This window comes from Pseudomonas trutticola BRTCR10, assembly GCF_056155105.1.
On the sequence record NZ_CM149552.1, the window covers coordinates 4017571 to 4072222 of the forward strand.

The 54652-nt window shown below is 59.8% G+C and carries 56 protein-coding genes (1 of these 56 cut by a window edge); 26 read left to right on the plus strand and 30 right to left on the minus strand.

The window, feature by feature from the left end; all coding sequences use genetic code 11:
• Window positions 1-31: 31 nt before the first annotated feature.
• Window positions 32-595, plus strand: a complete 564-nt coding sequence (locus ACVVH8_RS18165) for a DcrB/PsbP domain-containing protein (RefSeq protein WP_401298665.1) — start codon at window positions 32-34, stop codon at window positions 593-595.
• On the opposite strand, the gene ACVVH8_RS18170 is transcribed toward ACVVH8_RS18165, so the two are convergent.
• The 4 genes from ACVVH8_RS18170 to ACVVH8_RS18185 form a co-directional block, all read right to left on the minus strand.
• Window positions 585-1301 carry an alpha/beta hydrolase gene (locus ACVVH8_RS18170; RefSeq protein WP_475225383.1) on the minus strand — a complete coding sequence of 239 codons (717 nt, stop codon included), beginning with the start codon at window positions 1299-1301 and terminating at the stop codon, window positions 585-587. The genes ACVVH8_RS18165 and ACVVH8_RS18170 overlap by 11 nt on opposite strands.
• Before the next feature lie 389 nt (window positions 1302-1690).
• Complete coding sequence (locus ACVVH8_RS18175; protein ID WP_475225385.1) at window positions 1691-2803, minus strand: succinylglutamate desuccinylase/aspartoacylase family protein; 1113 nt, start codon at window positions 2801-2803, stop codon at window positions 1691-1693.
• A gap of 197 nt (window positions 2804-3000) precedes the next feature.
• On the minus strand, window positions 3001-3780 hold the full coding sequence (locus ACVVH8_RS18180) for an ABC transporter substrate-binding protein (protein WP_008082447.1): 780 nt from the start codon (window positions 3778-3780) through the stop codon (window positions 3001-3003).
• Between the two features lie 261 nt (window positions 3781-4041).
• Complete coding sequence (locus ACVVH8_RS18185) at window positions 4042-4470, minus strand: rhodanese-like domain-containing protein (RefSeq protein WP_103305866.1); 429 nt, start codon at window positions 4468-4470, stop codon at window positions 4042-4044.
• Between the two features lie 101 nt (window positions 4471-4571).
• Here ACVVH8_RS18185 and ftrA point away from each other — a divergent pair, with 101 nt between their 5' ends.
• The 4 genes from ftrA (at window position 4572) to ACVVH8_RS18205 (ending at window position 7107) form a co-directional block, all read left to right on the plus strand.
• A complete protein-coding gene (ftrA, locus tag ACVVH8_RS18190; protein WP_475225388.1) occupies window positions 4572-5546 on the plus strand; it encodes a transcriptional regulator FtrA in 975 nt (324 codons plus the stop codon).
• Between the two features lie 439 nt (window positions 5547-5985).
• Window positions 5986-6366: a DUF6124 family protein gene (locus ACVVH8_RS18195; protein ID WP_475225390.1), complete on the plus strand. Its 381-nt coding sequence runs from the start codon at window positions 5986-5988 to the stop codon at window positions 6364-6366.
• Window positions 6367-6368: 2 nt separating this feature from the next.
• Window positions 6369-6638, plus strand: a complete 270-nt coding sequence (locus ACVVH8_RS18200) for a hypothetical protein (RefSeq protein ID WP_103305863.1) — start codon at window positions 6369-6371, stop codon at window positions 6636-6638.
• A gap of 166 nt (window positions 6639-6804) precedes the next feature.
• Window positions 6805-7107 carry a helix-turn-helix domain-containing protein gene (locus tag ACVVH8_RS18205; protein WP_475225393.1) on the plus strand — a complete coding sequence of 101 codons (303 nt, stop codon included), beginning with the start codon at window positions 6805-6807 and terminating at the stop codon, window positions 7105-7107.
• Between the two features lie 87 nt (window positions 7108-7194).
• Here ACVVH8_RS18205 and ACVVH8_RS18210 read toward each other — a convergent pair whose 3' ends face one another.
• Complete coding sequence (locus ACVVH8_RS18210) at window positions 7195-7533, minus strand: FKBP-type peptidyl-prolyl cis-trans isomerase (protein ID WP_103305861.1); 339 nt, start codon at window positions 7531-7533, stop codon at window positions 7195-7197.
• A 163-nt stretch (window positions 7534-7696) separates the two neighbouring features.
• Between ACVVH8_RS18210 and ACVVH8_RS18215 the strand changes: the two genes are divergently transcribed.
• Window positions 7697-8776 carry a diguanylate cyclase domain-containing protein gene (locus ACVVH8_RS18215; RefSeq protein ID WP_475225396.1) on the plus strand — a complete coding sequence of 360 codons (1080 nt, stop codon included), beginning with the start codon at window positions 7697-7699 and terminating at the stop codon, window positions 8774-8776.
• A 9-nt stretch (window positions 8777-8785) separates the two neighbouring features.
• Here the strand turns inward: ACVVH8_RS18215 and ACVVH8_RS18220 are convergent, their stop codons facing one another.
• Window positions 8786-9094 carry an RcnB family protein gene (locus ACVVH8_RS18220; RefSeq protein ID WP_475225399.1) on the minus strand — a complete coding sequence of 103 codons (309 nt, stop codon included), beginning with the start codon at window positions 9092-9094 and terminating at the stop codon, window positions 8786-8788.
• Between the two features lie 540 nt (window positions 9095-9634).
• Here ACVVH8_RS18220 and tcuC point away from each other — a divergent pair.
• Both tcuC and ACVVH8_RS18230 read left to right on the plus strand, forming a co-directional pair.
• Window positions 9635-10927: an MFS transporter gene (gene tcuC, locus ACVVH8_RS18225; protein ID WP_212809354.1), complete on the plus strand. Its 1293-nt coding sequence runs from the start codon at window positions 9635-9637 to the stop codon at window positions 10925-10927.
• A 12-nt stretch (window positions 10928-10939) separates the two neighbouring features.
• On the plus strand, window positions 10940-11710 hold the full coding sequence (locus ACVVH8_RS18230; protein ID WP_475225401.1) for a substrate-binding domain-containing protein: 771 nt from the start codon (window positions 10940-10942) through the stop codon (window positions 11708-11710).
• Here the strand turns inward: ACVVH8_RS18230 and ACVVH8_RS18235 are convergent.
• Both ACVVH8_RS18235 and ACVVH8_RS18240 read right to left on the minus strand, forming a co-directional pair.
• Window positions 11700-12614: a LysR family transcriptional regulator gene (locus ACVVH8_RS18235; RefSeq protein ID WP_475225403.1), complete on the minus strand. Its 915-nt coding sequence runs from the start codon at window positions 12612-12614 to the stop codon at window positions 11700-11702. The two genes, ACVVH8_RS18230 and ACVVH8_RS18235, sit on opposite strands and share 11 nt — an antisense overlap.
• Before the next feature lie 124 nt (window positions 12615-12738).
• Window positions 12739-13782, minus strand: a complete 1044-nt coding sequence (locus ACVVH8_RS18240; protein ID WP_475225405.1) for a hypothetical protein — start codon at window positions 13780-13782, stop codon at window positions 12739-12741.
• Between the two features lie 244 nt (window positions 13783-14026).
• Here ACVVH8_RS18240 and ACVVH8_RS18245 point away from each other — a divergent pair, with 244 nt between their 5' ends.
• From ACVVH8_RS18245 to ACVVH8_RS18255, 3 genes are all read left to right on the plus strand, one after another.
• A complete protein-coding gene (locus ACVVH8_RS18245) occupies window positions 14027-15835 on the plus strand; it encodes a monovalent cation:proton antiporter-2 (CPA2) family protein (protein ID WP_103305854.1) in 1809 nt (602 codons plus the stop codon).
• 179 nt (window positions 15836-16014) lie between these two features.
• Window positions 16015-19692 carry a hypothetical protein gene (locus tag ACVVH8_RS18250; protein ID WP_475225407.1) on the plus strand — a complete coding sequence of 1226 codons (3678 nt, stop codon included), beginning with the start codon at window positions 16015-16017 and terminating at the stop codon, window positions 19690-19692.
• A 792-nt stretch (window positions 19693-20484) separates the two neighbouring features.
• Window positions 20485-20844, plus strand: coding sequence for a DUF6124 family protein (locus tag ACVVH8_RS18255; protein ID WP_475225409.1), 360 nt, complete (start codon window positions 20485-20487; stop codon window positions 20842-20844).
• A gap of 442 nt (window positions 20845-21286) precedes the next feature.
• On the opposite strand, the gene hcnC is transcribed toward ACVVH8_RS18255, so the two are convergent.
• From hcnC to ACVVH8_RS18290, 7 genes are all read right to left on the minus strand, one after another.
• On the minus strand, window positions 21287-22546 hold the full coding sequence (gene hcnC, locus ACVVH8_RS18260) for a cyanide-forming glycine dehydrogenase subunit HcnC (protein ID WP_475225411.1): 1260 nt from the start codon (window positions 22544-22546) through the stop codon (window positions 21287-21289).
• Window positions 22539-23948, minus strand: a complete 1410-nt coding sequence (gene hcnB, locus ACVVH8_RS18265; protein WP_401298716.1) for a cyanide-forming glycine dehydrogenase subunit HcnB — start codon at window positions 23946-23948, stop codon at window positions 22539-22541. Before hcnB ends, hcnC begins: the two co-directional genes overlap by 8 nt.
• Entirely contained in the window at window positions 23945-24259 is a 315-nt protein-coding gene (locus ACVVH8_RS18270) for a (2Fe-2S)-binding protein (protein WP_103307239.1), read from the minus strand. Before ACVVH8_RS18270 ends, hcnB begins: the two co-directional genes overlap by 4 nt.
• 241 nt (window positions 24260-24500) lie before the next feature.
• Window positions 24501-25040: a hypothetical protein gene (locus ACVVH8_RS18275; protein WP_475225413.1), complete on the minus strand. Its 540-nt coding sequence runs from the start codon at window positions 25038-25040 to the stop codon at window positions 24501-24503.
• Window positions 25041-25177: 137 nt separating this feature from the next.
• Window positions 25178-26527 (minus strand): hypothetical protein, encoded by a 1350-nt coding sequence (locus ACVVH8_RS18280; RefSeq protein ID WP_475225415.1) that lies wholly within the window; start codon window positions 26525-26527, stop codon window positions 25178-25180.
• A gap of 295 nt (window positions 26528-26822) precedes the next feature.
• A complete protein-coding gene (locus ACVVH8_RS18285) occupies window positions 26823-27764 on the minus strand; it encodes a hypothetical protein (protein WP_475225417.1) in 942 nt (313 codons plus the stop codon).
• Window positions 27765-27955: 191 nt separating this feature from the next.
• On the minus strand, window positions 27956-28291 hold the full coding sequence (locus ACVVH8_RS18290) for a YdcA family protein (RefSeq protein WP_475225419.1): 336 nt from the start codon (window positions 28289-28291) through the stop codon (window positions 27956-27958).
• 165 nt (window positions 28292-28456) lie between these two features.
• Between ACVVH8_RS18290 and ACVVH8_RS18295 the strand changes: the two genes are divergently transcribed.
• On the plus strand, window positions 28457-29140 hold the full coding sequence (locus ACVVH8_RS18295; RefSeq protein WP_042559723.1) for a response regulator transcription factor: 684 nt from the start codon (window positions 28457-28459) through the stop codon (window positions 29138-29140).
• Window positions 29118-30512, plus strand: coding sequence for a sensor histidine kinase (locus tag ACVVH8_RS18300; RefSeq protein ID WP_103307228.1), 1395 nt, complete (start codon window positions 29118-29120; stop codon window positions 30510-30512). The genes ACVVH8_RS18295 and ACVVH8_RS18300 overlap by 23 nt, the downstream gene beginning before the upstream one ends.
• Window positions 30513-30636: 124 nt before the next feature.
• Here ACVVH8_RS18300 and ACVVH8_RS18305 read toward each other — a convergent pair whose 3' ends face one another.
• Genes ACVVH8_RS18305 through ACVVH8_RS18315 form a run of 3 tightly spaced genes read right to left on the minus strand, consistent with a single transcriptional unit; the run spans window position 30637 to window position 32884 of the window.
• The gene (locus ACVVH8_RS18305) at window positions 30637-31047 is read right to left on the minus strand and encodes an SRPBCC family protein (protein ID WP_103307229.1); all 411 of its coding nucleotides are present in this window, start codon (window positions 31045-31047) and stop codon (window positions 30637-30639) included.
• 20 nt (window positions 31048-31067) lie between these two features.
• Window positions 31068-31865 carry an SDR family NAD(P)-dependent oxidoreductase gene (locus ACVVH8_RS18310; RefSeq protein WP_212809370.1) on the minus strand — a complete coding sequence of 266 codons (798 nt, stop codon included), beginning with the start codon at window positions 31863-31865 and terminating at the stop codon, window positions 31068-31070.
• Window positions 31862-32884: an aldo/keto reductase gene (locus tag ACVVH8_RS18315; protein WP_475225422.1), complete on the minus strand. Its 1023-nt coding sequence runs from the start codon at window positions 32882-32884 to the stop codon at window positions 31862-31864. Before ACVVH8_RS18315 ends, ACVVH8_RS18310 begins: the two co-directional genes overlap by 4 nt.
• 112 nt (window positions 32885-32996) lie before the next feature.
• Here ACVVH8_RS18315 and ACVVH8_RS18320 point away from each other — a divergent pair, with 112 nt between their 5' ends.
• Window positions 32997-33938 carry a LysR substrate-binding domain-containing protein gene (locus ACVVH8_RS18320; protein WP_475225424.1) on the plus strand — a complete coding sequence of 314 codons (942 nt, stop codon included), beginning with the start codon at window positions 32997-32999 and terminating at the stop codon, window positions 33936-33938.
• 88 nt (window positions 33939-34026) lie between these two features.
• Window positions 34027-34686: an isoprenylcysteine carboxylmethyltransferase family protein gene (locus ACVVH8_RS18325; protein WP_315449080.1), complete on the plus strand. Its 660-nt coding sequence runs from the start codon at window positions 34027-34029 to the stop codon at window positions 34684-34686.
• Between the two features lie 125 nt (window positions 34687-34811).
• On the opposite strand, the gene ACVVH8_RS18330 is transcribed toward ACVVH8_RS18325, so the two are convergent.
• Complete coding sequence (locus tag ACVVH8_RS18330; RefSeq protein WP_475225427.1) at window positions 34812-35480, minus strand: HAD-IA family hydrolase; 669 nt, start codon at window positions 35478-35480, stop codon at window positions 34812-34814.
• Between the two features lie 55 nt (window positions 35481-35535).
• Complete coding sequence (locus ACVVH8_RS18335) at window positions 35536-35949, minus strand: response regulator (RefSeq protein WP_475225429.1); 414 nt, start codon at window positions 35947-35949, stop codon at window positions 35536-35538.
• A gap of 199 nt (window positions 35950-36148) precedes the next feature.
• Here ACVVH8_RS18335 and ACVVH8_RS18340 point away from each other — a divergent pair, with 199 nt between their 5' ends.
• A complete protein-coding gene (locus tag ACVVH8_RS18340) occupies window positions 36149-37090 on the plus strand; it encodes a class I SAM-dependent methyltransferase (protein ID WP_475225432.1) in 942 nt (313 codons plus the stop codon).
• Window positions 37091-37246: 156 nt separating this feature from the next.
• On the opposite strand, the gene ACVVH8_RS18345 is transcribed toward ACVVH8_RS18340, so the two are convergent.
• Window positions 37247-38020 (minus strand): helix-turn-helix transcriptional regulator, encoded by a 774-nt coding sequence (locus ACVVH8_RS18345; protein WP_103307237.1) that lies wholly within the window; start codon window positions 38018-38020, stop codon window positions 37247-37249.
• Between the two features lie 110 nt (window positions 38021-38130).
• Here ACVVH8_RS18345 and ACVVH8_RS18350 point away from each other — a divergent pair, with 110 nt between their 5' ends.
• Window positions 38131-39234, plus strand: coding sequence for a polyamine ABC transporter substrate-binding protein (locus ACVVH8_RS18350; protein WP_475225434.1), 1104 nt, complete (start codon window positions 38131-38133; stop codon window positions 39232-39234).
• 167 nt (window positions 39235-39401) lie between these two features.
• Entirely contained in the window at window positions 39402-40520 is a 1119-nt protein-coding gene (locus ACVVH8_RS18355) for a DmpA family aminopeptidase (RefSeq protein WP_475225437.1), read from the plus strand.
• Between the two features lie 19 nt (window positions 40521-40539).
• Here the strand turns inward: ACVVH8_RS18355 and ACVVH8_RS18360 are convergent, their stop codons facing one another.
• Complete coding sequence (locus tag ACVVH8_RS18360; protein WP_475225440.1) at window positions 40540-41127, minus strand: NAD(P)H-dependent oxidoreductase; 588 nt, start codon at window positions 41125-41127, stop codon at window positions 40540-40542.
• An 85-nt stretch (window positions 41128-41212) separates the two neighbouring features.
• Here ACVVH8_RS18360 and ACVVH8_RS18365 point away from each other — a divergent pair, with 85 nt between their 5' ends.
• A complete protein-coding gene (locus ACVVH8_RS18365) occupies window positions 41213-41851 on the plus strand; it encodes a TetR/AcrR family transcriptional regulator (RefSeq protein ID WP_475225443.1) in 639 nt (212 codons plus the stop codon).
• A gap of 198 nt (window positions 41852-42049) precedes the next feature.
• Here the strand turns inward: ACVVH8_RS18365 and ACVVH8_RS18370 are convergent, their stop codons facing one another.
• Entirely contained in the window at window positions 42050-42736 is a 687-nt protein-coding gene (locus ACVVH8_RS18370; RefSeq protein WP_401298762.1) for a GNAT family N-acetyltransferase, read from the minus strand.
• A 218-nt stretch (window positions 42737-42954) separates the two neighbouring features.
• Here ACVVH8_RS18370 and ACVVH8_RS18375 point away from each other — a divergent pair, with 218 nt between their 5' ends.
• Complete coding sequence (locus ACVVH8_RS18375; protein WP_103306738.1) at window positions 42955-43278, plus strand: YXWGXW repeat-containing protein; 324 nt, start codon at window positions 42955-42957, stop codon at window positions 43276-43278.
• Between the two features lie 42 nt (window positions 43279-43320).
• Window positions 43321-43533, plus strand: a complete 213-nt coding sequence (locus tag ACVVH8_RS18380) for a YXWGXW repeat-containing protein (RefSeq protein WP_103306739.1) — start codon at window positions 43321-43323, stop codon at window positions 43531-43533.
• A gap of 15 nt (window positions 43534-43548) precedes the next feature.
• Here the strand turns inward: ACVVH8_RS18380 and ACVVH8_RS18385 are convergent, their stop codons facing one another.
• Window positions 43549-44106 (minus strand): YceI family protein, encoded by a 558-nt coding sequence (locus ACVVH8_RS18385; protein WP_475225446.1) that lies wholly within the window; start codon window positions 44104-44106, stop codon window positions 43549-43551.
• An 81-nt stretch (window positions 44107-44187) separates the two neighbouring features.
• Entirely contained in the window at window positions 44188-45546 is a 1359-nt protein-coding gene (locus ACVVH8_RS18390; RefSeq protein WP_475225449.1) for an MATE family efflux transporter, read from the minus strand.
• Window positions 45547-45704: 158 nt separating this feature from the next.
• On the opposite strand from ACVVH8_RS18390, the gene ACVVH8_RS18395 reads away from it, so the two are divergent.
• Window positions 45705-46277 carry a chorismate mutase gene (locus ACVVH8_RS18395; RefSeq protein WP_475225452.1) on the plus strand — a complete coding sequence of 191 codons (573 nt, stop codon included), beginning with the start codon at window positions 45705-45707 and terminating at the stop codon, window positions 46275-46277.
• 157 nt (window positions 46278-46434) lie between these two features.
• Window positions 46435-46875 (plus strand): phage infection protein, encoded by a 441-nt coding sequence (locus ACVVH8_RS18400; RefSeq protein ID WP_475225455.1) that lies wholly within the window; start codon window positions 46435-46437, stop codon window positions 46873-46875.
• Between the two features lie 81 nt (window positions 46876-46956).
• On the opposite strand, the gene ACVVH8_RS18405 is transcribed toward ACVVH8_RS18400, so the two are convergent.
• Window positions 46957-48045: a polyamine ABC transporter substrate-binding protein gene (locus ACVVH8_RS18405; RefSeq protein ID WP_475225457.1), complete on the minus strand. Its 1089-nt coding sequence runs from the start codon at window positions 48043-48045 to the stop codon at window positions 46957-46959.
• 52 nt (window positions 48046-48097) lie between these two features.
• A complete protein-coding gene (locus ACVVH8_RS18410; protein ID WP_475225459.1) occupies window positions 48098-49399 on the minus strand; it encodes an NAD(P)/FAD-dependent oxidoreductase in 1302 nt (433 codons plus the stop codon).
• A 160-nt stretch (window positions 49400-49559) separates the two neighbouring features.
• Between ACVVH8_RS18410 and ACVVH8_RS18415 the strand changes: the two genes are divergently transcribed.
• Window positions 49560-50450, plus strand: coding sequence for a LysR family transcriptional regulator (locus ACVVH8_RS18415; protein WP_475225462.1), 891 nt, complete (start codon window positions 49560-49562; stop codon window positions 50448-50450).
• A 21-nt stretch (window positions 50451-50471) separates the two neighbouring features.
• Here the strand turns inward: ACVVH8_RS18415 and ACVVH8_RS18420 are convergent, their stop codons facing one another.
• Both ACVVH8_RS18420 and ACVVH8_RS18425 read right to left on the minus strand, forming a co-directional pair.
• Window positions 50472-50855, minus strand: a complete 384-nt coding sequence (locus tag ACVVH8_RS18420) for a c-type cytochrome (RefSeq protein WP_475225465.1) — start codon at window positions 50853-50855, stop codon at window positions 50472-50474.
• Window positions 50856-50943: 88 nt separating this feature from the next.
• The gene (locus tag ACVVH8_RS18425; RefSeq protein ID WP_475225468.1) at window positions 50944-52275 is read right to left on the minus strand and encodes an aminotransferase-like domain-containing protein; all 1332 of its coding nucleotides are present in this window, start codon (window positions 52273-52275) and stop codon (window positions 50944-50946) included.
• A 90-nt stretch (window positions 52276-52365) separates the two neighbouring features.
• Here ACVVH8_RS18425 and ACVVH8_RS18430 point away from each other — a divergent pair, with 90 nt between their 5' ends.
• Window positions 52366-53259, plus strand: coding sequence for a DMT family transporter (locus ACVVH8_RS18430; RefSeq protein WP_475225470.1), 894 nt, complete (start codon window positions 52366-52368; stop codon window positions 53257-53259).
• A gap of 3 nt (window positions 53260-53262) precedes the next feature.
• On the opposite strand, the gene ACVVH8_RS18435 is transcribed toward ACVVH8_RS18430, so the two are convergent.
• Window positions 53263-54078 (minus strand): cupin domain-containing protein, encoded by an 816-nt coding sequence (locus tag ACVVH8_RS18435; RefSeq protein ID WP_475225472.1) that lies wholly within the window; start codon window positions 54076-54078, stop codon window positions 53263-53265.
• Window positions 54079-54208: 130 nt separating this feature from the next.
• On the opposite strand from ACVVH8_RS18435, the gene ACVVH8_RS18440 reads away from it, so the two are divergent.
• Window positions 54209-54652 carry the 5' portion of a carboxymuconolactone decarboxylase family protein gene (locus tag ACVVH8_RS18440; RefSeq protein WP_475225475.1) on the plus strand. It continues 69 nt past the right edge of the window, so 444 of the gene's 513 nt are visible here — the first part of the coding sequence; the start codon lies at window positions 54209-54211; the stop codon falls past the right edge of the window.

Genomic DNA, 54652 nt, shown 5'->3' on the forward strand with positions numbered 1-54652 from the left:
CGCCTGGCACGACCACTTCCCGGAGATTCGAATGACATTGTTGAGCAAAAAAGCCGTCGTCCTGTTGCTGGCGGCAGTCGCCGGCCTCGGCGCCATCAACGCTCAAGCCGCCAAGGCCAAGGAAAAAGCCGACACCGAGAAGGTCTCGATGCTCAATGGTAAATTCACCTTCACGCTGCCAAAAGGCTTCGTTGCCGATCCGCTGCCGGCCAGTTCGACGGGCGCCAAGGGCACGATGTACACCAACCAGGCGACCAAAACCGTAGTGATTGCCGCCGAAAACCAGATTCCCGAAGGCAACAACGTCAAGGACAACGACAGTGAGTTCCTCGACGGCACCGTCGCTGATTTCATTGATGCCCAGCGCAAGGCGCTGCCGGACTTCAACAAGCTCAGCGAAAAAAGCCTGACCCAGAAAGGCACCGGCCTGGGTCTGCGTCAGGTCGACAGCACCGCCACTCAGGGCGGCGGGCAGACGCTCAACACGACGTTGATGGCCGGCTCCGGTACGCGTATGGCGCTGGTCCAGGTGATTTCCCGGGTCAGCGACAAGAAAGGTCACGACGCACTGGTGAAAACCATCCTCAAGGATTGAGCTGCTGCAACCAGGCGTTCAAGTCGCGCAATTCGGCCGCACTGATGCTGTGGCCGACGCCGGGATAGGCGTGAAACTGCGGTTTGTAGGCGAGTTTCTGCAACAGTTCGTTGGCCGCTGTGCCGTCGTGGTACGGCACACGATCATCGGCGGTGCCGTGACCGATGAAGATGCTCAGTGGCAGCGGTGGTTGCGCGGTCTTCAGTTCAGCTTTCAACACTGGCAATAAACGCCCGCTCAACGCCGCGATACCACCCACGATCACGGGCGGCCGCAGCCCCACCTCGTAGGTCATCATCGCGCCTTGGCTGAAGCCGATCAGGTACACCTTGTCCGGTGCGGCGTGATACTTCTTCGCCGCTTGCGCGATAAAGTCCCGTAGCTTCTGGCCGCTGGCCTTCAGATCATCGGTTTCGCCGTTGTAGGCACCTTCGCCTTTCTTGCGAAACCATTGGAAACGCCCTTCGCCCAATGCCAACGGTGCCTGCACCGACAGGTAGTTGTATTGCGCCGGCAACTGGAATTTCATGCCGATCAGATCGGCCTCATTGCTGCCGTAACCATGCAGGAAAATCACCAGCGGACGCGGATCGGCGTCGGCGTGGACCTGCTCGATGTACTTGAGCGGCAGATCGGATTGCAGGGTGGTTTGAGCATGGACGGCGGTGGACGCCAAGAGAGTCAACAGGGCAAAGACCTTCAACATAGAGCCTTCCTTTCACAGAGTGTCGGGTTCGGGGGGAGCCTAACATCCCGGGTCACGGATCCAAATTCTGTGGCGTTGTCCAAACCGCCATCGCTGGCAAGCCAGCTCCCACAGGATTTGTGTGAATACAATATGTGTGAACACCTTCAACCACTGTGGAGCTGGCTGTCAGCTCACAATAAATTTGTGTAAATCCAATAGTTGTAAACACCCTCAACCACTGTGGGAGCTGGCTTGCCAGCGATGAGGCCATCAAATCCAATGAAGGGCTATGAATTGGGTGTTGTTGATGTCCCCTTCGCGAGCAGGCTCACTCCTACATTTGGAATGCGTTCCCCTGTAGGAGTGAGCCTGCTCGCGATGAGGCCTTTAGATGCGACGAAAATCCGTCAGTCGTTGGTCAGTTTGCCCGTACGAAACGGCACCCGCCCCGCCACTTTCGCCTGCCAGATTCCCGGTTCGGTGTAACGCCCGCGATCAATCGCAAACAACACGCCACTGGTGCCGGCACGCACAGTGCTCACGCGGTCCTGCAGCGGATCAACCACTTCAAACAACGCATCGCCCTCCTCCACCCACTCGCCCGCATTGCGCAGGAAACTCACCACGCCATGGTGCGGCGCAAACAGGTATTCGGTGCCCGCAAAAGGCATCCCTTCGCAGCACTCGCTCGGCGCCGTCGGCCATTCGCCGCTGATGAAACCCTGTTCCGCCAGAAAACCCAGAATCGCCTCGCAGTTGGCTTGAGCCTGATCGACCCGGGTGTCGCCCATACTGCCCAGCTCCAGCGTGGTGGCGAGGTTGGCCGCTGGAATCGCCGCATTCGGGAAGGCTCGCGCCAGACGCAACCACGGCGTCGAGCAGGATTCATCGAACGAGCTGCCGCCGGAGTCTTCACACAGCAGCGCAACGCCAGCCTTCAGCCGCGCCGCCAGGGATTGCCACTGCGGCCAGTGTTGCGGCAACGCATACAGGTGAATCGCCGCCTCGAAATCGCAATGCAGATCGAGGGTGATGTCGGCGTCGCAGGCATGACGCAGCAGCAAGCGATGCAGTGCCTCCAGTTGCGACGCCGCTGGCGGCAGTTCATCGAAGACCTGGCCCATGGCTTGGCGGATCAGCGCGATGTTGGCTTCGGCATCAGCGCCCAATTGATCGCCGATCAATGCCGCCACCGGTGCGCTGAGTTCAACGAAGGCCCGGTTGAAATTCTTGCCGCTGCCCAACTCGAAGCGGCCCATGTGATTGCCTTGCAGATGCTGGTCGAGCCCGATCGGGTTGGCGACCGGCACCAGTTCGATCACACCTTGCAAGCGGCCCTGCGCTTCTAGTTCGTTGAGGCGTTGCTTGAGTTCCCATGCGGTGCGCATGCCCGGCAGTTCATCGGCATGCAGGCTGGCCTGGATGTACACCTTGCGAGTGCCCGCGCCATAGCGGAACACGCTGAGTGAACGTTCGCTGCCCAAGTGGCTCCAGGGCAGAACGTGGTCGATGCGTTGCATGGGTAACTCCTCAATATCTGGATCACAAAGATCCCCTGTAGGAGTGAGCCTGCTCGCGATAGCGGTTTAACATTCAACATCATCGTCGTCTGATACTCCGCTATCGCGAGCAGGCTCACTCCTACAAAGGTCTCACCACAATTAGAGCGCAAAAAAAGTGGCCACCGCGCTAACGGGGCCACTTTTTTTACGGCGTATTAATGGCCGTACACGTCAAAGTCGAAGTACTTGTCTTGCACTTGTTTGTACTTGCCGTTGGCGCGGATTTCGGTGATGGCCTTGTTGAACTGCTCAGCCAGCGCGGTATCGCCCTTGCGCACTGCAATGCCGGCGCCGCCGCCGAAGTATTTGGCGTCTTCGTAGGTCGGACCGACGAATTCGAAGCCTTTGCCAGCGTCGGTTTTCAGGAAGCCGTCACTGAGGTTGACCGAGTCGGCCAGCATCGCGTCGAGACGACCGGAGGTCATGTCGAGGTTGGCTTCCTGCTGCGAGCCGTAACGGACCAGATCGATCCCGGCCGGCACCAGCACTTCAGTGGCGAAACGGTCGTGGGTACTGGCACGCAGCACGCCGACTTTCTTGCCTTTGAGCTGGGTCAGCGGGTCAGTGATGTTGGAGCCGGCCTTCATCACGAAGCGCGCCGGGGTGTGGTAGTACTTGATGGTGAAGTCGACGTTTTTCTTGCGGTCGTCGGTGATTGTCATCGAGGACAGGATGGCGTCGATTTTCTTCACTTTCAGCGCCGGGATCAGGCCATCGAATTCCTGCTCGACCCAGGTACATTTGACTTTCATCTGCTCACACAACGCATCGCCGATGTCCACGTCAAACCCGGCCAGTTTGCCGTCCGGGGTTTTCATCGAGAACGGCGGGTAACCGGCTTCGATACCGATGCGGATCGGCTTGGCGTCTTCGGCCACAGCGGTCAGGGACAACATCGACAGTGCCAGGGCACCGAACATCACTAGCTTCTTCATTTATTACTCCTGTGTGCGGAGGCTTTTATTGGCAGCTTTCGATTCAGCGTTCGGTCATGGCCAATTGGCTATAAAAACCGAAGTGGCCGGCAGTCTATGGCGGCGCGCACAGGGTAAATTGTGTTTAAGCGACAAATACTTACGAAAAATCGGCGCACCGATTGACCGGGGTCAACGGTGCGCCGTTGTGGTGCAAAGGCTGTAGGACAGAACCTTATTTCGCGCAGGAAATCTGCGATGAGTACCCTTTGTGGCGAGGGATCAGCATTCACAGCCGATTGCGGTTTTGCCGACTGGCTCAACACTCAGTTGAAAGCCTTCATCAAGCCATCCGGTAACGCCGCCGATCATCTCCTTGACCGGGTAACCCAGCGCCGCCAGTTTCACCGCCGCCTTGTTCGCGCCGTTGCAGTGCGGGCCGGCGCAATAGACCACGAACAGCGTGGTTTTCGGATAGCCCGCCAGTTCCGCCGCCGTCAGCAGCCGGTTCGGGATATTGATCGCGCCCGGCACATGCCCGCGCTCAAAAGCCAGCGGGCCGCGCACGTCGACCAGAACAAAATCAATCTCCCCAGCCTCTTGGCTGCTGAACACGTCGGAACAATCGGTTTCGAAGGTCAGACGATTGCTGAAGTGCATCAGGGCGATCGCCGACGGAGCGGCAGGGATCTCGCGAACGAGGCTTGTCATGGGTGTTGCTCCTTTGTCTGTAGGGGTGTGAACAGACTTTATCGAGCGGCCGCTTGCGGCTACAGTGGCGCACAAGACACTCACCGGGAATTTTCCGCCAAATGCCGACATCACCAGGTCTCGTCGCAATTCTGGCCTACGACGGCCTCTGTACTTTCGAGTTCGGCATCGCCGTGGAGATCTTCGGCCTGGCCCGGCCGGAGTTCGATTTCCCGTGGTACACCCACGCCATTGCGGCGGTCGATCAAGGCCCGATGCGTGCCTTGGGTGGCATTCAGGTATTGGCTGATGGCGGTCTGGAACTGCTCGCCGAGGCGCGCACCATCATCATTCCCGGCTGGCGTGATCGAAATGCCGAGGTGCCGCAAGCGCTGCTCGATGCACTGCGTCAGGCCCATGCCCGTGGCGCACGGTTGTTGTCGATCTGCTCGGGTGTGTTTGTGCTGGCGGCCAGCGGCCTGCTCGACGGCCACGGCGCCACCACGCATTGGCGCTACGCCACGGAACTGGCGCAGCGCTTTCCGGCGATTGCGGTCGATGCGGATGTGCTTTACGTCGACGCTGGCCAGTTGATTACTTCGGCGGGCAGCGCGGCCGGCATTGACGCCTGCCTGCATCTGGTGGCGCGGGACTTCGGCACGCAAGTCGCCAACTCGGTGGCGCGGCGACTGGTGATGTCGCCGCAGCGTACCGGCGGGCAGGCGCAGTTCATTCCGACGCCGGTCAGCCCGACGCCGCGCAACGATCTGTCACGGGTGATGCAGTGGGCGCGCGAGCGTTTGCATGAACCGCTGGAAGTGCGCGATCTGGCCAGTGAAGCGGCGATGAGCGAACGTACGTTTTTGCGGCGATTTACCGAGGCCAGTGGCCAGTCGCCCAAGGCGTGGCTGCAGCATGAACGGCTGGCGCGGGCGCGGGAGCTGCTTGAGAGCACGCCGCATAACACCGAGCAGATTGCCGAGCGTTGTGGTTATCGCTCGGTGGAGAGTTTTCGCGTGGCGTTTCGCGGGGTGGTGGGGGTGCCGCCGTCGGTGTATCGGGAGCGGTTTGGGCGTGGGGTGAAGGTCAGTTCTTGAGTGAATTTTGAAGGCCCCATCGCGAGCAGGCTCGCTCCTACAGTTTGGAATGCATTGCCCCTGTGGGAGCGAGCTTGCTCGCGAAGGCGTCAGGAAAAACGCAGCATCATTTAGACATCAGCCATGAGGCTACAGCGCCTTGCGCCTTTGCCTACAACTACGCCAGAATCCGCCGGCTTGTGCGGCTTGAGGGGTGCCGGTAACTTGGTTCGCGTCACTGAATGTTCAGTGATCGGGTTTAGTCGCTCGGTAATCTACTTAAACCGCACAACGCTCCAGACAGTAGGTATTTCGATACTTCACTCAATGGTAGCTGTGCGCAGGGCGCCTTCGGGTGCGCCGGTTTTGGTGTGGATTTCCGGTCGACTAACCTGCGTATAGCTGCCACCTTATCGTTTAGTCGCGAGGTGGTGTCAGCATCACTTTGGAAAACCACACCATGTTCAAAATCACGCCAAATCCGCCCGAAACAGGCGCAGAAATCGATCCAAATCCTACGTCCCCCTATTCCACGCCGGGCTCCAGAAAACTCCACGAAGCCGCCGAACGCGCCCTCGATCACTATCTGAAACCCACACCGCCTTCGCCACCGCGCAAACCCAGCACGATGTTCCTCGTTGACCCGAACACCGGCACCGAAGACCTCATGGCCCACGCCTGCGAATCGATGGCCTCGGCCAGCATCATGCTCAGCGACTTCGCCGCCCTGCTCGACTCGCCCTACCGCAACACCGTGCTCGGTATTCAACAAGTGGTCATGCTCGGCGAACTCGCGGTCAACCGCGCCCTCGACAAACTCGACCCCGACCTGAGGCAATGACCATGACCCACAAAACAGATGCACAAGTCGTCGCGGCATTGGTGGCCATGGGCTTCAATGAACGGGACAGACGCTGGGCACAGAACACCTGCCTGGTGCTCTTCGAAAGCGAACGAGAAACCATCGTCGCCTCCGCCGTCACCGTCCTCGCCCAACTCGATGAACTGGAAATCGACGCCGTCCTGCCGGCGCTGCGCCGAGTCAGCCGCCGATTCCCTTCACTGCAAAGGACGGTGGCCGACACCTTGGCCGAGATGGCGCATGCAGCCTGATTGACCGAGTGACAGCTCTTCGCGAGCAGGCTCGCTCCCACACGGGATCTGCAGTGCACTCAAATCCCATGAGCCACCGCAATCACCTGTAGGAGTGAGCCTGCTCGCGAAAGCTTTCTTTCTGCCGACAAATATCTGAAAGCCAAACCCCAGGAAGGCCCAAGTCATGAAGGAACATCACCCGCGCTACTCAAGTGTCTGGGATGCACTCGAAGACACGCCGCAGGACGCCGCCAATATGCGTCTGCGGGCCAAGCTGATGCGCACGCTTTGCAAGACCATCCGAGCTTGGGAGCTTCCTCAGCAAGAAGCAGCCAAACGCTTGGGGATCACCCAGCCGCGACTCAACGATGTGCTCAATGGAAAAATCGACAAGTTCTCTTTGGATGCGTTGGTCAATCTGTCAGCCGCAGCAAAACTGGAGGTAGACATCTGCTTCCCGCTGGGTCAACCGTGGAAATGGGCTTGAAAGAAAGCTGACCCGCCACCAATCCACTGTCCAGACAAATGATGAGGGGCATCGCCCCTCTCACGCCCAAAGCGATCGCCACCCACCTCAATCATCCCGCGTCAGCACTTCCAACAACTCAATCTCAAACACCAGATTCGAATTCGGCGGGATCTTGCCCATCGTTCTCTCGCCGTAACCCAGGTGCGCCGGCACCAGCAGTTTGCGTTTGCCGCCGACTTGCATGCCCATCAAGCCCTGATCCCAACCCTTGATCACCCGCCCCGTGCCAATCACGCACTGAAACGGTTTGCCGCGACTGTGGGAAGAATCGAACTCGCTGCCGTCTTCCAGCCAACCGGTGTAGTGGGTGGTGATCAGCGCGCCTTTGACGGCGGCTTTGCCCTCGCCCACCTGAAGATCGATTACCTGCAGTTCATCATTCATGACATTCACTCTATTGTTCGGCTCGCCGCCGTTTTCCCAGAATTGCCAGTCGATGGCAACCCGTAAGCGCAGATCAACGTGGTATCCGAAGCGAGTGCGGAACAATTAAGATAGCCAACCGCCATTACTTCTCGGATCGACTCGCCATGCTGGCAGCTCCTCAATGATTCAGCTCTGGATCAGCCTCGCCATCGCTGGAGTCATGCTGGCTGTTATTGCCTTGCTGAGCTGGCGTCAGCGCGGTTTGCGCAAGCAGCTTGCCGAATACCGTGAACTGCTGACCCGGGCCGCAGAGGGTCAGAACATTCATCAGGACGGCGACGTCGAGCGTTTCAAGCGCAGCCAGTATTTTGCGCGCATCGGCACCTGGGATTGGGAAGTAGACACGGACCGGCTGTACTGGTCAGACGCGATCTACGGCATGTTCGGCTTCAGGATCGGCGAAATCACACCGTCCTATGCGCTGTTCTGTTCCTGCGTACACCCGGACGATCGCGTCAGGGTGCGCGCCGGTGAACTGCGTTGCCTGGAAACCGGTGAAAATCACGATGAGGAATACCGCGTGGTCTGGCCCGACGGCACGATTCGCTGGCTGCGGGAAACCGGCAACGTGGTGCGCAATGACCACGACGCGGTGATCAAGATGATGGGCGTGGTGCGCGACATCACCGAAGAAAAAGCCTCGGCCAGCTACCTGCAACACCTCGCCCATTTCGATCCGCTGACCGGTCTGCCCAATCGTCTGGTGCTGGAACAAAAACTGTCAGAAGCACTGGATCACGCGCGGCAGACTGACACGCGCGTAGCCCTGGTATTTATCGACCTCAACGGCTTCAAAACCATCAACGACCACTACGGCCATGCCGCCGGCGACCGGGTGTTGATCACCACGGCCACGCGGCTGAAACGTATCCTGCGCGTCACCGACACCGTTGCGCGCATTGGCGGTGACGAGTTCGTGGTAATCCTGCAAGGCCTGGCACCGGGCCTCGACCTACAGGACGAAGCCCGCAGCATCTGCCAGAAAATCTTCATCGAACTGTCGCCCCCGATCAGCATCGGCAACGACCAGCGGCACATGGGTAGCAGCCTTGGGGTGGCGGTATTTCCGGATCACGCGGCAGCCATGGATCGCCTGCTGCACATTGCCGATCTGGCGATGTATGAGGCCAAGCGCAGTGGTAATAATCAGTATCGATTGGGCGGGGAAAGCCCTGCGCGCGTGCAGACGCAAGGCTTTTGAAACGCAGGCTTAACGCTCGACCGGTTGCATCTCGACAATCGTCCCGTTGGTGATCATCACCATTACGTACTTGTCGTTGATCTGCACCCACTGCGCCTGTTCGATTGGTGCTTTCAAGCCTTTCTGCTTCCAGTTTTTCAACGCTTTGTCGCTGCGCTGATAAACATCCGGAGCGCGGTCGTTGACCTTCAATTGACGGTCGCTGACCGGGGATTGAACGGCGGGTTCGCTTGAGGTTTGCGCCGCTTGAACAAGTGGGCTGATCCCGGCAATGCCGGCGACGAGGGCCAGGCTGGCGATTAGGGTTTTGCTGTTCATCGGTGAACCTCCTGTGGTGTGTGATACCTGAACTCGGACTGCCGGGTACGGGAATCATTCCTTGTTTTTTGCTTGGGCTGGCCAGGGATTGTAGTTGCCGGTGAGGCCGCCATCGCTGGCAAGCCAGCTCCCACAGGTTTTTTGGTGTTTGCAAGAGCAGTGAGGACACTGCGCAAATTGTGGGAGCAGGCTGGCTGGGGGATTGTAGTTGCCTGTAAGGCCGCTATCGCTGGCAAGCGAGCTCCCACAGTGGATCAGCTCGTTTACAAAGGTTGTGTACACCAAAGAAACCTGTGGGAGCTGGCTTGCCAGCGATGGGGCCAGCTCAGTCGACATCTTCATTGCCAGACTCACCGCTTTCGCGAGCAGGCTCCCTCCCACCGGTTTAGTGCTGCCGCGCTGGATTGATTCACTTTGCACATCAATCCATACCAACAATGCAATTAACAGATTGTTACATCTGCGCCACCATCCGCCTCAATAAAAACCGTGCGCCGCCCTCCCGTAGCGCACGTCATAAAAGCGGTGGAGTACTTTTCTATGACAGCCTCAATCCCACACGGCGGCTCGCGGGCCGGCGCCATTTTCCGGGTGACCTCGGGCAACTTCCTCGAACAGTTCGACTTCTTTCTGTTCGGCTTTTACGCCACGCAAATCGCGGCGGTGTTCTTTCCGGCGAGCAGTGAATTCGCCTCCCTGATGATGACCTTTGCCGTGTTCGGCGCAGGCTTTTTGATGCGTCCACTCGGGGCCATCGTGCTCGGTGCGTACATCGACGACGTCGGCCGGCGCAAAGGGCTGATCGTCACCCTGTCGATCATGGCCAGCGGCACGATATTGATTGTGCTGGTGCCCGGTTACGAGTCCATCGGTCTGTTGGCCCCGGCGCTGGTGCTGATCGGGCGCTTGCTGCAAGGCTTCTCCGCCGGCGCGGAATTGGGTGGGGTGTCGGTGTATCTCTCGGAGATCGCCACGCCGGGCCGCAAAGGTTTCTTCACCGCCTGGCAGTCGGCCAGTCAGCAAGTGGCAATCATCGTTGCAGCGGCGCTGGGCTATGCCCTGAATGCGTGGATGGCGCCGGATGTGATAGCCGACTGGGGCTGGCGGATTCCGTTTTTCGTCGGTTGCATGATCGTGCCGTTCATCTTTTTCCTGCGGCGCAATCTGGCGGAAACCGAAGAGTTTGCCGCACGCAAACATCGCCCGAGCATGAAGGAAGTGTTCCGCACCCTTGGCCAGAACTGGGTGGTGGTGCTCGGCGGGATGTTGATGGTCGCCCTGACCACGACCGCGTTCTACCTGATCACCGTGTACGCGCCGACCTTCGGCAAAACCGTGCTGCACCTGAGCACTTCTGACGCGTTGCTGGTGACGCTGTTGGTCGGTGTGTCGAACTTCTTCTGGCTGCCGATTGGCGGCATGCTGTCCGACCGTGTCGGGCGTCGTCCGGTACTGATCGCCATGTCGCTGCTGGCGTTGGCCACGACCTATCCGGCGCTATCGTACCTGGTGCAGGCGCCGAGCTTCAGCCACATGCTGCTGTCGCTGTTGTGGCTGTCATTTATCTACGGCTTGTACAACGGCGCGATGATTCCGGCGCTCACCGAAATCATGCCGGTGGAAGTCCGGGTCGCCGGTTTCTCCCTCGCCTACAGCCTGGCCACCGCAATTTTCGGCGGTTTCACGCCGGCAATGTCGACCTTCCTGATCCAGTACACCGGCGACAAAGCCGCGCCGGGTTACTGGATGAGTGTCGGTGCGCTGTGTGCCTTGTGCGCCACTCTTTATCTGTACCGCCGTGCCGGTGGTCGTCTGCAACCTGTCGCGGCCTGAGGAAAACTCGCCATGAAAAAACTGTTTACTGTCACCGCCCTGCTCGCCGGTCTGGCGTTCAACCTCGCGGCCCAGGCCGAAGAATTGAGCGTGATGACCTCCGGGGGCTTCACTGCCGCCTACAAGATTCTCGGACCCAAATTCGCCGCCAGCACCGGCAACACACTGACTACCAGCCTCGGCCCGTCGATGGGCAAAGCCCCCGAAGCGATCCCCAATCGTCTCGCGCGCGGTGAACACGCCGACGTGGTGATCATGGTCGGCTACGCCCTCGATGACTTGATCAAACAGGGCAAGGTCGACCCGGCCTCGCGGGTTGAACTGGCAGATTCGCGGATCGGTCTGGTGGTGCGTGAAGGCGCGCCGAAACCGGACATCAGCAGCGTCGACGGCCTGAAGAAAACTCTGCTCAACGCACAGTCGGTGGCTTACTCCGACAGCGCCAGCGGCGTGTACATCGAGCAGCAGTTGTTCAAGAAACTGGGGATCGAAGATCAGCTGAAACCGAAGGCCAAAATGATCCCGAAAATCCCGGTCGGCTCGGTGGTCGCCACGGGCGACTATCAGTTGGGCTTTCAGCAAGTCAGCGAGTTGCTGCCGGTGCCGGGGGTGAGTTTTGTCGCGAAGATTCCGGAGTCGGTGCAGTCGGTGACGCGGTTCGCGGCCGGGATTCCGGTGGGTGCGCAACATCCACAAGAAGCCAAGGCGCTGCTCGCTTACCTCGCGGCGCCTGCCGCCCAGACGGACGTGCAAGCCACCGGGCTGGATTCGGTCAAGCGCTAAGAGTCGGCGGCTGGACTTTCATGGCCACCACCAGCCGCTCCAGTTCCAATGCCGCCGGGGTCAACGTGCGATCCCGGCGCTTGATGATGCCGACACTGCGCATCACCTGCGGATCGATCAACGGCACCCGCGTCAGGATCGGATGATCCGGCCCCGGCATTGCCATCAACGGCACCGCTGCCACACCCAACCCCGCCTCCACCAGACCGATCATCGTTGTGACGTGGCGGGTTTCGCAGATACTCGGACGCTGCGGCACCACGCTGCTCAAGGCCTGATCGAGCAGAAAACGGTTGCCGGAAGTCTTGTCCAGCGAGATGTAATCCTGCTGATAAAACTCGTCCCACGTCACGCTGCTGCGCCCGGCCAGCGGATGATCACGGCGACAGGCGACCACGTAGCTTTCCTGCACCAGCGGCTCGAATTCGACTTTGGCTTCCTGAGTGCCCATGAAACTCAAGCCGAAATCGGCTTCGCCATTGACCACCGCACTCAAGACGTCGTGCGCGCTGGAGTCGAGCACTTTGACTTTGATTCGTGGAAATTGCTGGTGATAACGCGCAACGACGCGGGGCATGAAGTAGTACGCGGCGGACGGCACGCAAGCGACGGTGACGTGGCCCAAGCGGGTCGAGGCGACTTCGCTGATGCCGAGCAGCGCCACGTCGAGGTCATCGAGCAGTCGTTCGACGCTGGGCATGAAAGCACGTCCGGCCTGGGTCAGGCTGACTTTGCGCGTGGTGCGCTCGAACAGTTTCACGCCGAGGGCGTCTTCGAGCTTTTCGATGCGTCGGCTCAGCGCCGGTTGCGACAGGCGCACCGTGTCGGCGGCCTTGCGGAAACTGCCCTGCTCGACCACTGCGCGAAAGGCTTGCAGGTCGTTGAGGTCGAAGTTGATGGCCATGGGCGGACTCGGAGATTGATTCGCAGAGGTTATAAATGTAACCAATTGATGCAACTTGTTACAGCCTCGCCGCGCAGTAAAAACCCGCCACAAGGGCGGGTTTGGGTCATGCCGCGTCAGGCCATCAGCGACGCCGGAAACAGGCTCTGTCACTCCAGCCACTCACCGCCAGACAGTTTGGCTCGACCTGCAATTGCAGATCCTCGAACATCGCCGCCAACTCTCCGGGACCGTGCTCGGCCTGCCACTGCACCTTCAGTAAACGCGTGTCAGGGGCGACGTCGAACCACTGAATTTCCTCAGCCGATCCATGCGTGCGCAGGCCAAGCTTCTGCAAGGGACTGGCGCCGGTATAAGGCAGCGTCAACCGCGCCTGACTCGAGTCGGTCCAGCTTTGCTGCTGAGTCGATCCATCGGCAAACTGCCAATACACGTCGACCGGTTTTATCGGCGGCGCGGGGATCGGATCGTAATGGAACAGCTCGATCAGGTAGTGATTCTGGATACGGCCTTGCTCATCCTCGGGTAAAAATCGTTGCGCATCGGCCAATTTATCTTCCTGCGGCGTGTCGACCACAATGGATTGAAGCTTGGGTTTTTTCCAGTTGAAGCTGAACAGACGCGTGTCGGGCGAGACCTCCAGCCATTGTTTGGGCGCGGTGTCTTTCAGGGCACTGAAGCCGATTTTGCGGATGGTTTTCTGTGGATCGTAAGGCAGCCAGAGTCTGGCCGGGATGCCGGGTTCCAACGGCAAAGGACCGCTGACGCCATGGTCGAACTGAACGTAGACAAACCCCGGTTGGACCTTTGGCGCCTCACGCAAACGGGCATGGCGCATCTCTAAAAGATAGTGATCGCGCCATACGCCAGCGCGCTCATCCGGATAGTGCGTGGCATTCTCTTCCAGCTGCGCCAGGCTGATTTCCCCGGGATCTTCAAAGGCCAGCGCCTCGGCGGGTTGCGTACTGGCCTGGCTTTCCAGCGTCACGACGTCGTCCTCGACGTACCACTTGCCGCTGGCCATGCCGCTGGCGGAACCATATTCAACGCCGGCCTTGAACGTGCCGTCTGCCTGCAACAGCAATTCGGCGCCCATTTCCATGACGCCGGACAGGTAGTAATGCCCGGGCAGTGTCGAGGATTCGGCGTTGGCGTCAATTGCGGTCATACATACAAGCCCGGCACACAGCAGGGTTCTAAAATCCATTCCGGAGAAGCTCCTTGTAACGTCACGAAGTATCGAGATGAACCTGACGCTTCGGCTGCACCTTGCGTCGGGGCCCGCACGATACCATCGGACGTGCGCCGCGTGATCAGTACAACCCGTTCTGCGGCGGGATCTTCTGTGGATCTTGAATCGATTCAGCCCTTATCCTTGTCGCCCCCGCCGTACCGCTGTCAGGAGTCAATCCATGCCCCATGAAGGCAATCTGTTGCAAGCCGCTGTCGTATTTCTGTTCGCCGCGGTGCTCACCGTGCCTTTGGCCAAACGTCTGCAATTGGGCGCGGTGCTGGGTTATCTGTTTGCCGGGGTGATCATCGGCCCGTCGGTGCTGGGCCTGATCGGCAATCCGCAAAGCGTCGCGCATATTTCCGAACTGGGCGTGGTGTTGCTGCTGTTTATCATCGGCCTTGAGCTGTCGCCGCGACGCTTGTGGGTGATGCGCAAATCGGTGTTTGGCGTCGGTCTGGCTCAGGTGTTATTGACGGCTTCGGTAATTGGCGTGCTGGCGTTGTCGGTGTTCGGCCAGCCGCTGAACAGTGCGATCGTATTGGGGTTGGGTCTGGCGCTGTCGTCCACCGCGTTTGGCCTGCAAAGCCTTGCCGAACGCAAGGAACTGACCAGCCCCCACGGGCGCCTGGCGTTCGCCATTCTGCTGTTTCAGGACATCGCCGCGATCCCCTTGATTGCGTTGGTGCCGATGCTTGCCGGCGGTGATCACACCACCAGCAATGCCGAGAGTCTGAATCACGGTTTGCAGGTACTCGGCGGGATCGCCGTGGTGGTGGTCGGCGGGCGTTATCTGTTGCGCCCGGTGTTCCGCGTGGTGGCGAAAACCGGCCTGCCGGAAGTGTCCACGGCCACGGCGTTGCTGGTGGTGATCGGCACGGCGTGGTTGATGGATCTGGTCGGTGTGTCGATGGCGCTCGGGGCGTTTCTTGCCGGGCTGCTGCTGGCGGACTCGGAATACCGCCATGAACTGGAAGCGCAGATCGAGCCGTTCAAGGGCCTGCTGCTGGGGTTGTTTTTCATCAGTGTCGGCATGGGCGCCAATCTGAGTCTGCTGCTCAGTGCACCGATCACCGTGTTGGGGCTGACGCTGCTGTTGATCGGTCTGAAACTGCCGCTGTTGTTTGTGGTGGGACGCCTGGCCGGCGGCTTGAACAGAATCAGCGCAATTCGCCTCGGCATCGTCCTCGCAGCGGGCGGTGAGTTTGCTTTTGTGGTGTTCAAGATCGGTCGCGATCAGGGTCTGTTCGAACCGCGCCTGTACGACTTGCTGGTGCTGACCATCACCCTGTCGATGGCGCTGACGCCGTTGTTGCTGTTGATTTGCGCGCGGCTGGTCAGCCCCAAGGTGCAGCCCGTGGAAGTGCCCGAGAAATTCCGCGAGATCGACACCGAAACCCCGCGTGTGGTCATCGCCGGCATGGGCCGGATGGGCCAGATCGTCGCGCGGATTCTGCGCGCACAGAACATCAGGTTCGTCGCGCTGGACACCTCGGTGGAGACCATCGAACTGTCGCGCAGCTTCGGCGGGGTGCCGGTGTTCTATGGCGACCCGATGCGCCCGGAAATCCTCAATGCGGCCAAGGTCGGCGAAGCGGAATATTTCGTGATTGCCACGGATGACCCGGAGACCAACATCAAAACCGCCGAGGTGGTGCGCAAGCTCTACCCGCACATGAAAATCATCGCCCGGGCGCGCAACCGTCAACACGTCCACCGCTTGGTCGATGTCGGCGCGGAGGCGATTAGGGAAACCTATTATTCGAGCCTGGAAATGAGCCGACGCACGCTGGTCGGTCTCGGCTTGACCCAGGCGCAGGCCGATGCGCGGATCAAGCGCTTCAAGCACCACGACGAACAAGTGCTGGAGGCGCAACACGCGGTGTACGACGACGCCGCCAAAGTCCTGCAAACCGCCCAGGAAGCCCGGGCGGAGCTGGCGCGGTTGTTTGAATCGGATCAACTGGAAGAGGAATCGCGCAAAATCTGAGCCCTTCCCGGGCCAGCTCCATGTAAGAGCTGCTGTGAAGGCTGCGATCTTTTAACCTTCGCTTTTTGGTAATGACCGTTCGTCGAAAACCCGCCCGCACCTGTCAGATCTGACAGGTGCGCTTTTCCTAAATCCCGCGTTCAATCACTCCGTCACCTTCCCGACCGGAGTTCGCGCCCATGTCCGCCAACGATCTGCCCGAAAACAGCACCCTGATTTTCAATGAACTCGACATCCCCGGTCGCACCGGGCCAGTGTCCGATTCACCCAAAGTCTGGGGCATCAACCTTGCGGCGGCTCGGGACAATTTCCCCCGGCAGGGCCTGTTATGCCGGGCCGGGCCGTGGAGCCCGATGGGTGTTGGCGACAAGTTGGTGATTTTTTGGGGCAGCGGGCAACAGGTGCTGCAGGAAACCATCGACAAAAACGAAGTCAACACACAGTTGCAGATGTTTGTGCCCTCGGCCCGCATTACCGACGGTACGTTCCCGGTTTCCTACAGCGTGACCCGCCTGAACCAGACGCCAGAACCATCGGAAGTGATGACCGTGCGGGTCAAACTCACCCGCCCCGGCGGTGATGAGCCGAAGCTGCTCATGACCCTGCCCAAAGAGATCATCGACGGCGGTATCGATCAGGACAATGTCGCCGACGGCGTGCCGATCACCATCGGCGCCGCTGGCGCGGCCCCTTATCAAAATGCCGCCGCTGGCGACGTGGTTCACGTGAGCTGGGGCGGCGTCTTCGTGCTCAGCAACCCGCTGACCCAGGATCAGGCGGACGGTAAGACACCGGTTATTGTGCATGTCGGTGAGGCCACCATCCGTGAAGCCGATGACTCGGACGACGCGGGGCTGGCCGTGGCCTTCGAGGTCTATGACGTGGTCGACAACCGCTCCAGGAGCTGGAGCGCCGAGCAACGGGTGGTGGTGGCAATCGACGCCACCCGACTGGTAGCACCGTTGCTCAAAGAAGCGCAGAACAACGTGCTCGACGTCGACAAACTGGGCGACGCCGATGGCACCGCGCAAGTCTGGGTGGCCGGTGCTTCGTTCAAGGTCGGCGACACGCCGGTCCTGCGGATCAAAGGCACCCCGGTCGAAGGCGCGCCCATTGATGTGCAGATCAGGGGCACGGCGCTGATCAGCGTGCCGACCACCCATGAAACAAAAATCCCCAACGCCGTGCTGCGCCAGCTGGCCAAGTCGCAGATCGCCCTGTCCTATCATCTGGAAAAGGCCGACAATTCTGCCGACCTGCGCGCCAAGACCCAGTTCATCAGTGCCATCGGCGAGGTGCAACGGCTCCTGGCCCCCGTGGCGCATGGCGTGGTGTCGGGCGCACTCGACCCGACGCTGCCGCAGGTGCTGATCGACATCCCGTTCGACAACTCCTTCGCCGCCGGCCAGTCAATCAAGCTGTTCTGGCTCGGCACCCGCCCCGAACTGACTCCGTACCTGCCCGACCTGCCGCTGCGCACGATCACCAGCGGCGATATCGACAAAAAGCTGCCGCTGCGAATCATCGTCCCCGGCACGCACCTGGCTCCGATCAACGGCGGCAAGCTTGAGCTGTATTACCAGTTGCTCATCGAAGACGCTGTTCTGGGCACGATGAACCGGGTCAACGCCACCCACGCCATCCGCGAATCGATCCACGCCGACATCCTGCAAATCGGCGAACCGCGCCTGGAACTGCCGGAGCCGAAAGTGGCCGGCGTAGTCGACGGCGTGCTGCCCGCCGACACCCAAGGCACCACCCTCACCGTGGTGTACCTGAATACCGTCAAGGATGACGAAGTGGTTTACGAATGGTTCGGTTCAAAAACCGGCAAGACCATCGACTCGCTCATCCTGAGCTCGTTCACCGCCGGCAAACCGGTTGCGTTCACCATCGACGCCAAGGTGATCAAGGACAACGAAGGCGGCACCGTATCGGCGTCGTATTTCATCAAGCGTGCGGCGGGGGGGACGAGTTATTCCAATCCGCAGGATTTCAGGGTCGGGCGTGCTGTCGAGGATTTGAAACCGGTGATCAGCACGGTGAAGGATTCCAAGGGTGAAGACATTCCGCATAACGGTGGCACAGTCGATCCGAAGATCAAACTGACCGGCACCGCAGCACCGCTTCAGGAAGTCGAAGTGTTCGACAATGGGGCTTCAAAAGGTAAATACACCGCCAATGACGCTGGCATCTGGACCTGCGAAACCACGCTGACCGGCATTGGTACTCGCACGCTCACTGCCAAGGCGCTGTACGGTACGGGGCAGGTATCGCTCGGCAGAGTCCTCACCCTTTCGAATGCCATCAAGCCAAGCATCACCTCGGTGAAAGACTCCAAGGGCGTGGAGATTCCCGATAAAGGCAACACGCCCGATACCACCGTCAAATTGACCGGTGGCGGCACACCGCGTCTGAAAGTCGAGATCTTTGACGGTGTGACGTCCAAAGGTATAGCGGAGGTGCGCGCCAATGGTGGGATGTGGGAACTTGAGGTGAAAGAACTGAGCGCCACGTTGCACAGTTTTACCGCCAAGGCGCTGTACGTACCTGGGGAGAGTTCCGCCGCCAGGACGCTGACCGTCGGCATGGCCACACCGATCAAACCTTCCATCAAGGAAGCTGCCGGCAGCAGCAATCTGAACCCGATCGCTGCAAAGGAGCGCTTGACCGTGGTGGTGCCGCAATACACCGGCATGGACAGCAACGACCAGCTCACCGTGACCTGGACTGGCGCCGCCAACACCTTGCCGGGTGGGTCGCACACCTCGACGGCGTTTCCCGTGGGCACCGTTGGCCAGAAAGAAATTGAGATTCCCAATACGGTGGTGGCCTTCAACTTGGGCAAATCGGTGACGGTGAGTTATACCGTGACGCGTGGTGGTACGCCGGTGTCTTCGGATGTTTTGACGCTGCCGGTGCTGCCAATTGCAGATGGGGATGCACAGCTACCCAGTCCGATCGTCGATGGCAATACCAGTAATGAGCTGGACGTCACCAAACTGCCGGCCGACGCCAAGACACGCATCGCCGCCTGGCCGTTCATCAAACAGGGGCAGAAGCTCTGGTTACGTTATTTTGTGGATGACAATCCAACGGCAATCAGCACGACCTTTGAAGGTGACGCTGTGCCTGCGGGAGTGGAATCAAGTGGCATGTACCCGAATACACCAGTAGCTGTCCTGCGAGAACAGGCTAATGGTTCCCGGCTGCGGATCGAGTTCAAGGTGACCTTTGATGGCAACACCGATGAAAACAAGGCAGTGAGTTTTCAGTTGCGGAATTACACCGTTAAAGCACCGCCCGCACTCATCGTGGATACGTCACCACTCATCCTTAATGGGTTTAATATAGTGGCAGGATTCTTCTCAAGCGGCAGGGACCCCGCTGGCACAGCAGCAAATCGCGGCGCTAAAGGAGGTGTTCTCCCTTACACCTACAAATCTTCCGCACCATCCGTTGCCTCTGTTGATAATAAGGGCAATATCAGAAGCACAGGAAACGGGGAAGCAATGGTAACTGTTGAAGACGGCGTGGGGCAAATCAGGAACATCCCCGTTACTTCAACTAACGTCATCACATATCGATTCCTTTCACAAGTAAGCTATGCCGAATATTTAAGTGAGGTGAACAGATTGGGAGGGAAATTAGTTCAGAATAGCGAGCAGGATGCCCACCTAAAAGTACTCAACACAAAATTTTATATGCAAGGCGACTTTCCTGTCTTCTCCTGGTGGGGCCCCGTGTTATCAAACTCACCGAGCCATGCGCATCAAATCTCATGGCAATATAATTTCAGCGTCACTTCCGATGACACTAGGAAAGTTGCAAATGGTGTATACTGGCTCAACACTTAACAGGAATTACTCCACATTTTAGCGTCCTAAATGGAGCGTTAATACGAAAAACTTTAATCTACCCCAAGCATTGTCCCACCTTGGAAATTTGCTGAGGTCTACTTCTAAGTCCGGAGTATTTTCGCTGAAAGAAACAACTTAAGAGGCTATTGCAGTCGGTAACACTTCACAGGAATGCGAAGCCCCTTTCAATAAGCTCGAAAGAGGTTTCATCGGGATGGCAGATGATGGGAGTCTCGGCAGTTTCGATATCACCTCAGCCAAGCGCGTCGATGTGCAGTAAATGGCCGACGCGGCGGCGATGCTCCTCCGTGATGGGTGTGTTGGGTTAGTAGGTCCAGGCGCGGGTCTGAAGGAGAGAAAAATCAAAAGATGGCAGCCTTCGGCAGCTCCATGGATCGGTGTAGGCGCTGCTTAAAGCTGCGATTTTGCTTTTAAACAGTCACGTTTAAATGAAACGCCAAGTCACGTAATCAGGCTACACGACCTTGCGTAATTGCCTACAGCTACGCCAGAATCCGCCGGCTTGTGCGCTTTGGGGTCGGGTTCTATTGTGGTCCGGTCGCTGACGAATCAGCGATCGGGTTTCGCAGCCCGGATCAATCAAGGCGCACAGCGCTCCCAATCGTTGCTCTCAAGATTTATTGCAACGGTGCTTCATGGTGGCTGTGCGCGGGATACCTTCGGGTATGCCGGGTTCCTTGATTCCCGGTCTGCGAACCTGCGTACAGCTGCCACCTCTCTTCGTTTCGCAGCGAAATGTGGCGGCTCCGACAATCAAGGAGTTTCACCATGATCAAACCAACGCCCAACCCACCCGAAACCGATCCCACCTCCCCCTACGAATCCCTCGATTCGAAAAAGCTCAACGAAGCCGCCGACCGCGCGCTCGATCACTACCTCTGCCCGCCCGGGTCCACACCACCGCCCCGCAGAACCCGCAGGATGTACGCCGTTACCGCCGACTTCAAAAACGAGGAGATGCTGGCTGATGCCTTTGAGACCCTCGCTTCTGCAAGAACCATTGCCAGTGACTTCGCCCACCTCTTGCCAGCGTCGCAGCGCCGGACGTTGTTGGGGATTGCGCAGCTGATCATGCTCGGGGAGTTGGCGGTGAATCGGGTGTTGGATAATTTGCAGGTGCCGGACTGACGACAGGCCCCCTGTGGCGAGGGAGCTTGTCGAATCGTCGCACCGTCCCGCTCGACTGCGCAGCAGTCGTAAATCCTGAGTACGCGGTATTCCTGTGGGTTTGAATTCTCAGATTTTGGGCCTGCTGCGCAGCCCATCGGGGATAAATCCCCTCACCACAGGTACGCGGTAATTCTGAAAGATCGAGGTCGCATGTTTAGGGTCCGCTTCACAGCCCAGCGGGAGCAAGCTCCCTCACCACAGGCACGCGGTGTTTCTGAAGGATCGAAGTCGTGGTTTTTTGGGCTGCTGTGCAGATTGTCAGGTCGGTGCGGCGGTTTGCCAGATCTGCTCACCACGATGACTGTGTAGGAACTGCCGGAGGCTGCGATCTTTTGATTTTGGAGATCAGGATCAAAAGATCGCAGCCTTCGGCAGCTACAGGGGGGGCACAGGGGGTTGGTCAGGCTGGTTCTAGCTCGGGTGCTAGCTTGACCGGGGCCTTCTCGAAGCGGTCTGCGAGGAATGGCGTGATATCCAGCGGCAGCGGTTCGTCATTGACCAGTTTGTCCAGCAGCACACCGGTAATCGCCGAGGTCAGAATGCCGGTGCGGAAGTGCCCGCAGGCATTCAAATAGCCCTCCACGCCACGCATCGGCCCCAGAATCGGCAATTCATCCGGCGAGCCCGGGCGCAGGCCGGCCCAGGTGCGTTTGAGGTTGACGTCTTTGAGCTCCGGCAAGCAGCGCACCGCGCCCTGCACCAGCCCGGCGATTTCCGGGTAGGTGGTGGTGACGTCGAAGCCTTTGTCTTCGGTGGTGCTGCCGATCAGGATCTCGCCGTTGTCCTTTTGCGCCACGTAGCAGTCACTGGTGGTCAGACAGCCGTTGAGGATTTTCGGCATGCGCTCGGTCAGCAGGATCTGGCCTTTGACCGGTTTCACCGGAATGCGGATGCCGGTCGCCCACTCGCTCAAGTCTGCGGCCCAGGCACCGCCGGCGTTGATCAGTGTCTTGCAGTGGAACACGCCCTCCTCGGCCGTCTGTACGCCGGTCACCCGTGTGCCGTGATGCAACACGCCGGTGACGTTGGTGTTGACGAAGATATCCACGCCATTCTGCCGCGCGCCTTCCATGTAGGCGTCGGCGAGGCGGAACGGGCTGACCTGATGGTCGCAGAGAAACTCCAGCGCCCCTCGGGCTTCATGGCTGACGCTCGGTTCGGATTCGCGCAACGCGGCCTGATCGAGCCAGCGCACCTGATCGGCGAGGTGCGGGATGCAGCCGACGATGTGCTCGGCGTAGAGCCGATCCTCGTCGTCATAAATCACGAATTTCAGCCCGGTCTTTTCGAACTTGAAATCCATGCCGTGGTTGTCATGCAACTCCCGGTGCAGCTCTGGGTACAGCGCGTTGGACTGCAAGGCGAAATCGAAGAATGACTCCGGCAGGATGTGCGGTGTGCTGGCGTCTACCGCCACCGCCGCGCCCTGGGTTTCGCGCTTGCGGTTGGCGGACATCATGCGGAAGAAAATCACCCCGCAGCCGAGGCCGACCGACTCGCCGATCGCCCACAAACCGCCGGCCGATGCGCGGGTGGCGTTGCCCGGGCGCTTGGCGTCGATCAGCGCGACCTTGAGGTTTTTGCGTTTGGACAATTGATAGGCGCAGGACGCCCCGATCACGCCGCCGCCGGCGATGACCACGTCGTAGAACTTACTCATGGGAAGCGGCCTCCGTGCCGATGGACTGGAACGCGGAAAAAGGGATCGGATCAATCGGGAAACGCGGGCGCAGCCAACCGACGTCCTTGCGTCCGGTGGCCTGACGCAGACGGTCGCTGCAATAGCCGACGCACATCCGCCCCTGACAATCGCCCATGCTTACGCGGGTGCGCATTTTCAGGCTGGCGATGTCTTGCACGCCCTGCTCCAGCGCCCGGTCAATGTCGGCGCGGGTCGCGTGTTCGCAGCGGCAGATTACCGTGTCGGCGGCCGGCAATGCGGTCTGGCCGACGCCGCGTTCGGTGTAGCGGTCCACGGCTGCGCGGAAACGCACGATGGCTTTCAGTTTGCCCAGATAGCGGTCGCGGCGAACGCGGGCCAGGTCTTCTTCCAGCACACCGCGTTGCAGCAGGATCGAGGTCGCGGCGATCTTGCCGGCCAGCATCGCTGCTTCACCGCCGCGTATCCCGCCCATGTCACCGGCCAGATGCACGTGAGGTTCGTTGCTTTGCTGCCAGATGTTCGCGTTGGCGCGCAGATAGCCGTCGTCGCTGAAGCCGTGATCGAGGCCCATTTGCTGACTGAGCTGGGTGCGCGGAATAAAGCCGTAACCGACGGCCAATGTCTGCGCTTCAAAACGCTCGACGCGGGTCATGTCCGGCTCCCAGGTGTCGGAATACGGTGCGACGCTGACGCTTTTCAGTTCACCCTCGCCATGCGCCTCGACCACGCCCCAGCCGTAGTTCATCGGGATGCCGTGCAGTTTCAGGTAGGCGAGCATGCTCAAGCCATCGAGGAACAATTGCGGCTTGTTCAGCAGCGCCAGGCTTTCGCGGGCAATCTTGCCGAACGCACAGGCTTCATACACGCCCGCAACCTTGACGCCGGATGCATGCAGTTGCGTCGCCACCAGCGGCAGCAACGGGCCGGTGCCGGCGATGATCACCGGCCCTTGCGGCTTGACCACGCCACTCTTGATTTGCAATTGCAGACCGCCGAGCAGAATCACCCCGGGCAACGTCCAGCCGGGAAAGGGTACGCTGCGTTCGTGACACCCGGCGGACAACAGCAGTTGCGAATATTCGTACTCGTGCAGTTGCTCGTCGCCGTCCAGCACCACCAGGGCACGGGTGCCTTCGGCGCCGACCACGCGATGATTGAGGTGCACGTCGATCAGGCCGGATTGCTCCTGGAATTCGCCGTGCAGTTTGCCCAGCGCTTCGGAATAACGCGGCCCGAGATAATCCAGTTGCACGCCGTCACGCAGCGGGCCGCGATAGACCACACCGCCCAGGCGCGAAGCCTCTTCCAACAACGTGCAGCGCACGCCGTGGCGGGCCAGTTCGATGGCCGCCGCCATGCCCGCCGGGCCACCGCCGACGATTACCGGTTGCAGGCTCATACGACCTCCTGCCCGGCGATGCGGTTGACCTGGGTTTCGATGTGCATGCCGTCGCGCACCACGGTCTGGCAGGCGCGGCGTTTGTGCCGGCCGTTGATTTTCACCAGGCAGCACTGGCACACGCCCATGCCGCAGTAGGCGCCGCTGATCTGGTCATGATCGTTGCGGGCGATCTGGCGCACGCCGAGGGACTGAATCACGCTGAGGACGGTTTCGCCAATGGCGGCGGTGACCGGTTGACCGTTGATATGGACAGTCATATCCGCCTGCGCCAACGGCTGGATATCGAAGGTTCTTTCTAGGCAGTGCATTGCGGTGTTCATCCGTGAAAAGGTTCAGGGGAGTGTCGCGTCAGCTCCTTGCTGCACTACACCTTGCGGCCCGTTTAATTCTTCGATCGGGCGGGCTCGCGGGGTACTCCGTCAGCGCTACAAGATGCGCGCGAGGACAATGTAGTTCATGTCCCGGCAAAGGCTTGGATCATTTACGTTAGGCGAGATTGCCAACGGAAATATTGATCCAGGCCAGTGAAACGGTCGGATTGTTCAACGATCAGTTGGAAAAGACAAACTGGCCCTTGATCTTTTTGGGCCCAATAAGGGCGAGGTCCGGGAACAGCAGCGATTTGACCCACGCGGCGTAGAACATCATGGCCAGCGTGAAGGCCACGCCGACCACCGTCGACACGGGTTCTTCGCTGTAGCCGACAAACAGGCGCGGAACCTGACTCATCGTGAAAGTTATGTAGATCGTGTAAACCAACGCGATCCCTTTGTAGAAGCCCCATGCAAAAAACAGCGGAATGGCACCGGCAATCAGCACGATGGCCACCGCCATTGCGACGCCGCCCTCGTTGATTTGCACCAGCCCGGCGAGCATCCCGAGCAGCGCGAGAATAGCCGTCAGCACCACCAGGACAGTGACTTTGAGCGAATGGCGTTTTCTCAGGGCCGGATCCAGACGACTACCGATCCAGGCCGCCAGCACGCGATCCTTGACCTTGCCCCCCGACAGCACCTTGAAGGTTTCGCTCTTCGAGCGGCCAGCGTCGAGCATTTCTACCAGTCGCCGCTTGATGTCCTTCTTGTCCAACGTGCTCATCCTTAACTACCAGCGAAAGCGGCCCATCCACTTTCGCTGGCGATTCTCGCCGCTGCTCCGGCAAAAATCAAAAAGCCGCTTCCACCAGAGCGAAAGCGGCCAGAGCACACACCCGGCATCGTACTGCGTCAAACCAGATAGCGTATGACCCAGCCCCCAATCAAAGGTCCCAACCAAGGATCGAGTTCGTGAAAACCACACGCAATGATTCGTCCATCCTCCATCACGCTCATGCTCTTGTAATAGCTCGTCTTTGCTTTATCGGCGAAAACGGCAAACCCTGTTCCATTAAATGCTGGATCCAGAGATCCGTCAGCCCGATAGCGAGCAACTACGCAGCTGTCACCACCGTTGATAAGTCCACCGCTACCATGTCCCCCGACGACAATTGATCCATCTGTGTGCGCCACGCAGTTTTTCCAATGAGTACCCGACTCCAGCAATGGCGAATACAACGGTTTCCCGCCGTTAAAAACCAGATTGAAGTGGCCATTGGCATTGAGCACTACCAGCGCCCCTTGCACGACGCCCATGGGGGATGCGGCACCGGCGGCGACGATCAGGCCATCGCTTTCCCTGACCGATACAGCGTTGAGTTCCTCCCAGCGGGTTTTCAGTTTGAAAACCTCACCGCCATTGAATGTGCTATCGATACGCCCGAACGCATCGAAACGCGTCAGATATCCACCTTGAAGTCCCGGTTGGTCGTCGTTATATCGGCCACAGACGAGAATCTTTCCGTCTGACTGAATGGCGACACCCAAGGCAAAATTGGAACTGTTGCCGAACTCGATCAGGGCAAATCCGTGGTCATTGAATGTCTTGTCGCTGGACCCGTCAGCGTTGAGTCGCAGAACAATGCCACGCCACTTCTCGGTCTCATAGTTATAGAGATAGAAGACCACGACAATTTTGCCGTCGGACTGCTGGGCCATGGAAACGCTTGATGCCGCATTCGCCTGCGAAGAAAAGGCTTTCTTCCAATGCTGCGAGCGTGATTTCAGATGAGTGGATGTACCTGAATCAGGCTTATCCATTTGATCGAAACGTAGGTAACGAACACCTTTTTCAGCGAAAGACTGATCTTGCTGCCCGTCAGAAAGACAGCGTACAAGCGCAATACCCTCTACACCAACGTCTTCTCGCTCATAGGTGCCCCGCAACAGCCATGCGCCATCCTCCAGGAGGCTGAGCCCGATAACATGCGCCATGATTGCGTTTTCCAGAGCGATTTCTATAAACCCCTTTCCCCCGCCGAATTGAGTGTCCAGCGTTCCGTCCTCGTGGAATCGGGCAACGGTGGCCGGGCCATACAATTCAAACGGGTAAAACCCAACCAGAGTCTTTTTGTCCGGCAGTGCCAAAACGGCTACCGCCTCAAGATCAGGCAATCCGTTCAATGGAAACGTTAAAACCCCCGCATCAGCAAAAGCAGGATCAAGCGTTCCTGCGCTTTCAGGTCTCAACCGCGTATTCATGTCCAGTTCCTCGAAGCAGAATCTGAATAAACGTCGTGTTCATTCATGCCTCGATTGCAGCAGTACCCTCACGCAACAACACCTGTCAGAAATACTAGTTCGACTACCCGTTGAAGCCAAATTGATGACCCGCCGAGCCATACATGAAAAAGCCGCTTCCACCCGAAGGTGGAAGCGGCCGAGGCAAGAGGCCCCAATAGAGCAATCAGTGCACGAACAGGGCGATCAGGATGATGATCGGGATCGGTACGCCGAGGAAAAACAGCAGTAATGAGCGCATGGTGATTCTCCCTATTTAACGGACTGGAGGCAGTGTGGTGGTAGCGGTATAGGTTTCGACTTCGACGTACTCGACCGCATCGCGACGACGACCGCCGAAAGTAGCGGCGAGGCTGGCAAAGAACGCACCGGCCAGAAGCGCGATGAACATCCACAGCGAGGTCCAGGCAGCGATTTTCGCAGCGGTATCGGCCGCTTGCTGGGCTTTCAGCTTGGCGTCGGCGATGGCTTTCTGAGTGCGGGCGTAAATCTCATCGACACGGCGTTCGGCATCGGCCTGGCTCAGGTTGGTCCGTTGCGCGACGAGCTGAGCGAGGTAGGTGCGGTCTTCAGCGCTGAGCTGACCGTTGGCCAGGCTCTGAGCAAAGATCCGCGCCACTGCGCCATGGGCCGCGTCATCGCTGACGGACGCTGGACGATCATCACGGAACAGGTTGTCGATGTAGTAACCGTACTGGTTGCTGTCGGTGTTGGCCGCTGCGGTACCGGCTGCTTGTGTCACAGCACTGGCTGCACCGCCGGCAACACTGGCACCAGCCTGAACGCCACCGCTGATGACGCTGCTGACCGAACCGACCACCAGAATCGCGGTGACCAGTGTGGCCACGCACCAGGCAAGGAAGCCATGGGCGGTATCACGGAAATACACTTCATCACCGTGCATGTTCGCCCACTTCACTCGCAGGCGACCGGCAATGTAGCCACCCAGCCCGGAAGCGATGATTTGCGTCGCCGCCAGCCAGACAATCGTCGAAATGCCCAGGCCCTTGGCGCTGATGCCCTCCCCGGCCCATGGCGAAACGGCAGAGAAACCCAGACCGAAGCCAAGCAGCACCAGAATCATCGACAAGGCAGCGGCGGCCGCCGCACCGGCGAAGATCGCGCCCCAGGACACGCCTGAGACGTTGCTCGACTCTCCTACGTAGGCAGGATAAAACCCATCAGAGGATCTATTCATTGTTGTAGTGCTCCAGGCATGAAAAATGGTGTTACAACTCGTCGCAAGATGAATTGCAGTGACCGTGCCAGTCGCCAACATTTAATAAATCGTTATTTTTCAATCAATTAGAAAAGATGAACTTCTTAGGACATTGCAAATTGCAACAAGAGGCGTTTTGCAGCGGGTTTTATGCATTGGCACAAAGCCGATCACTTACGCCTGTAGCTCTTGTTACCGCTGGGTGTCAGGCAATAGACGCCACCCCGTGGGCCAGTGCAAAACGAGCCCGTGCCACAGGCACAGCCATCGTTGCTTTGAAGAAGGTTTTGCGGGCGAACCTGACGCTCGTTGCCGAACATGGCTGCGCAGCTTTTCTTCGACCCGCTGATGGACCCGTCATTGCACAGGAACAGATCGCCGTCGCAGCGAGCAATACCGCGCTTTTTTCCGGAACAGGGCGTATTGGCGGCAAAGGTCGAAACGCTCAGCAGAGCCAGTAATAAAGCGGTGATCGGCATCCAGCCACGGCGAATCAAGATACGCACGGAACCACTCCTGCTTGAAGTTATGGCCAGATGATATCAATGTTTCGACAAATTTATTTCCAGGTCAGGTGAATGCCAGCTACAACATGAAAGTTAATTTAAAGCGTCACGGAAATTTCTTGGCAAAATGCTGCCATTCCGTTTGAACCGATCAAGGCCAGCCCTATGACGCGTATTTTGACCATTGAAGACGACGCCGTGACCGCCCGCGAAATCGTCGCCGAACTGAGCAGCCACGGCCTCGACGTGGATTGGGTCGACAATGGCCGCGAAGGCCTCGACCGTGCCGTGAGCGGCAATTACGACCTGATTACCCTCGACCGCATGTTGCCGGAACTGGACGGTCTTGCCATCGTTACCACGCTGCGCACCATGGGCGTGGCTACGCCGATTCTGATGATCAGCGCCCTTTCCGATGTCGACGAGCGCGTACGCGGCTTGCGCGCAGGCGGCGATGATTACCTGACCAAACCGTTTGCCACCGACGAGATGGCCGCACGGGTCGAAGTGTTGCTGCGCCGGCAGAACAGCGGCGCCACCCAGGCCACCACGTTGCAGGTGGCGGATCTGCAACTGGACTTGATCAGCCATGAAGCACGCCGCGCCGAACAGGTGCTGACGCTGCTGCCGACCGAGTACAAACTGCTGGAATTCCTCATGCGCAACAGCGGCCAGATCCTCTCTCGGATGATGATTTTCGAAGAGGTCTGGGGCTATCACTTCGACCCTGGCACCAATCTGATAGACGTACACATCGGGCGTCTGCGCAAGAAAATCGACGCGGCGGGCAACGTGCCGCTGATTCGCACGGTACGGGGCTCGGGTTATGTCATTGCCGAACCCGTCTGACGGTTGGCGTTCCTCCAGCAGCCGTTTGCTGGCGCTGTACAGTTCGTTGTTTGTGGCCTGGAGCGCGATCCTCATGGGGGTCATGTATTACGAGGTCTCCGGCTACCTCGACAACCTCGCCAAGCATTCGCTGATGCAACGTCAGCATCTGTTTTCGCACTTTCGTGGCGAGCAACTGGAAGAAGCCCTCGCCGCCAGCATGACCTTCGATATTCGCGGCATCGACGCCTATGGCCTGTTCGATGCCGAGGGCGTTTACCTCGGCGGCGCACTCCAGCAGATCCCCGATGGCCTGCCGCTGGACGGCAAGATTCACATGCTCGCCGACTGCGCCAACTCCGATGACCCGACCTTGCCCAATGACAGCTGCGACGCCGTCGCCACGCAGACCCGCGATGGGCGCTGGCTGGTGTTGCTGCGTGACAACGGTTCACTGTTCGCGGTGACGCGAATCATTTTGCATGCGCTGTTCTGGGGGGTGTCGCTGACGATTCTGCCAGGCATTGCCGGTTGGCATTTGCTGCGGCGCCGGCCGTTGCGGCGCATCCGCGCGATTCAGGCCAGTGCGCAGTCGATTGTCGCCGGCGACCTGACTCACCGATTGCCGCTGTCCAATCGCCGCGATGAACTGGACATGCTCGCCGCCATCGTCAACGCCATGCTCGAGCGCATCGAGCGTTTGATGAATGAAGTCAAAGGCGTGTGCGACAACATCGCCCATGACTTGCGCACACCGCTGACCCGTCTGCGTGCGCAGCTGTATCGCATGCAGCAGCAGGCGGGCGAAGGCTCGCAAGAGGCGGCGCAACTGGATCTGGTGCTGGCCGAGGCGGATACGCTGATGGCGCGGTTTCGCGGCTTGTTGCGGATTTCCGAGCTGGAGGATCGCCAGCGTCGCTCGGGGTTTGTCGAGCTTGATCCGGTGTTGTTGCTACAGGAATTGCACGAGTTTTACCTGCCGCTGGCCGAGGAAGGCGAACTGCGTTTCGAGTTGAACATGCCGGAGACATTGCCGCCGCTCAATGGCGATCGGGCCTTGCTGTTTGAAGCGCTGGCGAATCTGCTGAGCAACTCGATCAAATTCACCCCACCCGGCGGCACGGTGATCTTGCGCGGGGTGAATGACGCGGGGCATACGCGGATTGAAGTGCACGACTCCGGGCCGGGCATTCCGGAATCCGAACGTGAAGCGGTGTTTCAGCGTTTCTATCGGGCCGAGGGCGGACAGCCGCACAGCGGGTTTGGCCTAGGGTTGTCGATTGTCGCGGCGATTGTCAGCCTGCATGGCTTCACGCTTGAAGTGAGCAGCAGTGACCTGGGTGGGGCGAAACTGGTGCTGGATTGTCGGCAGAGTTTGATCTCGCAATCTTGAAAACAACGCGGAACCCTGTGGGAGCTGGCTCGCCAGCGATGGCGGTGGGTCAGTCGGTATAAATGTTGACTGGACCACCGTCATCGCTGGCAAGCCAGCTCCCACAGTTTTTTGTGTTGGGTGATTAAGCCGGATAATTGGCGCGCAGTGCTTCGAGGCCGCCCTGGTAGATGCCGTTGAACAGCGCCACCACTTCTTCATCGCTCACGCCGTTGGCCGTGAAGCGCCCCGACCACGTTACGCGTGCGCCCTGCCCCTGGGCTTCAACCTTGATCGTCGCCAGATAGTCAGTGGCCGGAAACGGTGCCTGTTCAATCGAATAGCTGTAGCTCTTCGCTGCGTTGTCGAACGCTTGCAGGCGCTCGATCACCACGCCGCCATCGGCGGTTTGCAAAGTACGCACGCGGCCGCCGTCGCTCAGCTCGCTGTGGGGAATGAACGGCAGCCAGTCAGGCAGCGTGTTGAAGCCGCCGATCAATTGCCAGACCTGATCGGCCGAAGCCGGAATGTCGATAGTTGCGGATGCAGTTGCCATAAAAATCTCTCTTCAAATACTCAAATGGTCAGGCTGTCTACCACACCGCCATCAACGCGCAAAGCAGCGCCAGTGGTGGCCGAGGACAGCGGCGAAGCAATGTAGGTCACCAGATGCGCAACCTCTTCGACATCCGCCACGCGCTGAATGATCGAGGTCGGCCGCGCCCTGCGCACAAACGCGTCAGCCTCGTCGCGCAAGCTGCGGCCAGACTCGGCGGCGGCGTCCTTGAGCATCGCCTCGACACCGTCGGTGTAGGTCGGCCCCGGCAGGATCGAATTGACCGTAACCCCGGTGCCCGCCAGACGTTTGGCCAGACCATGGGACACCGCCAGATTGGCGCTTTTTGTCACGCCGTAGTTGATCATGTCGGCCGGTGTCGCCACGCCGGATTCCGAAGACAGGAAGATCACCCGCCCCCAACCCTGCTCGACCATCGCCGGCACGTAATGCCGCGACAGGCGCACGCCGGAGATCACGTTGACTTCATAGAAGCGCGTCCACTCCTCGTCGGCTGCGTCGAAGAAATCCACGTTGTTGTAGATGCCGAGGTTGTTCACCAGGATGTCGGCTTTCGGCTCGGCAGCGAACAGCGTCTGCGCGCCTTCGGCGGTACCGAGATCGGCGGTCAAACCACGCAATTGTGCGCCCGGCACTTTCTGGCGAATGCTCGCCAGTGCCTGCTCGACCTTGGCCGTGTCGCGGCCGATCACCACCACCGTGGCGCCGGATTCGGCCAGCGACTGGCTGATGCCCAAACCAATGCCCGCGGTGCTGCCGCTGACGATGGCCAGTTTTCCACTCAGATCAATCTTCATGCTTTCACCTCATCGATGGGTAATGGTGCGCGTTCGGAGACCAGTTTTGCCTCCCGCATGGCCTGCCAGAAACCGGCGGGAATAGTGGCTGACAGCGCCGCGACGTCTTCGGCGATGCGGCCCGGTTTGCTCGCACCGGGAATGACAGCGGCGACCGCCGGGTTGGCCAATGAGAATTGCAGTGCGGCGGCTTTTACATCGACGTTAAAAGTAGCGGCGATGCGCTGGATCTGCCCGACTTTGGCGATGACTTCAGGGCTGGCTTTCTGGTATTCGAAGTGCGCACCACCGGCCAGAATCCCCGAACTGTAAGGACCGCCGACGACGATTTCGACGTTTTGCGCCCGCGCCGACTCCATCAAGCGTTGCAACGGGCGTTCATGGTCGAGCAGCGTGTAGCGACCGGCGAGCAGGAAGCCATCGGGCTGTGCTTCGGTCAGATCCAGCGTCAGTTCACAGGGCTCGACCTTGTTGACACCCAGGCCCCAGCCCTTGATCACGCCCTCCTCACGCAGACGCGTCAGCACTTTGAACGCGCCGGTGCGGGCCTGATTGAAGTATTCCAGCCACTGATCGCCGTAAAAGTCCTGAGCGATGTCGTGCACCCAGACGATGTCGAGGCGATCGGTTTGCAGGCGCTTGAGGCTGTCTTCAATCGAGCGCAGGGTCGCGTCGGCGCTGTAGTCGTTGACGATCTTGTTCGGGCGGCCGTGTTCAAACACCCCGCTCTTTTCGCCGAGATCGCGGGCCGCCGCGTCTTCGACTTCATCGAGAATCACCCGGCCGACTTTGCTGCTCAGGACATAGTCGTCGCGGTTGTACTTCTTCAGCGCTTCACCGAGGCGGATTTCCGACAGGCCCGAGCCATAGAACGGCGCCGTGTCGAAGTAACGCACGCCAGCATCCCACGCAGCATGCACGGTGGCCTGCGCTTCGTCTTCGGGAATGGCGCGGAACATGTTGCCCAGTGGCGCGGTGCCGAAGCCCAGTTGACCGGGCAGTTTGTCTTTCAAACTCATTGGATTGTCCTCATTCGTTCGTGGTCTGTGTGACCGTTGAGCAAATCCTAGATTGCGACGCCGAGACCGTCCAAGACATAATGTGCAGCACTTGAGTCCTCAGAGGTCTGACATGATCGACATCCGCCAATTGCGCTACTTCGTCGCCGTCGCCGAAGAAGAGCACGTAGGCCGTGCCGCCGAACGCCTGCATATTTCCCAGTCGCCGCTGAGTCGGCAGATCGCCCAACTGGAAGAACGCCTCGGGTTGACGCTGTTCGAACGCAGCCAGCAGCGTATTCGCCTGACCCGTGATGGCCAGACGTTCCTCGCCGAAACCCGCGCCTTGCTGACCCACGCCAATCGCCTCGAATCCTTGGGCAAGCGGCTGGGCCGGGGCGAAGAAGGCGGGTTGTGCATCGGCTATATCGAAAACGCCATGCACGCCGGCGTTCTGCCCAATGCCCTGCGCGTATTGCGAGTGGACCGGCCCAATGTGCATGTCGCGCTGTACAACCTCAGTTCCGCCGAACAACTGGAAGGCCTGCGACAGCGTAGTCTCGATATCGCCCTGGTGAGCGAGCCGCCGACCGATGACGATCCCGATTTGCTCGGCTTTCAAGTGCTTGATGATCCGATGCTGCTGGCGTTGCCCGAGCAGCATCCATTGGCCTACGCGGCATCGTTGAGCCTGCAGGATCTGGCCGATCAGGAATGGATCGGCGTGCAGCCTCGGCAGGATGCCAGCGACGAGTTCGTCAGCGCGTGCATCCGCGCAGGCTTCACCCCGGATGTGCGCATGCAGGCGACCGAGCCGTTTACCGCGCTGGGACTGGTGGCGTCTGGATTGGGCATTGCGATGATCCAGAAAGGCTTGAGCCATAACGCGCCGCCGGGCGTGGTCTTGCGCGAGGTGCCGTGGCTGACGTTTACCACGCCGCTGTGGGCAGCCTGGCACCGGATCAATTTGCGGCCGCTGGTGGAGACCTTCAGAAAAGTCCTCACCGACCCCGTCCCCCGTGGCAGCGAGCTTGATCGCGAAAGTACCGCACCGTCCCGCATCGCTGTCGACTGACCCGTCGCATTCGGGAGCAAGCCCCCTCCCACAGTTCTTCGGTGACACGCACTACACTTCACTCATCAGTTCCCTCGATGAGGTGACCATGAAAATGTCTGCGCAAATGACCGTGGTGGCGGTACTCGCCACCCTCGCCTACCTCGGCCTGGCGGTCTGGGGGATCGGCGGCGTGGCGGTGTTTTTCGCCCACGGCTCGCTGGTGGTGGTCGCGCTGGCGACGGTGGCCATGGTGGTGGCGTCGCTGTTTACCGACGTCAACATGAGTTCCGGCGAGCGTGAGGACCGCGCCAATCGCTGGGTGCTGCCAGCGTTCGGCGTCATTGGTTTGCTCAGTGGCTTCTTGCCGGCGTATTGCGACCGCGTCGACTTCTGGACGTTTGGCGGCGAGGGGGTGCGCTGGCTCGGGGCTCTGCTGTTTATCATCGGCGGTGCATTGCGCTTGTGGCCGGTGTTTGTGCTGGGGCGGCGATTCAGCGGGTTGGTGGCGATTCAGCCGGGGCATCGACTGGTCACTGACGGCATCTACCAGCACCTGCGCAATCCGAGTTATCTGGGGCTGGTGGTGAATGCCGTGGGTTGGGCGCTGGCGTTTCGATCGGTGCTCGGATTGCTGCTGGCGGCGCTGACATTGATCCCGCTGATTGCCCGGATTCATTCGGAGGAAGCCTTGTTGCGCGGCCAGTTTGGCGCCGAGTACGACGCCTACTGCGCGCGGAGTTGGCGCATGTTGCCTGGTGTCTACTGATCCCAGAATCACCGATAAACCTGTGGGAGCTGGCTTGCCAGCGATGAGGCCAGCACAGCCAGTTCTTCAAGTGACTGACACACTGCAATCGCTGGCAAGCCAGCTCCCACAGGGTCTGCGTTGTATCAGTTCTTATGCAGGTGAAGCTGGCCGGTGTTGTCGATGTTGACGCTGACCTCAGCGTAACCGGCCAATGTCGCGTGGGACGTTTCCAACGTGTGCTGGTGCGTTGTGGTGATGATCATCAGCGCTGCGCCGGCAGCTTCGGCGGCCTGAATGCCGACGGTGGCGTCTTCGAAGATCAGGCAGTCGCGGGGTTCAAATCCCAGGCGCTTGGCAGCGAGGAGGTAACCGGCCGGATCAGGTTTGCCGGCCTTGACATCCTCCGCCGTGATCATCACCGCTGGCGTCGGAATGCCCGCTGCGGCCATCCGGCGCAGGGCCAGATCACGCGGTGCCGAAGTGACCATGGCCCAGCGCTCGACGGGCAAACTGTTGAGAAATGCCGCCGCGCCCGGAATCTCGACGATGCCTTCCACATCGCCGATTTCCGCCTCGGTGATAAACGCGGCTTGCGCCTCGGCGTCCACGCCCGGCAGGTTCAGCCGATTGATGGTATCGATGGCTCGGGCGCCGTGAATGGTCGGCAAGAACGAGGCGACGTCCACCCCGTGACGCACGGCCCAGGCTGACCAGATGCGCTCGGCGGCGGCGATGGAATTGAGGACGGTGCCGTCCATGTCGAACAGGAACGCGCCGAACGCGCGGTCGAAAACACAATCGTGAGCAGACAAAAGTCGCTTCCTCTGGCAAGGGGCCGGGCAAATGTGCCCGGCAATGTAGCACTTGTCAGTGCAGGCGCGGAGCCTTGGGCTTGAACGCGCTGGCGACGCAATCGAGCAACTGGCCGATGGCCCAAGGCTTTTTGATGAACACCACCGGATGCTTGACCCCGGACGTCTCCGGCGTTTCATAGCCCGACATCACCATCACCGGTTTTTCCGGCCAGCGATCACCGACCAGATTAGCCAGATCGGCGCCATTGAGGGTGCCGGGCATGGTGATATCAGTCAGCAGCAACGCGACTTGCTGCGCGTGATGCTCCAGATAGATCGATGCCGCGTCTGCGCTGGTTTGCGGCTCAACCTTGAAACCTTCCTCCTGAAGAATTTCGCAGAGAAACTCCAGAATCAACGGATCATCCTCAACCACCAGAATCAATCCGTCAGGAAGGTGCGTGTCCGCCGTCGGTGTTGGGCACATGAAACTGCACTCCCTGAATTGCATTAACGATTTAGCGGCTTGAAACCGCTGCTTATCTGGTATGAGCGGCGGTCTTTGCAGAAATTCATTTTTGATACAGGTCTTTTCTCAACGGCCGTATTTACCCGGTCGCGACAGACGTTCGCACGGCTGTATTTGTGGTTAAAATGCCGGCCCTTTTGCTTGCCGACCGTGACCGATGAACCCTGAAGCCCTCGCCACCCTCCACGCCCATTTGCTGCCCGCGCTCGCGGCGGCACCGAGCGAAACCCGTCGTCTGTTCCACGGGCGCGGGCGTTGCTGGCCGGGTCTGGAGCAATTGACCGTGGATTGGCTGCAAGGCGTGGTGCTGGTGTCGCTGTTCAAGGAACCGGTGCCTGAACAGCTTGAAGATCTCAAGCATTTGCTGCTCAACATCAGCGGTTCGGCCGAGTGGCAGCAGAGCGGCGCGCATACGCTGTTGATCCAGCATCGCTATCTGCCGCAAAGCACTGCCGAATGGCTGGTCGGCGGCGAAATCGACGAGATGACCATTGTCGAGGGCGGTCTGCAATATCGCGTCGACCTGGGCCGCAAACAAAACGCCGGGCTGTTTCTCGACATGCGTTACGGGCGCAACTGGGTGCGCGAGCAAGCCACGGGCAAACGTGTATTGAACCTGTTCGCCTACACCTGTGGCTTTTCCGTGGTGGCCATCGAGGGTGGTGCCAGTCATGTGGTCAACCTGGACATGTCCCGCGCAGCCTTGAGCCGCGGCCGCGACAACCATCGGCTGAACGGCCATGACCTGAGCAAGGTCAGCTTCCTCGGCCACGACCTGTTCAAGTCCTGGGGCAAGGTGATCAACAGCGGCCCGTATGACCTGGTGATCATCGATCCGCCGTCGTTCCAGAAAGGCAGTTTCCTGCTGACCAAAGACTACCAGCGGGTGCTGCGCCGTTTGCCGGAACTGCTGACGGCTGACGGCGTGGTGCTGGCGTGCATGAATGACCCGGCGTTCGGTTCGGACTTTTTGATTGACGGGGTGACGCAGGAGGCGCCGAGTTTGCGCTTTGAGCAGCGCCTGGAAAATCCGCCGGAGTTTCCCGATATCGATCCGCAAAGCGGCCTAAAAGCCTTGGTTTTCCAACGCATCGATTGACGGACAAAACTCTCGGAACAACACAAATCCCTGTGGGAGGGGCGGTGCGACGATTCGACTTGCCCGCGATGCCGGTGTGTCAGTCGGAATTAAGGTTGACTGGACCACCGTCATCGCCGGCAAGCCAGCTCCACAGGTTTTGTGTAAGACCAAAAGTCACAAGGGTCTCAGCACCAGCGCAAACAACTCGCCATGCCCGTTCACGTTGAGCTTGTGATAGAGATTGCGCCGATGGACTTTGACGGTCTCCGGCGAAATCCCCATCTGCTGAGCCATCGCCTTGCTGGAGAAGCCCTGCAGAATCAGCCGCGCCGTGTCGACCTCGCGCACCGTCAGCCGCGCATCGAAACGATCAAGCAACGTCGCCAGATCTCCAGCCACCGCTTCAGCGACCGGACCTTGCGGCGGCAACAACTGCACATGCCGACGCATCGCTGCCAGCACCCAATCGCGCACGCACAGCAGTCGCCCCTGCTCCGCCAATTCGAACGTCGTCGATCGGCCCAGTGACAAACCGAGCACGCCGCCTTCGACGTTGATCATGAACTGCAACTCGTCCTCGCCCACCACCGAACGAAAATAACTCTGGTAATACTCGCTGTGCAGGAACTGATCCGGCGCCACCGAGGCCAGGCTGTGCAAACCGTCGTTGATGCCGGTCGAGGCGGCTTGATAAAACGGGTCGAGCAGGTACATCCCTGCGGTGTAATCCGCCAGTTCCTCCTGTTCGTCGGCGCGGCCCTTGCTGTCGAAATCAATCAACAGTTGCGGCGCCTGGCCGGGTTTCATCAGCGCTACCAACGCGTTATCCAACGGCACCAGCAAGCGCAAGGTGTCCACCAGAGCGCGCCAGAAACCGTCCTGCCCGACAGCGGCAAACACCCGCGCCAGACTTTGATGCACTGGCAATTCCTGCAACAACGCGTCCACGCACTACCCCTTTTGAGTAACCCATGATGGGAATGGGTCAGGCGAGATCGGCCCGATAGGCTGACCGCTCCTGTTCATCACCGGCCTGCACAGGCCAGGAGTGCCGCATCATGCGTCGTCATCGTGGCTATATCAACTTGAGCCTGCTCGCCTGTCTGGGCGTGACATCCGCCGCCAATGCAGTCGATGCGCCGAGCGTGCATGTCTACAACTGGTACGACTACATCGGCCCGAACACGCTGCACGATTTTCAGCGCGACAGTGGTATTGCGCCGGTGTACGACACCTTCGACAGTGCCGAGGTGCTTGAAGGCAAACTGATGACCAGCCGCAGCGGTTACGACGTGGTGGTGGCGAGTAACTTCAGCCTGCCAACGCTGATCAAGGCGGGCGCCCTCGCCCCGCTGCCGCGCGATCAATTGCCGGGCTGGAAGAACCTCGACAACGATCTGCTGAGCAAACTGGCCAACAACGATCCCGGCAATCAATACGCGGTGCCCTACCTGTGGGGCACCAACGGCATCGGTTACAACGTCGACAAGGTCCGGGCTGAGTTGGGCGACAAGGCGCCGGTGGATTCCTGGGATCTGGTGTTCAACGAAGAGAACCTCGCCAAGCTCGGTCAGTGCGGCGTGGCGATGCTCGATTCGCCGTCGGAAATGCTCCCGGTTGCCCTGCACTACCTGGGGCTGCCACCGAACAGCACGAATGCCGAAGACTATAAAAAAGCCGAGGCACTGCTGCTGAAGCTGCGTCCGCACATTGCCTATTTCAATTCGTCGAAATTCATCAGCGACCTGTCCAACGGCAACATCTGCGTGGCGGTCGGCTGGTCGGGGGCGATGCTTGAAGCCAAGACCAATGCCGAGCAAGCCCACAACGGCGTGAAGATCGCCTACAGCCTGCCGAAGGAAGGCGCGCCGGTGTGGTTCGACACGCTGGTGCTGCTCAAGGATGCGCCGAATCGGGCTCAAGGTCTGGCGTTCATCGATTACCTGTTGCGCCCCGAGGTGATCGCGCCGGTCAGTGATCATCTGTCGTATCCGAACGGCAATCGCGCAGCCACGCCGCTGGTGGCTGAGGCGACACGGGACAACCCGGCGGTTTATCCATCTGCCGCCGCAATGGCCACGCTGTACACCCTTGAGCCCTTGCCCAAAGCCACCGAGCGCGTGCGTACGCGGGTGTGGAGCAAGGTCAAGAACGGCCAATAACCCCCCTAAAAACACCATAAGACCTGTGGGAGCGGGCTTGCCCGCGATGATGGTGTGTCAGACAACGAATGTATTGACTGAATGGACACCATCGCGGGCAAGCCCGGCTCCCACAGGTTTTGTGATCAACCTGCCTTCCTTATTTCTGCCTGAGAGAGACAACATCCATGAAACCTCGCGCCCGAGATCTGAACATCCGCATCGGCCAACTGCCGACCGGCCCGCTCAACGCCATCACCGATGTCCCCGGCGTTCGCGTCGGCCACAGCAATGTGCGTGGCCGCAGCAGTGCCGGTCGCGACATCTGCACCGGCGTCACCCTGATCGAACCACGCCACGGCTCGACCAACCAGCAACCGTGCTTCGCCGGTGTCCATGTGCTCAACGGTAACGGCGATGCCACCGGACTTGAGTGGATTCGTGAGGCCGGGTTGCTGACCAGTCCGATTGCCTTTACCAACACTCACAGCCTCGGCGTGGTGCGTGATGCGCTGATTGCACTGGATCGCCAGCAGCAACCGGACGACGGCCGCCTCTACTGGAACATGCCGGTGGTGCTGGAGACCTTCGACGGTTTGCTCAACGACATCAATGGGTTTCACGTCAGGCCCGAGCATGTCGCCGAAGCCCTGCACAGCGCTGTCGGGGGGCCGGTACAGGAAGGTGCCGTCGGCGGTGGCAGCGGCATGATCTGCCATGAGTTCAAGGGGGGCATCGGCACCGCTTCGCGCAAATTGAGTACCGCACAAGGTGGCTGGACCGTAGGGGCAATCGTGCAGGCCAACCACGGCATTCGCAGTGAGTTGCGCGTTGATGGCTATCCGGTCGGGCGCTACATGGAACAGGTGGATTCGCCGTTTCTGCGAGCGTCGTTGCCGCATCCGGGCATGGGCTCGATCGTCGTGTGCCTGGCGACTGACGCGCCGCTGTTGCCGCACCAATGCACGCGTCTGGCGCAGCGCGCCAGCCTTGGTCTGGCGCGGACCGGCGGCGGCAATGAAGACCACAGCGGCGACATCTTTATCGCCTTCGCCACCGGCAACGATCACGTGCCGCCCGCGGCCTATGAGGGCAAAGGCGCACCGGCCTGTGGGGGCTTGCGCATGGTCAACAACGACCACATCAGCGAGCTGTTTCTGGCGGCCACCGAGGCGGTTGAAGAAGCGATCATCAATGCCCTGCTCGCCAGCAACAGCACCGACGGTAATGGCCACTCGGTGCCGGGACTGGACGCCGAGACCCTGCTCGCTGCCCTCGACAAGGCCGGCTGGCCGGGCTCGCGCTAACGCACGTTTATACACGGGATTACCTGGCCATTTGGGTGCCGAGCTCTCGGGCGACACGCAGTTGCTGTGCGGGGTCTCGCAACTCCGACTCCGGCAGCAACGTCGAACTCAGCACCGTCGCCCCGCTGTAATCGAAAATCCCGTGTTCGATCTGCGCCTTCATCGCCGCGCCATAGCCATGGCGCTGGTAGGTGCGCGTATCCGCCCCGGCGAGCTGGACCAAGTGCACGCGCATACACTGCAGCAACTTCACATGCTTGAGGTCGCCGCTGAAATCGAACGCCCAGCCATTGCTGAAGACCCGGTCGATCCAGCCTTTGAGCAGCGCCGGCATCGACCACCAGTACACCGGATACACCAGCACCAACGTATCGGCGCGATCGATGCGGGCCTGCTCCGCCAGCACATCCGCAGGCGGTTGCGCCTCGCGGTGATGCACGGCGAAATCGGCAGCGCCGAAACGCGGCTCGAACCCTTCGGCGTAAAGATCGGCGATCTCAACGGTATTGTGCGGATCGGCCTGCGTCAGACCTGCGGCGATCTGCGCTGCCACGCCGTGGGTCAATGAACGAGGATCGTGATGCGCGACAACAATCAAAGTGTGCATGGGAAATCTCCTGTTGGTGATTGCCAACCAAGGCTTATATACTCTTGGTAAGTTACGAACACTAAGTTACGTTTGGTATATAACGATGTCAACCACTGAAATTTCCGAACAGAACGCTCCCGCTCAACCCCGCCGAAGACTGTCCCGTGAAGACCGCCTGCGCCAGTTGCTCGACGTCGCCTGGCAAATCATCCGCGCCGAAGGCACCGACGCTCTGACCCTCGGCTACCTCGCGGAAAAGGCTGGCGTGACCAAACCGGTGGTCTACGACCACTTCGTCACTCGCGCCGGATTGCTGGCGGCGCTGTACCGGGATTTCGATGCGCGACAGACGCTGGTGATGGACGCCGCGATCGCCAATTGCGAGCCGACATTGATCAGCACCGCGTCGGTAATTGCCAAGGCGTACGTCGATTGTGTGTTGCTGCAAGGCAACGAGATTCCCGGAGTGATTGCGGCCTTGGCGAGCACGCCGGAACTGGAGAAGATCAAGCGTGAGTACGAGGCGATCTTCCTCGAAAAATGCCGCGCGGATCTGGCGCCCTATGCCAGCGGCGGGCAGATCACTCAAGCGGCTTTGCGCGCCATGCTTGGCGCGGCGGAAGCCTTGTCGCATGCCGCAGCCAACGACGAAATCAGCGCCGAACAGGCCAGTGACGAACTGTATGAAACCATCATGGCGATGGTCGAAAGAGCCGCCGCCCGCGCGACTGGCGGTACTTGAGCACACCCGCGCAGACTTCTAGGATGAAATTACGCAGCGGCTTTGATCATCGAGCGCTGCGTAGGCGCGGGTGCTCTGAACCCCAATCAAGCCCGCGCCTTTGTTTCATGCGCACCTTGAGCCTCACGGGCTCCACTTCCTCCCCATCAAAGAGCTTTGAGGCTCTTTTTTTGTCTGCGCAAATCCGGCTTCGCTTGATCAGTGAACGGTGAGCCGTTGACGGACAAATTCCCCGGTATGACGGGTCGTCTGATCAAGATGCCGGTCACGCTGTTTCTCGGCGTCGAGCATGGCGCGCTTGCCGTTCTTCTGCAGCAGATAGGTATGAATCTGCTGCACCTCCAGCGAACGGTAGATCGGCGTCGTGTCGATAAATCCACGCAAGCCATTGCTGCGGTGATGTCGGGTACTCATCAGCACCTGCGTTTCACGCTGACCGATCACCTCAAAGCCCAACGCCTCGAAATACGGGACTTTGCCTACCGTACAAGCCAGTTCGGCGTGGGGATAACGCCCAAGCATTTCGCCGATCATCGCGCGCGCCACGCCCTGACGCCGATGCCCTTCACGCACCGCCATATAGGCAACGCTGCAGGCTTCCCAATCGCCCTGCACCGGTAGATACAAGAGGAAACCGATGACCTGTTCCGGATCCTCCTCGTCGGTGGCAACCAGCAACTCAACCTCGGTGCCCTTCTCGCCGTTCAACGCTTCCAGATACAGATGGACCTCATAGCCCACCGCGTACTGATAGACGTTGTACAACAGGTTGCTCGGGCCGAGCCCCACTGCACTGATGTCGGTCAGGTAGTCGACGACCATTTGCAGAATCTGGCTGTTGACGCCTTCGGGGCATGGGGTTTTGTAGTGGGTGATGCGTGGCATGGCGGGTGAACTCTGGCGGAAAACTGCGACATCATACCTTGTAGGCCAGATCTGCCTGTAGGTGTGCCGGCTGAACAGCCTGCTGCGTTAATTGCGCCTGGGTGCGAAGGCCGAATAGCTGAAGAAAATTTCATCCGCCGCCAACAGGATCTTTCGCCGTTTCAACGTCCAATTCTTCAGCTGCGTTGATTTTCCAACACAGGCCTCGAGGAGTTGTCATGAGCGTTTTGCGTTCGCTGTCCAAATGGCGAAAAACCTTGCTGCTGGTGCCGTTGACGCTGGCGGCGCTGGCCAGCGCGCCAGTGTTTGCTCAACAAGTGGTGATCGTTCAGCAAGCCCCGCCACCGATGCGCATGGAAGTGATGCCCGGCCCGCGCCCCGGCTATGTCTGGGACCAAGGCCATTGGCGCTGGGAAGGTCGTGGTTACGTGTGGATGCCCGGCCATTGGCAGCCGGTGAGACACGGCGCCCGCTGGAAACCGGGGCACTGGCAGGCACGCGGGCCGAACTGGTTCTGGGTTGAAGGGCATTGGGTGCGTTGATCATTAGCCCGCCTGCAAACGTTACTTTCCGGGAATATCACCATGTCGAAAACCGTTAAATCCCTGCTTGCCGCCACGCTGGTCGCGATAACCCTCTCCGGCTGCGTCGTCGCACCGGCTCGCCCCCACCGCCCGCCGCCGCCAGTTGAAGTGGTGCCGGTGATGCCGGCGCCGGGTTATCACTGGGTCGCCGGTCACTACCGCTGGGGCGGTAATCAATGGCGCTGGGTGCCGGGGCACTGGCGCGCCTATTGATCCGGTCGGGTGGCGTCACTGCTGTGGCGCCACCACTTTGAACTTGATCGCGATATCTTTCGACACCACGGTGTCCGCCCACTCCCCCGCGCCCAAGCCGAACTCGTCGCGCTTGAGCACCAGCTCACCGTCGAAAATCCCGATGGCGTTGTCCGGTTTCAATTCCACCGGCACCTGAACTTCGCGGGTAATGCCTTTGAGCGTGAGCTGGCCGGCGATCAGATAATGGTTTTCGCCCACCCGCGTGAAATGGCTCGACTCGAATACCGCGACGGGATATTTCGCCGTGTCGAACCATGCGGGTTTCACCAGTTCGGTATTGGCGTCTTCGCTGCCCGCGTCGATGCTGGTGAGGTCGATGTGCAAGGTGGTATGGGCGCGGGCGAGGTCATCGGTGTTGAAGTCCAGCGTCGCCTCGAACTTGCCGAAGGTGCCGTACATTCGCGAGCCCATCTGGTTGTAGGTGAAACTGATCTGACTGGCGGTGGTGTTGACCCGGGTGTACTCGACAGCCTGTGCGGCGGGCAGCGTGCACAGGCAAAACGCGGCAGCCAGCAGCAATCGGATCGACATGGGATTCTCCGGGCAGCGCTTGCCGTCGAGGGACTCGTTTGACTTAAGCAAACAACCTGCCGTTACGCCAGCCCGCAGGGATCAAACCAGTCGTTCGATTTTCTGGTGCTGCCAGACAAGTTTGTAATACAGCGTCTGCAACACCAGCATCCCGAGATACGCCACCGGAAACGCCATCCACACCCCTTGCAAACCAAACTGCCCGTCCAGCCAATACGCCGCCGGCAACTGCACGCCGACCACACAGACAATCGCAATCGCGACCGGCACCAGCACCGTGCCGCTGGCGCGCATGATCCCGCCGATGATCGCCTGGAAGCCGAATACCAACAGGCTCCACAGCATGATATGCAATAGGTGCTCGGCCATCGCCCGGGTCGAGTCCTCGGTCAGGAACAACCCGAGCAGCCAGTGCGAAAGCAGATAACCCAGCACAATCAAGCCACCGGTCAGACACACGTTGATCAACAGACCGGTGCGCAGAATCGGCCCCATCCGCTCCAGTCGCCCGGCGCCAATGGCCTGTGCGCCCAGGATCGACGCGGTGATCGCAATCGACAACGCCGGGAACTGCACGTAATTGACGATCTGCGTCACTGCACCATAGGCCGCTGTCGCTTGCGATCCGTGCTGGTTGACCAGCGCCAGAATCACCAACTCCGACAGTGACAACACAATCATCTGCACGCCGGTCGGCAAACCGATGCGCAGGACCTTGCCAAGAATCGCCCCGTCGAGCCGCAGCGCCGCAAAGAACTCCCAGTCCGGCGCCAGCGGATGGCCCTTGCGAATCAGCCGCCACGAAAGCCAAGCCATCGCCGCCAGGTTACCCGCGAGCCCTGCATACGCGGCGCTCTGAATGCCCAATTGCGGCAGACCGAACCAGCCACGAATCAACGCCGGTGTCAGCGCCAGCCCGACACAGGTCGACACCATCAGCGCCAGCAATGGCGACAGCGTGTCACTCACACCGCGCAGCAACTGCGTGAACAGCACGAACACCAGCAGCGATGGCAAGATCCACATCATCACATGGGCATACGCCACCGCATCATCCAGTACATCCGCCGGCGTCCCCAATCCCGCCAGCGCCTGCCGCGCAAACACACTGCCCAACACCGCCGCCACCAGACCGATCAACACCCCCAGCAACAGCGTCGCCCCGGCAATCGCCTTGACCATGTGCGGCTCGCGCGCGCCCCACGCCTGACCGATCAACACGCCCGCACCCGCGCCGAGGCCGATCACCAGCGCGATAAAGAAAAACACCACGGGAAACATGCCCGACACCGCCGCCAATGCCTGAGTACCGAGCATCTGGCCGATGTAGATGCTGTTGACTGTGCCCGACATCGATTGCAGAAAATTGGACAGCACCATTGGCGCCAGGAACAGCAGATAGGTTTGCCAGAGGGGTTTGGTGACGCTGGGGGTTTGCATTGACTGGAGGTCCATCTCGACGGCGGAGGCTGATGGAGGATAGCTTCGGTGAGTTCGATGCGAGGTGCAATTAACATTTCAGGTTGTTTATTCTCGGTGCCGTTTCCGGGTTGTGATAAACACCCCCCTCCCAGAATTCAGCCATCGAGGCTCGGCTCATGCCCTACTTTCCAAACCTGCTGACCTGCACCCTTCTCGCCCTGTCCGCCACTTGCGCCCAGGCCGCCACGCTTCCCGCGCCACCTCAATCCCTGAAGCCGCTACTGATGACATTGAACGAACGCCTGAACATCGGCGATCTCGTCGCGCTGACCAAATGGGACAGTGGCAAGCCGATTCAGGACAGCCCGCGTGAGGCTCAAGTCATCACCAACGCCCGCACACTGGCGGCTGAGCGCAAGCTCGATCCGGACGCGGTGGCGCAGTTGCTCGCGGCGCAAATGGAGGCCAATAAACTGGTGCAGTACGGTTTGCTCGCGCAATGGCAAGCAGCCGGCAAGGCACCGGACACGCCGCGCCCGGATCTGGGCAAGCAGATTCGTCCGCGTCTGGATGAGCTGCAAAACCGGTTGTTGCAGCAGTACGCGGACTTTGCGCCTTATCGCCGTGATCCGAATTGTTCGGTGTGGCTGGCTGAGGCTCGTAACGGTCTGGCACATGATGCGTTGCATGAGTTGGCGCTGGTCCGCGCCACTGGCGAGTTGTGTGTACGAGCGGTCGAGGGGCTTTGAGTGCGGGGTGAAGGTCAAAGCCTACAGGGATAGGCGGCGGGTCTGGTAACCATCATCGGCGTCGATGTTCACCATCACGGCAATGAAGTTCTCATAAAAAATCCGCGGCGTAAGATCGCCTCCATACCAACCAACAACACCCCTGGAGCACACGATCATGAAACGCCAAACCTTACTCAGCATCGCTTTCTCGGTTTTCGCAGTTAACGCTTTTGCCGCAACACCGGCTCACACCATGATCGCTGAAGGCGGTTCGGATCGGTTGATTGAAAGTCGTGTTGCCGAAGGTGGTTCGGATCGTCTGCTCGAACGCCGCGTTGCTGAAGGTGGCTCGGATCAACTGATCGAACGTCGCGTTGCTGAAGGTGGCTCGGATCGTCTGCTCGAACGTCGTGTTGCCGAAGGTGGTTCGGATCGTCTGCTCGAACGCCGCGTTGCCGAAGGTGGCTCGGATCGTCTGCTCGAACGCCGCGTTGCCGAAGGTGGTTCGGATCGTCTGCTCGAACGCCGCGTTGCTGAAGGTGGCTCGGATCGTCTGCTCGAACGCCGCGTTGCTGAAGGTGGCTCGGATCGTCTGATCGAACGTCGCGTTGCATGAATCAATAGCCGCACCGCAGTTAACGGAAAAAGCCCGGCCTGATCAGCCGGGCTTTTTCACGTCTGTTGTTACCGGTATGGATCAAGTGTTGGTTTTGAGTTTGGTCCACAACCGCGTGGTCAGTCGTGCAATCGCCGCCGGCAACTCTTCTACGGTGAACAACTTTTCCATCACGCTTTTCGGCGGATAAATCGCTGCATCCTCTTTCACATCCGGGTTCAGAAACTCATTGGCCGCCGCATTGGGGTTGGCGTAGTGAATGCTGTTACTGATGTTGGCGATCACCTTGGGTTCGAGAAGGTAGTTCATGTAGGCGTAGCCGTTCTTTGCATGGGGCGCGCTTTTCGGCATGACCAGCATGTCGAACCACAAGGTCGTGCCTTCGTCCGGGATCGAGTAAGCGATATCGATACCGTTTTTCGCTTCCTTGGCACTGGCCGCCGCCTGAACGATATCGCCGTTGAAGCCGATCACCGCGCATACGTTGCCGTTGGCCAGATCACTGATGTATTTCGAAGCGTGAAAGTATTGGATGTACGGGCGAATTTTCAACAAGGACTGCTCGGCTTTCTTGTAATCCGCCGGTTCGTGGCTGTGCGGCGGCAGGCCCAGATAGTTGAGGGTAATCGGCAAGACCTGAGTCGGGTTATCAATGAACGCCACGCCGCACTGGCTGAGCTTCTTGATGTTCTCCTCGTCGAACAGCATCTTCCACGAGCGCGTGACATCGGTATTGCCGAAGATTGCCTTGATCTTCTCGACGTTGTAACCGATGCCGGCGGTGCCCCACATGTAGGGATAGCCGTACTGGTTGCCGGGGTCGTTGACTTCAAGTTTCTGCATCAACAGCGGATCGAGGTTTTTCCAGTTCGGCAGTTGCGACTTGTCCAGCTTCTGAATCGCCCCGGCCTTGATCAGCCGCGACAGAAAGTGGTTCGACGGGCTGACGACGTCATAACCGGTATTGCCGGTCATCAACTTCGATTCGAGCACTTCGTTACTGTCATGAATGTCGTAAGTGGTCTTGATACCGCTGGTCTGGGTGAAGTTGGCCAAGGTGTCTGGTGCGATGTAACTGTTCCAGTTGGAAATGTTGACCGTTTCATCGGCGTAAGCGGTCGCCGAACCGGCAGCGAGTACGATCGCCAGGGAAAGTGGCTGGATGCGCATGTTCTATCACCTGTATTAAGTGGCTTTTGTTCTTGTGCGATTTGCGGGAATTTCAGATCTCTGTTCTGGCCCTGACCGCCTCCACGCGCATGCGAAGCATGGCACCGATGTCGAAGAATGGCCGCGGTGGCAGCCAGCCGGGTTCGGCCCTGTCCATCACCGATTGCAACAGCGGCGAATCAACGCCCGAGGCCAGTTCGGCCAGCAACCGTCCCCACAAAGTCCCGCGCGCCACGCCCGAACCATTGCAGCCGGCCACGGCAAACACGCCCTCCTCGACCCGGTCGAAAAACGCCTGGCCGCTGCGGCTTGCGCTTAAATGGCCGGTCCAGGTGTATTGAATGTCTTGCTCGCCGAGGAACGGAAAACGCCGCTGCAAGCCACGAACATGGTGTTGCCGGCGTAGCGCCAGTTCGCTGTTGGACAGGTCACGCGTGCGATATTCGGCGGTGTTGCGGATCATCACCCGACGGTCCGGGGTCAACCGCACCGTGGCGCCGAGTGGCCGGGTCGACAGCACGCCCCAGGGTTCCACCGCGCCGATGGCCTGAAATTCCTGATCGCTGAGCGGGCGCGTGAGGCTGGCGCTGAGTTCCATCGGGAATGTGGCGCTATCGGCAATCCCGACCCGAGGAATGAACGCGTTCAGGCACACCAGAATCTGCTTGGTTTCGATGCTGCCATCCGCCGCACTCGCTCTCAGCCGTCCCTGGCTCAGGCGCTCGATACCGGTGATGTCAGTGTTCTCATAAACGGTGATAGAGCCCGGCAATGCGTTGAGCAAACCTTTCACGTATTGGGCCGGTTGCAGCAGTGCGTTGCCTTGGCCGCACCAGATCGCCGCTTGGTAATGGCGGGTGCCGAGTTTCTGCGCAAGGGCCGTGCCTTGCACAAACTCGGCACGGGCGCCGAGGGCGCGTAGCGTCGCCAGTTTGGCGTCGACGTGATCGAGCTTGGCCCGGTCGCTGACGGCGAAGTAATAGCCGCTGTCGCGAAAGTTACAGTCGATGGCATGGCGAGCGATGCGCTGGCGTACTTCTTCGCTGGCGGCACGGGAAATCATTGTGTCGACTTCAAACCCGGCAAAGCCCTGCGCACCTATCAACTCGCTGTGCGCCGGATGTTCATGGGCCACAACAAAACCTGAATTGCGCGCCGAAGCACCTTGCGCTGCGCGTTGTCGATCAACCACCACAATGCGCGCCTGAGGGTGCATTTCAGCAAGGGTGTGTGCGGCGCTGAGTCCGGTGATCCCGGCGCCGATCACCAGCCAGTCGGCTTTTTGCACGCCACTCAGGCGACCGCGTTCCGGCGAGCTGCCAGCCTGCGCGATCCAGCCACCTACGTTTTCCATGCACCACCTCGTTCGACTGTCGTTCTGCGGCTTGCTTCTGATTCGATGACATGCGTGAATCGCATGGGCAACTTGAGAAGATCACCGCCAGAGCTAGAATCTATTAGGTCTTCGCACGACCGACCAACGCTATAAAATCATCGAGCCATTCTGAAAACGCATGGATAACATTCGCCACGTACCCTCTCTGCAAGCCATGCAAGCCTTGGTCGAAGTGGCCCGCTGCGGCAGCTTCACCAGCGCTGCGCAGACGTTGTGCCTGACCCAAAGCGCTGTCAGCCGACAAATCCAGCAACTGGAAAGCCACTTCAACGTCGCGCTGTTCATCAGGACCAGTCGCAACCTGCGCCTGACTCCCGAGGGCGAACAGGTGCTGGCCAGCGCCCGCAGCATCCTTGAACAACTGAAAACCCTCGAAGAACGCCTCGCCCCGCAGAAGCGTCCGTTCCGTATCCGCATGCACGTATCGCTGGCTGTGCGCTGGCTACTGCCCAAACTCAGCGACTTCTATCTGAGTCATCCGCAGGTGTCGCTGGCGATCGAGACGGTCGCAACCGAAGTCGTCGAGCCGGGCAACGACAGTGATGCGTACATTGTTTATCTGCCGCAGCCGTCGAGTGATGCGGAGTGCCTGACGCTGTTCGAGGAAATGCTGGTGCCGGTGTGTTCACCCAACCTGAAAAACGCCCCGCGTTCGGTCGACGAATTGTCGCGCTTCGCCTTGCTGCATCGTTCGGCGGACCGGCAAGCCTGGATCGAATGGCTGGCGGCGAATGAGGGAAAACCGCTGGAGGATTACCGGCACATCCCGTTCAACCTCGATGAGCTGGCACTGGATGCGGCGGCGCGGGGATTGGGCGTGGCAGTGACGGACATGACGCTGGCGGCGGAGTCGATCGAGCGCGGGGTGTTGGTGGTGCCGTTTGGGCAGCCATTAAAAACCGGGGGGATCTACTCGCTTTGCCCACAATCCTCCGCGGTTTCGCACCCCCAATGCGCATTGATCATGAGTTGGTTTGCTGAACAGGCCATCAACCCGATTCCCGTGTAGGAGTTGTCGCAGGATCGTTACTTAAGGGAAAGTCTGGAGATATGCCAGCAGGTTTTCGAGTTTTTCCTCATCACTCAGCCCCCAGAAAATCATCCGCGTCCCGGGCACCACGCCTTTCGGATCTTTCAGATAGGCCTTCAATGTTTCGGGATCCCAGGTCACGCCGGAGTTTTTCATCGCATCGGAATACACGTAGTTCGCCGAGGTCCCGGCGGGCCGGCCGATGATGCCGTTGAGTTGCGGGCCGAATCCAGGGCGGGCGGATTCGCCGACTTGATGGCAACCGCCGCACAGGCGCGGGAAGATTTTCGCGCCGGCTTCGGGATCGCCCGCTGCATGGGCGGTGGTGGTGAGCAGGCCAGCAGTGAGGATCAAGGCGAGGGACAGTGAAGCGGTGTTTTTCATCTAGCGATCCAGAGCGATGTATTGCAATTGGGGCAAAGGCTAACACTTTGTGGCAAGAGAGCTTGCTGCCTTGCCACAGGTTTGTTTTTTACAGGTAAGCGGCGATGACCTTTCTGACGGTGATCAATGCCTGGCGCAACACCGCCATGTCCACCGAGCCGAGTGCCAGACGAATCGCATGCGGGACGTGCGGCGCCACTGAAAACGGTTCGGCGGTGGTCACTGAAATCTGTTCGTGCATCAGTTCCACGACGATCTGATCGGCGCGCACGTCTTCCGGCAGCGGTAGCCACAGGAAATACGAGAACGGATGGCCGATGCACGTCAGCCCTTGCAACAACTCGGCGGCCAACGCATGGCGAGCTTTGGCATCGTGACGTTTCTGCTCTTCAAGCAGCGTGACGGTGCCGTCATCAAGCCAGCCGCAAGCAATCGCCGTCATCACGCCCGGCGTGTTCCAGGTGGTGGCGCGAATGATGCGCTCCAGTGCCGGTACTCTGGGTGCGGGCGCTGCGATGAAACCGACGCGCAGGCCGGTGGCGATGTTCTTGGAAAGACCTGAGACATACACCGTTCGCTCCGGCGCCATGTCGATCAGCGTTCGCGGTGGGTTTTCCACCAGAAAGGCGTAGGCCGCATCTTCGATGATCGTCAGATCATGCCGACGGGCAATCGCTACCAGTTGCTCGCGCTGCTCTAAAGGCATCACCCAACCCAGCGGATTGTGCAGCGTCGGCATGCTGTACACGGCGCGCACCGGGCGGGTTTGGCAAAGCTTTTCCAGCGCCGCCAGATCCGGCCCGTGGTCGTTGACCGCAATGGCCACCACCTCCAGATGCAGTGCCTCGGCCAAGACCTTGAACCCGGAATACGTCAGCGCATCCGCCGCAATCACATCACCCGGTTTGAGCAACGCCATCAATGTCACCGCCAGCCCTTGCTGGGCGCCGTTGACGATCAGCACTTGCTCGGCCTCGACTTTTACGCCACGGGCCAATAGATGTCGCGCGACCGAGGCTCGTTCATGCTGGCGACCGGCGTGCGGCTGATAACGCAGCAGCGACTCCAGATCCCCGGATAACGCCAATTGCCGCAACGCCGTGCGCAACAGATCCGCTTGCCCCGGCAATGACGGGTAGTTGAAGTTGAGGTCGATCATGCCCACCGCCACGTCCTTCTGATCGATACCCTGCCCCGGCCCCAGTGAGGTTTCCCGCACGAAGGTGCCGCGCCCGGTTTCGCCGCTGACCAGGCCCATCGCCTCCAGTTCAGCGTAGACCCGCGAGGCCGTGACCAGCGCCAGCCCTTCGCTGACGGCCAGTTGCCGGTGTGTCGGCAATCGCGTACCGGGCACCAGGCGCCCCGAGCGAATGTCAGCCGCGAACGTGTCAACGAGAGTCTTGTAGCGCGAGCGCGGCATGGTGGGATGTATCCATGACAATTATTTGATTGTCCCGATTCTCGGCTCCAGGATGCTTCAAAAGCAACCCCACCTTGAGCGCGACTTTTTATGGAACGGACTGCAAACCTGGGCACCCCGGCCCTGGAAAAAACCAGCGGCTGGATCAACGGTTTCATTGGCGTGGTGATCTTCAGCGGCTCGCTGCCGGCCACGCGGCTGGCGGTGCTGGAATTCGAACCGGTGTTTCTCACCGTGTTGCGCGCGGCGATTGCCGGGCTGTTGGCGGTGGGGTTACTTGGGTTGTTTCGGGAACGACCTCCGGCAAGGCATCAGTGGCTGTCGCTGTTCATTGTCGCACTGGGTGTGGTGCTCGGTTTTCCGTTGCTGACGGCGCTGGCGCTGCAACACGTGACGTCGGCACATTCGATTGTCTTTGTCGGACTGCTGCCGTTGGCGACGGCGATTTTCGGCGTGTTGCGTGGCGGTGAACGTCCGCGACCGGTGTTCTGGTTTTTCTCGCTGCTGGGCAGTGCCTTGGTGGTCGGTTTCGCCCTGTCTCAGGGTCTGACCGCGTCACCCACCGGAGACTTGTTGATGCTCGCAGCGATCCTGGTCTGCGGCCTCGGTTACGCTGAAGGCGCGAAGCTGTCACGGACCCTCGGTGGCTGGCAGGTGATCTGCTGGGCGCTGGTGCTGTCATTGCCGGTGATGGCGCTATCGAGTCTGTGGCTGGCGCCCGCCTCGTTCGCCAACATCAGCCTGACGGCATGGTTGTGTCTGGCCTACGTGGCGCTGTTCAGCATGCTGATCGGCTTTGTGTTCTGGTATCGCGGACTCGCGCAAGGCGGGATTGCGGCGGTTGGGCAGTTGCAGTTGCTGCAACCGTTTTTCGGCTTGGCACTGGCCGCCACACTGCTGCATGAACACGTCAGCGTCGGCATGCTTGCAGTGACATTGGGCGTGATTCTATGCGTGGCCGGGGCGAAGAAATTTGCCAGATAAGTGTCAAAGTCCTGCCTTCCACTCCCGAGGACTGAGCCCGGTTTTGCGCCGAAAGGCCCGGGCCAGCGCCGAGGGACTTTCATAACCGACTTCATCGGCAATCAACGCAATCGGCTTGCCTTCGCGCAGGCGTTTCTGCGCCAGACTGACCCGCCAGCTCAGCAGGTAATCGGCCGGCGTCTGGCCGACGACGCGGCGGAACTGCTCGGCAAACCCGGCGCGCGAGAGGTTGGCGGCGCTGGCCAGATCCGCCACGCTCCAGGATTTCGCCGGTTGCTCGTGGATCAGGTTCAAGGCCCGGGACAAGCGCGGATCAGCCAGCCCGGCCATCATCCCCGGTTGTTGATTGCGGCTGCTGATGAGATGCCGCAACAACAGAATCACCAGCAATTCGAACAAACGATCCATCACCGCCATACGCCCGCAATGACCTTCGAAAGCTTCCTTGAACAGCCATTCCAGCGTATCGCCCAACTGCGGAATGTCGGTCAGTTTAAGCACCAGATAATCCGGCAACGCCGCCGCCAAGGCATTGCCGGAGCCGCCGTCGAATGTCAGCGTCGCGCACACCAGTTTCGTGTCCATGGCCTCGTCGGCCGACATTCGGTGAGCTAACGGTCGGGGGAAGAAAATCAGCGAAGGCTCGGTCAGGCTAATCTCGCGTTCATTTCCGGGCTGGAGCAGCAGCTCACCCGCCTGCAACAGGTGCACATGCCCACTCGGCTCGCCCCCGTGCACGCTGATACCGCAGAACTCGCCGCTGTGGAAGGTGCCGGCATTGACGCCGAAATGACTGAGCAGTGTAGACAGGCGATCCATGGCGACTCCCGGAGCAGTTCTGGACGATCTGTCGCATATCCTCGACGATTTGCCGCCAAAGCACCAGCCGCGTTCAATAACATCAACTCCATCGCCGGCGCACTTCGCACCGGACTTTCGGAGAGTCATCATGAGCCGCATCAACGCCATCAGCCTCGACACCGCCACCGACGCCACTCGCCCGATACTGGAAGGCGTGAAGAAGAAAATCGGTTTTCTGCCGAACGTGTTCGCTACTTTGGCCAAGGCCCCGGTGGCCCTTGATACCTACGTGCAAGCCTCGGCGCTCCTCGGCAAGTCGTCGCTGAGTGCCAAGGAAAAAGAAGCGGTGTACCTCGCCACGTCGCAGGTCAACGGTTGCGATTATTGCCTGGCGGCGCACACCCTGTTTGCCGGTAAATCCGGGCTGTCAGCGCAGGACATCGTCGCGGCGCGTCAAGGCGAACTCAACGCCTACGCCGCCCTCGCCTATCAACTGACGCAAACTCGCGGCCACTTGAGCGACGAGCACATCGCCGCCGCCCGCGCCGCCGGGATCGACGACAGCAAAATTATTGAAGTGATTGCGCTGGTG

Excerpts from the sequence above, each read along its gene's own strand:
- ACVVH8_RS18165 (WP_401298665.1), top strand. The coding sequence starts at position 32 with ATGACATTGTTGAGCAAAAAAGCCGTCGTCCTGTTGCTGGCGGCAGTC.
- ACVVH8_RS18170 (WP_475225383.1), bottom strand. The coding sequence starts at position 1,301 with ATGTTGAAGGTCTTTGCCCTGTTGACTCTCTTGGCGTCCACCGCCGTC.
- ACVVH8_RS18175 (WP_475225385.1), bottom strand. The coding sequence starts at position 2,803 with ATGCAACGCATCGACCACGTTCTGCCCTGGAGCCACTTGGGCAGCGAA.
- ACVVH8_RS18180 (WP_008082447.1), bottom strand. The coding sequence starts at position 3,780 with ATGAAGAAGCTAGTGATGTTCGGTGCCCTGGCACTGTCGATGTTGTCC.
- ACVVH8_RS18185 (WP_103305866.1), bottom strand. The coding sequence starts at position 4,470 with ATGACAAGCCTCGTTCGCGAGATCCCTGCCGCTCCGTCGGCGATCGCC.
- ftrA (WP_475225388.1), top strand. The coding sequence starts at position 4,572 with ATGCCGACATCACCAGGTCTCGTCGCAATTCTGGCCTACGACGGCCTC.
- ACVVH8_RS18195 (WP_475225390.1), top strand. The coding sequence starts at position 5,986 with ATGTTCAAAATCACGCCAAATCCGCCCGAAACAGGCGCAGAAATCGAT.
- ACVVH8_RS18200 (WP_103305863.1), top strand. The coding sequence starts at position 6,369 with ATGACCCACAAAACAGATGCACAAGTCGTCGCGGCATTGGTGGCCATG.
- ACVVH8_RS18205 (WP_475225393.1), top strand. The coding sequence starts at position 6,805 with ATGAAGGAACATCACCCGCGCTACTCAAGTGTCTGGGATGCACTCGAA.
- ACVVH8_RS18210 (WP_103305861.1), bottom strand. The coding sequence starts at position 7,533 with ATGAATGATGAACTGCAGGTAATCGATCTTCAGGTGGGCGAGGGCAAA.
- ACVVH8_RS18215 (WP_475225396.1), top strand. The coding sequence starts at position 7,697 with ATGATTCAGCTCTGGATCAGCCTCGCCATCGCTGGAGTCATGCTGGCT.
- ACVVH8_RS18220 (WP_475225399.1), bottom strand. The coding sequence starts at position 9,094 with ATGAACAGCAAAACCCTAATCGCCAGCCTGGCCCTCGTCGCCGGCATT.
- tcuC (WP_212809354.1), top strand. The coding sequence starts at position 9,635 with ATGACAGCCTCAATCCCACACGGCGGCTCGCGGGCCGGCGCCATTTTC.
- ACVVH8_RS18230 (WP_475225401.1), top strand. The coding sequence starts at position 10,940 with ATGAAAAAACTGTTTACTGTCACCGCCCTGCTCGCCGGTCTGGCGTTC.
- ACVVH8_RS18235 (WP_475225403.1), bottom strand. The coding sequence starts at position 12,614 with ATGGCCATCAACTTCGACCTCAACGACCTGCAAGCCTTTCGCGCAGTG.
- ACVVH8_RS18240 (WP_475225405.1), bottom strand. The coding sequence starts at position 13,782 with ATGACCGCAATTGACGCCAACGCCGAATCCTCGACACTGCCCGGGCAT.
- ACVVH8_RS18245 (WP_103305854.1), top strand. The coding sequence starts at position 14,027 with ATGCCCCATGAAGGCAATCTGTTGCAAGCCGCTGTCGTATTTCTGTTC.
- ACVVH8_RS18250 (WP_475225407.1), top strand. The coding sequence starts at position 16,015 with ATGTCCGCCAACGATCTGCCCGAAAACAGCACCCTGATTTTCAATGAA.
- ACVVH8_RS18255 (WP_475225409.1), top strand. The coding sequence starts at position 20,485 with ATGATCAAACCAACGCCCAACCCACCCGAAACCGATCCCACCTCCCCC.
- hcnC (WP_475225411.1), bottom strand. The coding sequence starts at position 22,546 with ATGAGTAAGTTCTACGACGTGGTCATCGCCGGCGGCGGCGTGATCGGG.
- hcnB (WP_401298716.1), bottom strand. The coding sequence starts at position 23,948 with ATGAGCCTGCAACCGGTAATCGTCGGCGGTGGCCCGGCGGGCATGGCG.
- ACVVH8_RS18270 (WP_103307239.1), bottom strand. The coding sequence starts at position 24,259 with ATGCACTGCCTAGAAAGAACCTTCGATATCCAGCCGTTGGCGCAGGCG.
- ACVVH8_RS18280 (WP_475225415.1), bottom strand. The coding sequence starts at position 26,527 with ATGAATACGCGGTTGAGACCTGAAAGCGCAGGAACGCTTGATCCTGCT.
- ACVVH8_RS18285 (WP_475225417.1), bottom strand. The coding sequence starts at position 27,764 with ATGAATAGATCCTCTGATGGGTTTTATCCTGCCTACGTAGGAGAGTCG.
- ACVVH8_RS18295 (WP_042559723.1), top strand. The coding sequence starts at position 28,457 with ATGACGCGTATTTTGACCATTGAAGACGACGCCGTGACCGCCCGCGAA.
- ACVVH8_RS18300 (WP_103307228.1), top strand. The coding sequence starts at position 29,118 with ATGTCATTGCCGAACCCGTCTGACGGTTGGCGTTCCTCCAGCAGCCGT.
- ACVVH8_RS18305 (WP_103307229.1), bottom strand. The coding sequence starts at position 31,047 with ATGGCAACTGCATCCGCAACTATCGACATTCCGGCTTCGGCCGATCAG.
- ACVVH8_RS18310 (WP_212809370.1), bottom strand. The coding sequence starts at position 31,865 with ATGAAGATTGATCTGAGTGGAAAACTGGCCATCGTCAGCGGCAGCACC.
- ACVVH8_RS18315 (WP_475225422.1), bottom strand. The coding sequence starts at position 32,884 with ATGAGTTTGAAAGACAAACTGCCCGGTCAACTGGGCTTCGGCACCGCG.
- ACVVH8_RS18320 (WP_475225424.1), top strand. The coding sequence starts at position 32,997 with ATGATCGACATCCGCCAATTGCGCTACTTCGTCGCCGTCGCCGAAGAA.
- ACVVH8_RS18325 (WP_315449080.1), top strand. The coding sequence starts at position 34,027 with ATGAAAATGTCTGCGCAAATGACCGTGGTGGCGGTACTCGCCACCCTC.
- ACVVH8_RS18335 (WP_475225429.1), bottom strand. The coding sequence starts at position 35,949 with ATGTGCCCAACACCGACGGCGGACACGCACCTTCCTGACGGATTGATT.
- ACVVH8_RS18340 (WP_475225432.1), top strand. The coding sequence starts at position 36,149 with ATGAACCCTGAAGCCCTCGCCACCCTCCACGCCCATTTGCTGCCCGCG.
- ACVVH8_RS18350 (WP_475225434.1), top strand. The coding sequence starts at position 38,131 with ATGCGTCGTCATCGTGGCTATATCAACTTGAGCCTGCTCGCCTGTCTG.
- ACVVH8_RS18355 (WP_475225437.1), top strand. The coding sequence starts at position 39,402 with ATGAAACCTCGCGCCCGAGATCTGAACATCCGCATCGGCCAACTGCCG.
- ACVVH8_RS18360 (WP_475225440.1), bottom strand. The coding sequence starts at position 41,127 with ATGCACACTTTGATTGTTGTCGCGCATCACGATCCTCGTTCATTGACC.
- ACVVH8_RS18365 (WP_475225443.1), top strand. The coding sequence starts at position 41,213 with ATGTCAACCACTGAAATTTCCGAACAGAACGCTCCCGCTCAACCCCGC.
- ACVVH8_RS18370 (WP_401298762.1), bottom strand. The coding sequence starts at position 42,736 with ATGCCACGCATCACCCACTACAAAACCCCATGCCCCGAAGGCGTCAAC.
- ACVVH8_RS18375 (WP_103306738.1), top strand. The coding sequence starts at position 42,955 with ATGAGCGTTTTGCGTTCGCTGTCCAAATGGCGAAAAACCTTGCTGCTG.
- ACVVH8_RS18380 (WP_103306739.1), top strand. The coding sequence starts at position 43,321 with ATGTCGAAAACCGTTAAATCCCTGCTTGCCGCCACGCTGGTCGCGATA.
- ACVVH8_RS18385 (WP_475225446.1), bottom strand. The coding sequence starts at position 44,106 with ATGTCGATCCGATTGCTGCTGGCTGCCGCGTTTTGCCTGTGCACGCTG.
- ACVVH8_RS18390 (WP_475225449.1), bottom strand. The coding sequence starts at position 45,546 with ATGCAAACCCCCAGCGTCACCAAACCCCTCTGGCAAACCTATCTGCTG.
- ACVVH8_RS18395 (WP_475225452.1), top strand. The coding sequence starts at position 45,705 with ATGCCCTACTTTCCAAACCTGCTGACCTGCACCCTTCTCGCCCTGTCC.
- ACVVH8_RS18400 (WP_475225455.1), top strand. The coding sequence starts at position 46,435 with ATGAAACGCCAAACCTTACTCAGCATCGCTTTCTCGGTTTTCGCAGTT.
- ACVVH8_RS18405 (WP_475225457.1), bottom strand. The coding sequence starts at position 48,045 with ATGCGCATCCAGCCACTTTCCCTGGCGATCGTACTCGCTGCCGGTTCG.
- ACVVH8_RS18410 (WP_475225459.1), bottom strand. The coding sequence starts at position 49,399 with ATGGAAAACGTAGGTGGCTGGATCGCGCAGGCTGGCAGCTCGCCGGAA.
- ACVVH8_RS18415 (WP_475225462.1), top strand. The coding sequence starts at position 49,560 with ATGGATAACATTCGCCACGTACCCTCTCTGCAAGCCATGCAAGCCTTG.
- ACVVH8_RS18420 (WP_475225465.1), bottom strand. The coding sequence starts at position 50,855 with ATGAAAAACACCGCTTCACTGTCCCTCGCCTTGATCCTCACTGCTGGC.
- ACVVH8_RS18425 (WP_475225468.1), bottom strand. The coding sequence starts at position 52,275 with ATGCCGCGCTCGCGCTACAAGACTCTCGTTGACACGTTCGCGGCTGAC.
- ACVVH8_RS18430 (WP_475225470.1), top strand. The coding sequence starts at position 52,366 with ATGGAACGGACTGCAAACCTGGGCACCCCGGCCCTGGAAAAAACCAGC.
- ACVVH8_RS18435 (WP_475225472.1), bottom strand. The coding sequence starts at position 54,078 with ATGGATCGCCTGTCTACACTGCTCAGTCATTTCGGCGTCAATGCCGGC.